Below are 40,876 nucleotides of genomic sequence, written 5' to 3' on the forward strand. Positions count from 1 at the left end.
GATCGTCGCCCAGGCCCGGGCCGCCAATCCCGGCATCGCCATCATCGCCCGGGCGCATTCCGACGCCGAGGTCGAGCACCTCATCGGCCTCGGCGCCGACGCGGTGATCATGGGCGAGCGCGAGATCGCCCGCGGCATGGCGGAAGCCCTGGCCACGGGCAAGGGCGCCCCGGCCGGATTCGCGCAGAGCGCGTCACTCTCTCAGGCCTGATTGCAAACCTGTTGCGCAGGGAAGCAGGTTCAGACATATTACATTTTGTATACCAGTTGGAATCCTGCCGATCATGACTGGTCGCGGGCAGACCCGCCGACGGTTGAGAGGAGATTGTCGGCCCGCGCCGTCGCCGATCGCGCATCCGGGCGACGCGGCATGTCGGCCCGGCTTCGATGCCAAGCGGCGCTCAGCGCCTGCCTTCCTCCATGACTCGATTGGCGCTCAGCGCCCTACGCCTTTGCAGGCTCTGCCCGACGGCTCGGGATCAGGCAGGGTCGGTCTCCGGAGACCCCGGACGGCCGGTCCGATTCCGCAGGCATCGTCGTAGACCAGGAGGCCAATGAACCGCCGGCACCCAACGACCGGCCGAACGAGTGCAACGAGACACTGGGAGAGCCATCGCCATGAGTGCGATTTCCAATGCGACCGCGGGGACGGGGAGAGCCCCGACGAATCGCTGGATCCAGCTGATCGCCGGCATCGTCTGCATGGTCGCCGCCGCGAATATCCAGTACGCCTGGACGCTGTTCGTGCCGGAGATCCAGGAGACCTACGGCTGGAGCCGCGCCTCCATCCAGACCGCCTTCACCATCTTCGTCATCGTCCAGACCTGGCTGACCCCGATCGAGGGCTACTTCATCGACAAGTACGGCCCCCGTGCGCTGGTGCTGGTCGGCGGCGTCATGACCGGCCTGTCCTGGATCGTGAACTCCTATGCCACCTCGCTGGCTGGCTTCTATATCGGCGCTGCGATCGGCGGCATCGGCGTCGGCTGCGTCTACGCCACCTGCGTTAATGCCGCGTTGAAATGGTTCCCGGACCGGCGCGGCCTGGCCGTGGGCCTGACCGCCGGCGGCTATGGCGCTGGATCGGCCCTGACCATCATCCCGATCGCCAACGTGATCGCCGGCTCGGGCTACCAGGCGGCCTTCTTCTGGTTCGGCCTGGTCCAGGGCGGCATCATCTTCGCCGCCGCCTGGTTCCTGCGCGCGCCGGGCAAGGATGAGGTGACGCTCTCCACCAAGGTCGCTCAGGTGCGGCGCGACTACACCCTGGGCGAGGCGCTGCGCACGCCGGTGTTCTACGTCATGCTCGGCATGTTCATCTGTACCGTCACCGGCGGGCTGATGGCAGTGGCCCAGCTCGGCGTCATCGCCAAGGACCTCGGCGTCAAGGACATGCCGGTGAACCTGTTCTTCTTCACCATGGCGGCACTGCCTTTCGCCCTGATGCTGGACCGCATCATGAATGGCATCTCGCGGCCGTTCTTCGGCTGGGTGTCCGACCATATCGGGCGCGAGAAGACGATGTGCATCGCCTTCACCATGGAGGGCCTGGGCATCGTCGCGCTCGGCACCTTCGGCCATGATCCCTGGGCCTTCCTGATCCTGTCGGGCGTGGTCTTCCTGGCCTGGGGCGAGGTCTACTCGCTGTTCAGCGCCACCGCGGGCGACACCTTCGGCACCAAGCATCTCGGCAAGATCTACGGCGTGCTGTACTGCGCCAAAGGCGTCGCTGCGCTGCTGGTGCCGATCGGCAACCTGCTGATGGAGGCGACCGGCACCTGGTCCTCGGTGCTGTACACCGTCGCGGCCATGGATCTGTTCGCCGCCTTCATGGCGGTGGCGGTGCTGCGGCCGATGCTGCAGCGCCACCATGCGCGCAACGCCTCGGCGCTGGCGGCCGAGCCGGAGCGTGCGACCAGCCACAGCGGCCGTTTGGCCAGCGCCAACTAGGCTCTCCGATCGGGCCGGCGTTCCGCCGGTCCCCCAGGACCTGACCCGGCCGTCGCATGTCCGTCCCAGAGACGGCCGGGGATTTTCGGAGCGGCATTGCCGCTCCCGGGATGGAAGAGCCGGGCCGGGAGGGCGCCTCCCGCCCGGCTTCCGCTTTTCGTCAGCTCTCGAACACCAGCTGAATCCGGTCGCTGGCGAAGCTGGACAGGCCGTACTCGACCGGCCGGCCCTCGGCATCGACATTGACCGCCTCGGTCGCCATCACCGGCCGGGTGCGCGTGATCTCGAGCAGGCGCTGCTCCCGCGCATCCGGCAGCCGGGCCGAGACCCGGGTGCGACGGCGGGTGTAGTCGGTCACGCCGTAGCGGGCGAAGCTGGCCGTCACCGAGCCGGTCTCGCGGAAGACATCGGCCAGCCCCGGGAACCGCGCCGCCGGGAAATAGTGGCTGGCGAGGCTGAGCGGCAGCCCGTCGGCATGCGACCGCGTGTCCAGGCGGATCACATCGGTGCCGGGCGGGATCTCCAGCTCGCGCGCGACCGCGGCCGGCGCCGGCTCGATGGCCGAATCCAGCAGTTCCACCCGCGCATCCCGGTTCTCCCGGCGCATATTCTCATGAAAGCGGGTTCGCCGGCCGACCAGATAGGCGATGGCGCCGAGATGGACGAAGGTGCCACGCCCCTGGGTGACGTCGACCAGGCCCTGTTCCTCCAGTTCCGCCATCGCCCGCCGCACGGTGTGGCGGTTGACGCCGAACCGCTCCGACAGCTCTGCCTCGGTCGGCAGCCGGGCTCCGGCCGGATGCTCGCCGTCGCGGATCTCCTGCTCCAGCGTCGCGCTGATCTGGCGCCACAGCGCGACGCCGGCGCCGCGGGTCAGAGAGGTGCGCGGGCTCATGGCTGCTCTGTCACGCAAATTTCATCCTTCCCGACTTGCGGCTGTCGCCAAATCCGGCCCATGATCTAAACATACGGATGACTAGATGATTAGGCAATAGGTCTATCAGCCTATGATCGATGAAACCGAACGGCGGCGGGGCTGGATGGCCGTGCTGGCCAAGGCAGATCCCCGGATGCTGCAACGCCTGTGGGCGGATCTCGGGGGCGAGGACGGCTTCACCACGTTGCGGCCGGCCGAGACCGGCATGGTGATGGTGCGCGGCCGCGCCGGCGGCGACGGCATGCCCTTCGCCCTCGGCGAGATGACGGTGACGCGCTGCGTCGTCAAACTCCAAGGAGGCGGCCTGGACGGCAGCGACGTTCTGGGCTTCGCCTATGTCGCCGGCCGCGACCGGCGCCATGCCGAGATCGCCGCCCGGGCTGACGCTCTGCTGCAGACCGACCGGCACGATGCCATCGAGGCCGGGCTGATCGCGCCGCTGCGCCGGGCGCAGGCGGAGCGACGCGACGCGGCCCGGCGCAAGGCGGCGGCGACACGGGTCGACTTCTTCACCATGGTGCGCGGAGAGAACCCGCGATGAGCCTGCTCCTCGATTCCACAGCGCTGCTGCCCGGCTTCGCCGACCCGGTGCTCGGCAGCCAGTCGGTGTTCCGCGCGGTGCTCGACGCCCTGGCCCGGCCGGGCCGGTCGGTCGCCTGCCCGGAGCCGGTCACGGCGCCCGAACCGCTCGGCCCCGCCATGGCCGCTGTCGCCTTGACGCTGGTCGATCTCGACACGCCGGTCTGGCTCGATCCGGCGCTGTCGACCCCGGCGGTGCAGAGCTTCCTGCGCTTCCACACCGGCGCCCCGGTCGTCTCCGATCCGGCGGCGGCCGCCTTCCTCTTCGTGGCCGATAGCGCGTTCCTGCCGCGCCTCGGCGGCCTGTCGCTGGGCGAGGACCGCTATCCCGACCGCTCGGCCACGCTGGTGGTCGAGGTGCCGGCGCTGGACGGCCCCGAATCCGGACGGTTCACCGGCCCCGGTATCAAGATGGCCGAGCCGGCCCGCATCACCGGACTGCCTGGCTGGTTCCGTGAGGACTGGGCGGCCAACGGCGCCGCCTATCCGCTCGGCGTCGACCTTCTGCTGACCTGCGGCGACCGGATGCTGGGCCTGCCGCGCACCACCCGCTGGGAGGGCTGATCCGATGTATGTCGCCGTCAAAGGAGGCGAGCGCGCGATCGAAAACGCCCAGAGGCTGCTGGCGGAGACCCGTCGCGGCGACCCGGCGGTGCCGGAGATCGCGCCGGACCAGATCCGCGAGCAGCTCGGCCTCGCCGTCGACCGGGTGATGGCCGAGGGCTCGCTCTACGACCGCGACCTCGCGGCGCTGGCGATCAAGCAGGCGCAGGGCGACCTGGTCGAGGCGATCTTCCTCCTGCGCGCCTACCGCACCACGCTGCCACGCTTTGCGGTGTCGGAGCCGATCGACACCGCCGCGATGACGGTGCGGCGGCGCATCTCCGCCACCTACAAGGACATTCCGGGCGGCCAGATCCTGGGGCCGACCTACGACTACACGCACCGCCTGATCGACTTCGCCCTGGCTGCGGCGGGCGAGCCGCCGGCGGCGCCGGAGGGTGAGGCAGGGCCGGACGGACCGGTGCCGCGGGTGGTCGACATCCTCAACCGCGAGGAGCTGATCGAGCGCGAGGCCGAGGCGCCGGAGGGACATGAGCCGGTCGACCTGACCCGCGATCCGCTGACCCTGCCGGCCGACCGCGACCAGCGGCTGCAGAATCTGGCGCGCGGAGACGAGGGCTTCCTGCTGGCACTCGGCTATTCGGTGCAGCGCGGCTATGGCGGCAACCATCCCTTCGCCGGCGAGATCCGGCTGGGCGAGGTGGCGGTCGAGATCGTGCCGGAGGAGCTGGGCTTTCCGATCGAGATCGGCGAGATCACCGTCACCGAATGCCAGATGGTGAACCAGTTCGCCGGGTCGAAGACCGCACCGCCGCAATTCACCCGCGGCTACGGCCTGGCCTTCGGCCATTGCGAGCGCAAGGCCATGGCGATGTCGCTGGTCGACCGGGCGCTCAGGGCCCGCGAGCTGGGCGAGGCGGCGCGCTACCCGGCGCAGGATGAGGAGTTCGTGCTGGCGCACAGCGACAATGTCGAGGCCTCGGGCTTCGTGCAGCATCTCAAGCTGCCGCATTACGTCGACTTCCAGGCCGAGCTGGAACTGATCCGCCGGCTGCGGGCGGAGCATGAGCGCCGTGCCCGCGAGACGGACGAGGCGGCGACCCGGAAGGAGGCGGCGGAATGAGCGCCGGTATCGTGACGAAGAGGGCAGGGCGGGGCCACCCCCTCACCCTCCCAGCCCTGGCGGGCTGGGCCCCTCCCTCTCCCCGAGGAGAGGGGAATGGAGGTGAGCGCTGTTTCACCTCTCCTTGGGGAGAGGTCGAAATCGCGCAGCGATTTCGGGTGAGGGGGAGAGCCGATGTCTGACGTGGGAATCGCCGTGACCAGGGATCCCGGCTACAACTTCGCCTATCTCGACGAGCAGACCAAGCGGATGATCCGCCGGGCGCTGCTGAAGGCAGTGGCGATTCCCGGCTACCAGGTGCCGTTCGGCGGCCGCGAGATGCCGGTGCCTTATGGCTGGGGCACGGGCGGCATCCAGGTCACCGCCAGCATCATCGGCCCGGATGACGTGCTGAAGGTGATCGATCAGGGCGCCGACGACACCACCAACGCCGTCAACATCCGCCGCTTCTTCGCCCGCGTCGCCGGGGTTGCGACCACCGAGGACACCGGCGAAGCCACGGTGATCCAGACCCGCCACCGCATCCCGGAGCAGCCGCTGTCCGAGGGCCAGATCCTGGTCTACCAGGTGCCGCAGCCAGAGCCGCTGCGGCGGCTCGAGCCGCGCGAGACCGAGGCCCGGATGATGCACGGCTATGCCGATTACGGGCTGATGCATGTCCGCCTCTACGAGGACATCGCCCGCTACGGCCACATCGCCACCACCTACGACTATCCGGTGATGGTGCACGGCCGCTACCTGATGGCGCCGTCGCCGATCCCGAAATTCGACAATCCGAAGATGCACATGAACCCGGCGCTGCAGCTGTTCGGGGCGGGGCGCGAGAAGCGGATCTACGCCATTCCGCCCTACACCCAGGTGGTCAGCTTGGATTTCGAGGACCACCCCTTCACCATCCAGCATTGGGACCAGCCCTGCGCCCTGTGCGGGGCCGAGGACAGCTATCTCGACGAGGTCGTGCTCGACGACGCCGGCGGTCACATGTTCGTCTGCTCCGACAGCCATCACTGCCGCACCCGGCGCGAGGCCGGCCATCGCGGCGCCCTGAGCGGCGAGGCTCTGGCCGCCTATGATCGCGCGGTCGAGCAGGCGCACGACCCCAAGGGAGCCGAGGCATGAGCGGCGACATCCTGCTGCGGGTCGAGGGCCTGACCAAGCTGTACGGCGACACCGTCACCGGCTGCCGCGACGTGGCCTTCGAGATGTCGCCGGGCGAGGTGCTGGGCATCGTCGGCGAGAGCGGATCGGGCAAGACCACGCTGCTCAACTGCATCTCCGGCCGGCTGCCGCCCAGTTCCGGCACGGTCGCTTTCGACACCCGTGTCCGCGGCCTGACCGACATCTACGCCCTGTCGGAGCCGGAGCGGCGGATGCTGGCCCGCACCGACTGGGGCTTCGTACACCAGAACCCGCGCGACGGGCTGCGCATGGATGTCAGCGCCGGCGCCAATGTCGGCGAGCGGCTGATGGCGGTCGGCGCCCGGCACTATGGCCGGATCCGCGGCCAGGCGCAGGACTGGATGGACAAGGTCGAGCTCGACCTCGGCCGCATCGACGACCGGCCGACAACCTATTCCGGCGGCATGCAGCAGCGGCTGCAGATCGCCCGCAACCTGGTCACCAATCCGCGCCTCGTCTTCATGGACGAGCCGACCGGCGGTCTCGACGTCTCGGTCCAGGCCCGGCTGCTCGACCTGCTGCGTGGCCTGGTGCGCCGGCTCGGCATCGCCGTGGTGCTGGTCACCCACGATCTCGCCGTCGCCCGCCTGCTGGCCGACCGCCTCATGGTGATGCGGCATGGACGGGTGGTGGAGACCGGCCTGACCGACCAGGTGCTGGACGACCCGCAGCACCCCTACACCCAGCTCCTCGTCTCCTCCGTCCTGCAGGTCTGAGCCATGCCGAACACGACTGCGATGATCGAAGTCTCCGGCCTGTCCAAGACCTTCGTGCTGCATAACAGGGGAGGGATGGGGCAGGGCGGGGTGCGGCTGCCGGTGTTCGACGGCGTCGACTTCGCCGTGGGACCGGGCGAATGCGTGGTGCTGGGCGGCCCGTCCGGCGCGGGCAAGAGCACCTTCATGCGCACCCTCTACGGCAACTACCTGGCCTCGGCCGGGCGGGTGCTGATCCGTCACGACGACCAGCTCGTCGACATCACCGCGGCGCCGCCGCGCAGGATCCTGGAGGTGCGGCGCCGGACCCTCGGCTATGTCAGCCAGTTCCTGCGGGTGATCCCGCGCGTGCCGACGCTGGAGATCGTCAAGGAGCCGATGCTGGCCTCCGGCGTGGCCGAGGCGCAGGCCGACCGCCGCGCCCGCACCCTGCTGGCCCGGCTGAACCTGCCGGAGGCCCTGTGGAACCTGCCGCCTGCCACCTTCTCCGGTGGCGAGCAGCAGCGGGTCAATCTCGCGCACGGTTTCGCGATGGAGTATCCCATCCTTCTCCTCGACGAGCCGACGGCCTCGCTCGACGCCGACAACCGGCGCGTGGTCATCGAGCTGATCGAGGAGGCCAAATCGCGCGGCGCCGCCATCGTCGGGATCTTCCACGACACGGCGGTCCGCGACCGGGTGGCGACCCGGATCTTCGACGTCACGCTCTACAAGGCGGCCGCATGAGCACGGAACTGATCTTTTCCAATGCCCGGATCGTCACCCCCGATGCCGTGGTCACCGGCACGCTGCGGGTCGAAGGCGGCCGCATCGTTGCGGTGGAGGAGGGAGCATCCGGGGCCGGCGACGATCTCGACGGCGACTATCTGATCCCGGGGCTGATCGACCTGCACACCGACCATCTCGAGCGCCATGTGGCGCCGCGGCCCGGGGTGATGTGGAACAGCGTCTCGGCGGCGCTGGCGCATGACGCCCAGGTCGCCACCGCCGGCATCACCACGGTGTTCGACAGCCTGTCGCTGATGAGCGAGCACAAGGGCTCGCCGCGCGGCAGCCTGCTGCGGCCGATGGTCGACGGGCTGGAGGCGGCGCGCCGGCAGGACATGCTGCGGGCCGACCATTTCCTGCATTTGCGCTGCGAGGTGGCCGACCCGCATGTGCTCGACTACCTGTCGGTTCTGGTCGAGGACCCGTCGGTCCGCCTGCTTTCGATCATGGACCACACGCCCGGGCAGCGGCAGTACGCCCAGGTCGAGAAATGGCGCCAGGCCAACCGCCACCGCTACAGCGAGGCGGAGCTGGACGTGCTGATGAAGGAGCGGCAGGCGGCGCAGGAGGCGCATGCCCATCGGCACCGCCTCGCCATCGCCGAGCTCGCCGCTGGCCGCGGCCTGGCCCTGGCCAGCCATGACGACGAGACCCCGGCCCATGTCGACGAGGCGGTGTCGCTCGGCGTCTCGATCTCGGAGTTCCCGACCACGGCGGGGGCAGCCCAGGCGGCGCGGACTCACGGCCTGTCGATCCTGATGGGCGCCCCGAACGTGGTCCGCGGCGGCTCGCACAGCGGCAATGTCGGCGCGGCGGAGCTGGCGACGGCCGGGCTGCTCGACATTCTCGCCTCCGACTACGTGCCGATCAGCATGCTGCACGCCGTCTGCCTGCTGGCCGAGGCGCCGGTCGGGCTGGGCCTGCCACGGGCGGTGGCGCTGGTCAGCGCCAACCCGGCCAAGGCGGCGGGCCTCGACGACCGCGGCGCGATCGCGCCGGGGCTGCGGGCCGACCTCGTCCGCTTCCGGCTGATCGATGGCGTGCCCCACATCCGCGGCGTGTGGCGCGCCGGCAAGCGGGTTGCTTGAGCTGGTCGAGCCGATGAACCACCGCGTTGCCTCTCCCGCTTGCGGGAGCTTTTCGAGACATCCGTCCCATACCCGTCATTGCGAGGAGGCGAAGCCGACGAAGCAATCCAGGGGCCAATGCGAGCGGCCCTGGATTGCTTCGCTGCGCTCGCAATGACGGTGTTGGGAATCGGAAAAGCGCCCGCCAGGCGGGAGAGGTAACGCGAACCACCTGTTTGCCCGATGTTTGAGATGACGATATGAACCGACGCTACGCGATCTATTTCGCGCCACCCCGGGGCTCGGCCCTGGCGGAGCTGGGGGCGGAGCTGCTGGGCCGCGACCCGGAGACGGGGCAGGGGCGGTTGCAGCCCCTTCTCGACGGCATCGATCCCGATCGGTTCCGGGACATCACCGCCGATCCCCGGCACTACGGCTTCCACGCCACGCTGAAGGCGCCGTTCGCCCTCGCCGAAGGCGTATCGGGCGAAGACCTGCACCGAGCCGTCGAGGCCTTCTCTGCAGGCCGGTCCCCGGCGACCGGCCCGGCGCTGGCGCTCGCCTCGATCGGCGGCTTCCTGGCCCTGGTGCCCTCGGCCCCGGCGCCGGCGGTCAATGCCCTGGCCGATGCCTGTGTCGAGGCCTTCGACCGGCTCCGGGCGCCGCTCACGGCATCCGAGCTGGAGCGGCGGCGCCGTTCGCCGCTGACCCCGGCACAGGACCGGCATCTCGAACGCTGGGGCTACCCCTATGTGTTCGAGGAGTTCCGCTTCCACATGACCCTGACCGCCCGCCTGACCGATGCGGCGGAGCATGACCGGGTCCGCGCCGTGCTGGCGGAGCGGACCGCCCGGGTCTGCCGCGACCCGCTGGTGATTGATGCGATCACGGTGTTCGAGCAGGACAGTCGGGGCGTGCCTTTCCACGTCACCGGACGCTATCCGCTGCGAGGGACTTCGGCATGAACGGGCTTGTGACCGCGGTCGGCCGCAGCGCCACCCATAGCTTCAGCAAGCCGGTGCTCGATTCGATCCGGCTCCTGGCCGGGCTGGGGGTCGAGGGCGACGCCCATATGGGAGAAACGGTGAAGCACCGGTCGCGGGTGGCGGTCGACCCGACCCAGCCCAATCTGCGCCAGGTGCATCTGATTCAGGCCGAGCTGCATGACGAGCTGGCGGCTGCCGGCTTCACGGTGGTGCCGGGGGATCTGGGCGAGAACGTCACCACCCGCGGCATCGACCTGCTCGCCCTGCCGACCGGCACGAAGCTGCGGCTCGGCGCCGAGGCCGTGGTCGAGATCACGGGCTTGCGCAACCCCTGCGCCCAGATCGACGGCTTCCGGCAGGGCCTGCTGAAGCTGGTCCTGGGCCGGGACGACGCCGGCAACCTGGTGCGCAAGGCCGGGGTGATGGGCATCGTCCTGGCCGACGGCGTCGTCCAACCGGGCGACCCGATCGGCATCGAGCTGCCGCCGGAACCGCACCGGCCGCTGGAGCGAGTCTGATATCAATCAGCGCAAATCATAACCCACACCCTTGTCGTCATCGCGAGGACCCCCGGCCTTGAGCCGGGGGGACGTGGCGATCCAGAGGCCGGTGCGAGCGGCCCTGGATGGCCACGCCCCTCCGGGGCTCGCCATGACAACGAAGGGCATTGGTTTTCTACTAGCGAGACCCGGCGCCGGGCCTACCGCCGCAGGTTGGTCTTCGCCAGCTCGATCAGCTCGCTGCCGCGGCCGTTGATCACGGCGCGCAGCATGTACATGCCGAAGCCGGCGACCTGGCTGGCCGAGACGGTGGGCGGCATCATCAGCTCCAGCTTGTTGGTGGCGACGTCGATCACGACCGGCCCGTCATGGTGCAGGCCGCGCCGCACCGCCTCCTCGACCTCGCCTGGATCCTCAACCCGGATGCCGTAGATGCCCATCGACTCCGCCATCGCGGCGAAGTTCGGGTTCTCCAGGTCGGTGTAGGTGTCGAGGAAGCCCGACGCCTTCATCTCCATCGCCACGAAGCCGAGTACGCCGTTGTTGTAGACAACCACCTTCACCGGCAGGTTCTGCTGCTTCAGCGTGATCAGGTCGCCCATCAGCATGGTCAGGCCACCGTCGCCGGACAGCGACACCACCTGGCGCTTCGGATAGGCTGCCTGGGCGCCGATCGCCTGGGGCAGGGCGTTGGCCATCGAGCCGTGGCTGAGCGAGCCGATCATCCGCCGCTTGCCGTTGACTTTGAGATAGCGCGCCGCCCACACCGCCGGCGTGCCGACATCGAAGGTGAAGACCGCGTCGTCGTCGGCCAGCTCGCTGACCAGCCGGGTCAGGTATTGCGGATGGATCGGCGGCCGGCCCGGCGTGCCGGTGGCAAGATCGTCCAGCCCCTCGCGCGATTTGACGTAGTCCTCCAGCGCCGCATCGAGATGGCTGCGGTCCTCCTTGACCTCCAGCCGCGGCAGCAGCGCCGCAATGGTCTCGCGCACGTCGCCGACCAGGCCGAGCTCCAGGCTGCAGCGCCGGCCGAGATTCTCGGCCCGGATGTCGACCTGGATGATACGGGCGTCGGCCGGATAGAACTGGCGGTAGGGGAAATCCGTGCCCAGCATCAGCAGCACGTCGCAGTTCATCATGGCGTAGTAGCCGGAGGCGAAGCCGATCAGCCCGGTCATGCCGACGTCGTAGGGATTGTCGTATTCGACGAACTCCTTGCCGCCGAAGGCGTGGACGATCGGGGCCTTCAGCGTCTCGGCCAGGCCCATCAGCGCCGCATGGGCGCCGGCGCAGCCACGGCCGCAGAACAGCGTCACCCGGCGCGCCTCGTTCAGCAGCGTTGCGGTCTTCTCGATCTCCGCCTCGGCCGGCACCACCACCGGCGGGGCCGGCAGCAGGAACAGGGAATGCCGCCGGTCGCCGATCTCCTGCAGCGCCACGTCGCCGGGGATGACGACAACGGCGACGCCGCGCTTGGCCACCGCTTCACGCATGGCGATCTCCAGCACGCCGGGCAGCTGCACCGGGTCGGAGACCAGCTCGCAGTAATGGCTGCATTCCTGGAACAGGGTCTGCGGATGGGTCTCCTGGAAATAGCCGCGGCCGATCTCGGAGCTCGGGATATGCGCGGCGATCGCCAGCACGGGCACGCGGTTGCGGTGGCAGTCGAACAGGCCGTTGATCAGGTGCAGATTGCCCGGCCCGCAGCTGCCGGCGCAGACCGCGAGTTCGCCGGTCAGATGGGCCTCGGCCCCGGCGGCGAAGGCGGCGACCTCCTCGTGCCGCACCCGGATCCAGTCGATCGTCTTCTTCCGCCGCAGGCTGTCGGTCAGCCCGTTCAGGGAATCGCCGACGATGCCGTAGATCCGCTTGACCCCTGCATCGGCCAGCATGTCGGCGATCAGATCGGCAACCGTTCTCTTGGCCAAGATCGGTCCTCCTGCCATCGGGTTGGGCTTCGGCATGATAGCCGGATGAGGCGCTGTCCGAAGCCAGAACGGTTCGATGACGGCTGCAACAGGTTTCGTGGACCCCGGCATGCGGGCGTAGCGCTGCCCGGCCGGACCGCTCTGCTCTACGGTCCCGATCTTGCACCTTTGGTAAGACAAATCGATCACCGAACGGCAGAGCCCGACATGACCCATGCCATCGCCGCCGACCTTCCGTCGAAGCGGCGCCTCAATGCCGGCGACTATCGTACCCTCGGCCTGGCCGCGCTCGGCGGCGCGCTGGAGTTCTACGATTTCGTGGTTTTCATCTACTTCGCGACCGCGGTCGGGCAGCTGTTCTTTCCGGCGGAGATTCCGGACTGGCTGCGCCAGTTCCAGACCTTCGGAATCTTCGCCGCCGGCTATCTGGTGCGGCCGCTGGGCGGGATCGTGATGGCGCATTTCGGCGACCGGCTGGGCCGCAAGCGGATGTTCACACTCAGCATCCTGCTGATGGCGGCGGCCACGCTCGGCATGGGGCTGCTGCCGACCTATGACCAGATCGGCATCTGGGCGCCGGTCGCCCTGCTGCTGCTCCGCCTCCTGCAGGGGGCGGCGATCGGCGGCGAGGTCCCCGGCGCCTGGGTGTTCGTGGCCGAGCACGTGCCGGCGAACCGCATCGGCTATGCCTGCGGCACGCTGACCGCAGGGCTGACCGCCGGCATCCTGCTGGGATCGGTGGTGGCGACGGTGATCAACGGCAGCTTCAGCCCGGCCGAGATCTCAGACTGGGCCTGGCGGCTGCCCTTCCTGCTCGGCGGCGCCTTCGGCCTGCTCTCGGTCCATCTGCGCCGGCTGCTGCATGAGACCCCGGTTTTCCGGGAGATGCAGGCCCGCAAGTCGCTGGCGGCGGAGCTGCCGCTGAAGGTCGTGGTACGCGACCATCCCGGCGCGGTGATCGTATCGATGCTGCTGACCTGGCTGCTGGCGGCCGCGATCGTGGTGGTGATCCTGATGACGCCGGCGCTGCTGGCGAAGCTGAACGGCGTGCCGCTGCCGCTGGCGCTTGAGGCGAACACACTGGCCACGCTGTGCTTGCTGATCGGCTGCATCGCCGCCGGCGCCATCATCGACCGGATCGGCGCCGGCCGCTTCTTCGCCCTCGGCAGCCTGCTGCTCGGCCTCGGCACCTGGCTGTTCTACACCTGGGGCGCCGCCGATCCCGGGCTGCTGCTGCCCAGCTACGCTCTGGTCGGCCTGCTGGTCGGCGTCGTCGGTGGCGTGCCCTTCGTCATGGTCCGCGCCTTCCCGGCGGCGGTCCGCTTCAGCGGCCTGTCCTTTTCCTACAACGTCGCCTACGCGGTGTTCGGCGGCCTGACGCCGCTGGTGATCCCGGCGCTGCTGGCGCTGAATCCGCTGGCGCACCTCTATTACATGCTCGCGCTCTGCCTCCTCGGCTGCGCCATCGGCCTGTGGCTGATGCGGCGGGACGGTTGAGGCCTCAGCGCAGCATCAGCACCGGGACCAGGCACGACCGCACCATCGCCGTGGTGGTGCTGCCGATGATCAGGTTGCGGATGCGGGAATGGCCGTAGGCGCCCATCACCAGCAGGTCGATCGACGCCTCCGTCACCTCGGTCGCGATCACAGCCTCCGGCTCCCCCGGCAGAATCCGGGCGCGAATATTCCAGCCGGCGTCGCGCAGCCTGGTCTCGGCCGCGTCCAGCTTGGCCTCGGCCTCCTCGTCGGGGCTGCCGGCCATCAGCAGCTCGCCCTCCAGCCCGCGCAGCAGCTGGCCGTTGGCGATCAGGTCGACCGCCTTGGTCACGCTCGGGCCGCCATCGAAGGCGATCAGGAAGCGCCGGACAGGCTTGAAGGCGCGGGCGGCGACCAGCACCGGCTTCTTCGCGGCGCGCGCCACACGCTCGAGATTCGAGCCGAGATGCAGCTTCGCGAAGTCGGCCGCCTCGCCGCGCTTGCCGACGACGATCAGGCTGGCGTCGGCTTCGAATTCGCCGACCGTCTCGACCAGATCGCCGTTGTAGAGATGGGTCTCGACATCGGCGACGCCGGCCTCCTTCAGCCGGTTGCGGCCTTCGTCCAGGATCAGCCGGCCGCGCTTCTGAGACAGGCTGGCCCGCTGTTCGTCCATGGCGGCCAACTCGGCCAGGATGTCCTGGGAATAGGCGACCAGGGTGCCGCTGATGTCGACCGGGATGGTCGATACCTCGCGCCGACCCAGCACATGCAGCAGCTCGACCGGCTGGTTCAGCCGCGATGCGGCCCAGGCCGACAGATCGCAGACGCTTTGGGAATAGATCGAGCCGTCGATACAGGCGAGCACCTTGGCCATGCCATCGACTCCCTATGGGCCGCTCCCGCTCCGGGCCGCTCGGCGACACTGGAAGACTGACTCAATGCCGATGCCGACTCAACAATCTGGGGTGGTGGCCGCGCCGAGCCAAGATCGAGGCGGACCGAGCGTCACGGGCACCGGAACCCTCGATCATCGTGGGCCGTAGACCAGCAAGACTATGCGAGACAGGAGGACGTCATGTCCGAGAGTGCGAGGGAAAAGCTGGTCGATTTCGTCACCAGGCGCGCCTTCGACCCGGTCCTCAAGGCCCAGGCCGAGGGCCGGTCCGAGGCGGAGAGACGCAGGCTGGAGCATGTGCAGAAGGCGACCCGTGCCGAGATCGAGCGCTTTCGCGGCTACGGCTCGGCCCGGGAGGTGGTGGTGAACTTCAAGCGGGACCTGGATTCGGAGCCGGCGCGGAAGGTGCATGCCGAGCTGAAATCGCTGGGCCTGCCGACGATCAACGACATCCAGGACGAGTTCGAGTCGCTGGCGCAGGAGCTGGGCGTCGACGCCTCCCGCTGAGCGGGACGCGTCAGGCGGCTTCCGACAGCGGCGCAGACGCGTCGGGCAGGGCGGCGGCCAGATCGACCACGGCCTTGAGCGGCAGATGGTCCGACGCGATGCGCGACAGCGGGCTGCGATGGACCTGCACCGAGCGGAGCACGCCCTGCGGCCAGCCGAGGATTCGGTCGAGCGAGACCAGGGGCAGCGGAGCCGGGAAGCTGGGCGGGCTCGCGTCGAGCGGCCCGAACAGCGCGCCGAGCGGCTGCAGGGAGGAGCGCCGTCCGGGGCGCCATTCGTTGAGGTCGCCGACCAGCAGCGTCGGCATGCTTTCGCCTTCGGCGATCTCCTCGATGATCGCGGCGGCCTGGCGCATCCGGCAGCGGCGCAGCAGGCCGAAATGGGCGGCGATCACCCGCAGGCGGCCGGCCGGCAGCGCCAGCTCCGTGACGATCGCCCCGCGCGGCTCGGCCCCCGGCAGCGACAGGCGGCGCAGGCGGGTGACCACGCCCTCCCGCACCAGGAGCGCGTTGCCGTGCCAGCCATGGCCGTCGGGCAGGTCGGAGACATGCACCAGATGCAGGCCGCTGTCGCGGCGCAGCGTCTCGGCGTCGAGCAGGCCGGAGCGCCGGCCGAACCGGCGGTCGACCTCCTGCAGCGCCACGACATCAGCGCCGAGCTCGGCGATCACCGCGGCGATGCGCAGCGGATCGAAGCGGCGGTCCAGGCCGACGCATTTGTGCACGTTGTAGGAGCCGACCGCGATCGGCCGGACGGGCACCGTCTCGGTCGGTGGCGGAGGAAGGAGGCCGGGGCGGGAAGACGCGTCGTACGGGGCCATCTCGGTTCCGGAAAGCCGGGACCGTTCTGACAACGCCCGGAAGCGCTTTCCATCTAATGGATCGGCCGGTCCGTGCCAAGACGCTGCGACGGAATGTACCGCCTGCCGGCCGACATGGCCGTCACATCGATGGACATGAAGTGGTGAGGAAAAGTGGCTCCCTGGACTGGACTCGAACCAGTGACCCGCTGATTAACAGTCAGCTGCTCTACCGACTGAGCTACCAGGGAACACGAGCGCCGGATCGCTCCGGGCTGTCGGTGGCGCGGCTTATAGCAACCTCGCCCCGCCCTGCCAAGCCTCACTTGCGCTTCCGATGACACTTTTTGGAGGCGCGGGTTCGGCCGGCACTCCGGCGGGCCGTTGGAGGCGCGAGCCGGAATCGAACCGGCGTGCACGGATTTGCAGTCCGCTGCTTGACCACTCAGCCATCGCGCCCCGACGGCGGCCCCCGTATATCGTCCGCCGAGAAGCAGGGTCAAGAGACGAACGCGCCGAATGTTGCGACCTTGCTCGTCCGGTCCGGCATCACCGGCCGGCATCAGAGCGATTGTGTTGCGAGCGCGAAGGCCGATATAACCGCTGCGTTTGAGCCCGCGGCGGCCGTCCGGCCGCTCCGGCTCCCTGTTTTCGGATACCGGATCGCCATGGTCGACTACGCAGCCGCCCGCCTCAACATGGTCGAAGGGCAGATCAAGCCCAACAAGGTCATCGACCAGGCCCTGATCGACGCCATGATGGCCATCCCGCGCGAACGCTTCGTGCCGGCCGAGCGGCGCGGCGTCGCCTATGTCGACGAGGATGTGGCGATCGGCGGCGGCCGGGTGCTGATGGAGCCGCGGGTTCTCGGCCGGTTGCTGAACGACGCCCGGATCACGCCCGACACCCGGGTGCTGATCGTCGGCGCCGGCACCGGCTACAGCGCGGCGGTCGTCGCCCGCTACGCCGGCCGGGTGGTCGCGCTGGAGGAGGACAAGGCACTGCTGGCCACCGCGCGCGGCGTGCTGGCCGAGCTCGGTGTCCAGGGCGTGACCCTGGCCGAGGGACGGCTGACGGAGGGCTGGCCGGCCGAAGGACCCTACGACGTCATTCTGATCGATGGCGCGGTGGCGGAGGTGCCGGCGGCGCTGATCGCGCAGCTGGCGCCCGGTGGCCGCCTCCTCACAGTGGTGGATGACGGGGATGGCGTCGGCCGTGCTATGCTGGTCGGCGCGATCGATGGAGTCGCGTCGCAGCGTCCGCTGTTCGACGCGACGACGGCGATCCTACCGGGTTTCGAGCGCAAGCCGGCCTTCCAGTTCTGAGCGCCGGTTTCTGGGAATAGATGGCGGGGCATCGGGTGCAGCAATTCGAGATCGACGTGGCGACCTTGGCGGCCTGGCGACGCGCCGGCGCCGGGCATTGCCTCGTCGATGTGCGCGAGCCGCAGGAGCTGGCGCTGTGCCGGATCGAGGGCTCGCTCGACATCCCGATGGGTGAGATTCCGGGACGGTTGGAGGAGATTCCGGGCGATCGCCCGGTGATCGTCATGTGTCACCACGGGGGGCGCAGCGCGCAGGTGGTGCGGTGGCTTTCGGCGAGGGGCATGGACAACGTGGTCAATCTGCGCGGCGGCATCGACGCCTGGGCGCGCGAGATCGACCCAACCATGGGACGGTATTGACGATGACACGATTTGGACGGTTCGGGCTCTCCACCGCGGTGTTGTCCGCCCTGCTGGCGCTGGGCTCTGCCCCGGCCTCGGCCCAGTCGATGATGGAGGCGCTGGCCTCGGCCTACGCCACCAACCCGGACCTCGCGGCTGACATCGCCCAGCTGAAGGCGACCAACGAGGGCATCGCCCAGGCCCTGTCCGGCTACCGGCCGCAGATCAGCGCCGACGCCAGCATCTCAAGCGAGTTCACCAACACGACCAGCGAATTCCGCCAAAGGGGGACCCCCCTTCAGGCTGGCGGGACGCAGGGCAATTGGCATGAGGTCAACCCGGCCACGCTCGGCATCACCGTCACGCAGAACATCTATAACGGCGGCCGCACCCAGGCCGCGGTCAACCAGGCCGAGAACACGATCATGGCCACCCGGGCGGTGGTCCAGACGACGGAGCAGACGGTGCTGCTGGACGCGGCGACCGCCTATGCCGACGTGGTCCAGGCCCAGGCGGCGCTCGACGTGCAGCGGAACAACGAGGCGGTGCTGCGCCGGCAGCTGCAAGCGACCCAGGACCGGTTCAATGTCGGCGAGGTGACTCGCACCGATGTCAGCCAGGCCGAGGCCAGCCTGGCCAGCGCCGTCGCCGGCCGGATCGAGGCCGAAGGCACGCTGCGCGCCAGCCGCGCGGTGTTCGAGCGCATCATCGGCCAGCCGCCGGGGACGCTGGAGACGCCGACGGTGCCGGCCGGGCTGCCGACCTCGATGCAGGACGCGATCCAGAAGGCTCAGGCGAATTTCCCGGGCATCGTCGCGGCGGTGTTCAGCGAGCGGGCGGCGGCCGACAACATCGACCTGCAGTTCGGCGCGCTGCTGCCGTCGCTGGACGTGCAGGCACGGATCCAGCGACAGTATTCTACGGTCACGCATCCCAGGCCGTATCCTCCGTTCAATAGCAGTTCGCAATCGCGCATCGACTCGGCCGCGATCGTCGCCCAGCTGACCATCCCGCTGTATTCCCAGGGCAACCAGGAATCCCTGGTGCGCCAGGCGCGCTACACCCACGGCCAGCGGCGGATCCAGATCGAGTCGCAGCGGCGCCAGGCGATCCAGAGTGCCGTCCAGTCCTGGCAGGCGCTGGTGACGGCGCGGGCGGCGATCAAGTCATTCCAGGCCGCGGTCAGGGCCGAGGAGTTGGCGGTGGAAGGCCTGCAGCAGGAGGCGCAGGTCGGGTCGCGCACCGTGCTCGACGTGCTGACCGAGCAGCAGAACCTGCTCGAGGCGCAGCTCAGCCTGGTGCAGGCGCGGCGCAACGAGGTGGTCGCCGGCTATCAGCTCCGCAACGCCGTCGGCACGCTGACTGCGCGCGACATGGCGCTGGCGGTCAAGGTCTATGATCCGGAGCCGGACTACCAGAAGACCCGCGCCCGCTGGTGGGGGACCTCGATCGACGAGTGAAAATGTGCCCCGGGATGACTGGGGCAGGCCTGTTTCTGTCATTGCCGGGCTTGACCCGGCAATCCAGAGTGTGTCGACAGTCTCTGGATGCCCGGATCAAGTCCGGGCATGACCATGTGATGGAAAATGGAAGACGACCGAGAGGATGAGCGAGACGCGGGCACAGCAGGAGCCGTCGATGGAGGAGATCCTGGCCTCCATCCGGCGGATGATCACCGAGGACGATCCGGCGCGCGGCCGGGCCGCCCCGGCCGATTCTGCGCGGGCCCAGGCAGCCGCGTCCTCGCCGGCCGATGACGACGTGCTGGAACTGACCGAGGCGCTGGACGATCCGCGGCCTGCCGCCCCTCCGCCGTCTGCCGCGGCTGAAGCGGCCGAGGACGAGCCGGTGGTCTCTCCGGCCAGCGCCAGCGCCGCGCTTGCGGCCCTGGCCCGGCTGAGCGCCGCGGCCCCGCCGGCGGCGACGGTGCACAAGGGCCAGACGGTGGACGATCTGGTGCGCGAATTGCTGCGGCCGATGCTGAAGGAATGGCTCGACGCCAACCTGCCGCGGCTGGTCGAGCAGGCGGTGGAGCGGGAGGTATCCCGCATCGCCAGCGGCGCCGTACGGCGCTGATCCTCCGCTCCGCCACCCATCGCCAGACATTCAAGAACACGGAAGACCAGCCATGCTGGACAAGACTTACGGGCCGCGCGAGGTCGAGGCCAAGCTGTACCCCGAGTGGGAGGGCAGCGGCGCCTTTGCCAACAACGTCCAGTCGAACGCGGCGCCCTTCACCATCATGATGCCGCCGCCGAACGTGACCGGCAGCCTGCATATGGGCCATGCCTTCAACATGACCCTGCAGGACGTGCTGACGCGCTTCAACCGCCGGCGCGGCCGTGACGCGCTGTGGCAGCCCGGCACCGACCATGCCGGCATCGCCACCCAGATGGTGGTGGAGCGCGAGCTGGCGAAGGAAGGCGTGCGCCGCCAGGATCTCGGCCGCGATGGCTTTCTGGAGCGGGTCTGGGAGTGGAAGGCGCAGTCCGGCGGCGCCATCACCAGCCAGCTCCGCCGCCTCGGCGCCACCCCGAACTGGTCGCGCGAGCGCTTCACCATGGACGAGGGCCTGTCCCGCGCCGTGGTCAAGGTGTTCGTGCAGCTGCATCGCGAGGGGCTGATCTATCGCGACAAGCGGCTGGTCAACTGGGACCCGAAGCTGCGCACCTCGGTCTCCGACCTCGAGGTCGAGCAGAAGGAGACCAAGGGCCATCTCTGGCACTTCCGCTATCCGATCGAAGGCCAGGAGGGCCGGTATATCGTGGTGGCGACGACGCGGCCGGAGACGATGCTGGGCGACACCGCCGTCGCCGTGCATCCGGATGACGAGCGCTACAAGGACCTGGTCGGCAAGCATGCGATCCTGCCGCTGGTCGGCCGGCGCATCCCGATCGTGGCCGACGAGTACTCCGACCCCGAGAAGGGCTCGGGCGCGGTGAAGATCACCCCGGCGCATGACTTCAACGATTTCGAGGTCGGCCGCCGCCACGACCTGCCGCTGATCAATATCCTCGACGAGGAGGCGCGGCTGAACGACCAGGTGCCGGAGGCCTATCGCGGCCTCGACCGGTACGAAGCCCGCAAGCGCGTGGTCGCCGATCTCGAGGCGCTGGGCCTGGTCGAGACCATCGAGGACCATGTCCATTCGGTGCCGCATGGCGACCGCGGCGGCGTGCCGATCGAGCCGTTCCTGACCGAGCAGTGGTACCTGAAGGCCGAGGTGCTGGCGAAGCCGGCGATCGAGGCGGTGGAGCAGGGCCGCACGGTGCTGCTGCCGAAGATGGCGGAGGGCATCTTCTTCGAGTGGATGCGCAACATCCAGCCCTGGTGCATCAGCCGGCAGCTGTGGTGGGGCCACCAGATCCCGGCCTGGTATGGGCCGGACGGCACGATCTTCGTCGAGGAGAGCGAGGCCGAGGCCAAGGCGGCGGCCGAGGCCCATTACGGCAAGCCGGTCGAGCTGCGGCGCGAGACCGACGTGCTCGACACCTGGTTCTCCTCCGCCCTGTGGCCGTTCTCGACCCTGGGCTGGCCGGATCAGACGCCGGAGCTGCAGCGCTACTACCCCGGCGACGTGCTGATCACCGGCTTCGACATCATCTTCTTCTGGGTCGCCCGGATGATGATGATGGGCATCCATTTCATGGGCGAGGTGCCGTTCCGCACCGTGTACTTCCACTCCCTGGTCCGCGACGAGAAGGGCCAGAAGATGTCGAAGTCCAAGGGCAACGTCATCGACCCGCTGGAACTGGTCGACCGCTACGGCGCCGACGCGCTGCGCATGACCCTGGTGTCGCTGGCCGCCGGCCGCGACATCAAGCTGGGGCCGCAGCAGGTCGAGGGTTACCGCAACTTCGCCACCAAGCTGTGGAACGCCGCCCGCTTCTGCGAGATGAACGAGTGCTGGCCGGTGCCGGGCTACGACCCGGCGGCGAACCGGCTGACGCTCAACCGCTGGATCGTCGGCGAGGTGGCGAAGACCGCGGAGAAGGCGGCCGCGGCGCTGGAGGGCTTCCGCTTCAGCGAGGCGGCGCAGGCGCTCTACCAGTTCACCTGGGCCGGCTTCTGCGACTGGTATCTCGAATTCGCCAAGCCGGTCTTCGCCGGTGACGACGAGGCGGCCAAGGCTGAGACCCGCGCCACCGCCGCCTGGGCGCTGGAGCAGATCCTGCACCTGCTCAACCCGATCATGCCGTTCGAGACCGAGGAGCTGTGGCGCCACCTCGCCGACCGCGGCGGCGCCACCCTGGTGACCCAGCCCTGGCCGGACTACCCGGCCGGCCTGGTCGATCCGCAGGCGGCGGCCGAGATGGACTGGGTGATCCGGCTGATCTCGGCGATCCGCACCATCCGCTCGGAGATGAACGTGCCGCCGGCGGCCGAGCTGACGGCGACGCTGCGCGACGCCGCGGCGGAGACGAAGCGGCGGCTCGACACCCACGGCGCGCTGATCCGCCGCCTGGCCCGCCTGGCCTCGATCGAGGTGTCGGACGCGGTGCCGGAGAAGGGGGCCGCCCAGGCGGTGATCGACGAGTCCACGCTGGTCCTGCCGCTGGCCGGGATCATCGATCTCGACAAGGAGCGGGCGCGGCTGACCAAGGAGATCGAGAAGAACGCCACCGAGGTCGAGAAGATCGACCGCAAGCTCGGCAACGCGCAGTTCCTCGAGAAAGCCCCGGACGAGGTGGTGGAGGAGCAGCGCGAGCGCCGGGCCGAGGCCCAGGTCGCAATCGAACGGCTGCAGCAGGCGCTGACGCGCGTCTCCGACTGAGCTGCGCGTCAGATCATTTTGCTTTTGCGCTCGTCATCCCCGCGAAAGCGGGGATCTCGTCCTGTCTCAGCCGGATGCAGATTCCCGCTTTCACGGGAATGACCTCGGGGGAGATAGGGCGTCAGCTTTCCTGCGGGTGAAGATAAGGGAACCGGCCGCGGGTGGCGGCTCGTTGACCCTGTAGAGCGGGGCGCGCGGGGGCGCGGAACGCCGCCGCCCCTCCTCGCGATCCGCCGCATTCCCCAACCGGACGGCCGTGGGCCGAGGGAGAGCGCCATGAGGATAGCCGAGGTGATGACCAGCGATGTCGCGGTGGTGCGTCCGAAGGACAGCATCCGCCACGCGGCCCAGAGGATGGATGAGCTGAACGTCGGGTCCCTGCCGGTGTGCGACGGCAAGCGGCTGGTCGGCATGATCACCGACCGCGACATCACCGTCCGCGTCACGGCCGCGGGGCGCAACCCCGAAGACACCCCGGTGTCGGATGCGATGTCCCAGGATGTTCGCTGGTGCTGGACCGACGACGACGTCGAGGAGGTGTCGGAGCTGATGGGCGAAGCCCAGGTCCGTCGAATCCCGGTGATCAACGCCGACAAGCAGCTGGTTGGCATGGTGTCGCTTGGCGACCTGTCGACCAAGCACGCGCCCGGGGCGGCCGAGACGCTGGAAGAGGTCTCGACGCCGTCGGCGCCGGACCGGAGCAGGAGAGGGGCATGAGCGCGACCGGCCTCGACGTATTCGACAAGACGCTGCAGACGACCAACATCTGGCTGAACGAAATCGGCGAGACGCTAGGGCCGGACCGGCAGCGCTGCTACCACGCGCTGCGCGCCGTCCTGCAGACCCTGCGGGACCGGCTGCCCGTGGAATCGGCGGCCCATCTCTCGGCCCAGCTGCCGATGCTGGTGCGCGGCATCTTCTATGACGGCTACCACCCGGCGAGCACGCCCGACACGATGCGGAGCGAGGATGAATTCCTGCAGCGGATCGCGGCGCGGCTCGATGGCGTCCGGCCGATCGACTCGGGCGACGCGGCCCGCGCCGTGTTCGGCGTCCTGAAGCGCCACCTGCCGGAGGGTTCGATGCGCCACCTGATCGACACGCTGCCCGCGGAGATCCGGCGCCTGTTCCCGCAGCAAGCCGTGCAATGACGCCCGTCCCGGCCGGCCTGATCCAGCCTTGACAAAAAAAGTTGTCAAGGCTGGAATGGGCGCATGCTGGATGTGGACGTCATCGATGACCCGGCGGCGGCGGCCGCCGCCTTGGAGCCGGTCCGCAGCCGGTTGCTGGCGGAGCTGGCCGAGCCGGCTTCGGCCGCCGGGCTGGCCGCGCGGCTGGGTATGCCGCGGCAGAAGGTGAACTATCACCTGCGCGCGCTCGAGGCGCACCGGCTGGTCCGTGAGTCGGAGACGCGGCGTTGGGGCGGGCTGACCGAGCGCCTGTACGTGGCCACCGCCACCTCCTACATCGTCTCGCCGCAAGCGCTGGGGCCGGTCGCCGCCGATCCCGGGCGGACCTCCGACCGCCTGTCCGCCAGCTATCTGATCGCGCTGGCCGCCCGCATCATGCGCGAGGTCACCGGGCTGTGGCGCAGCGCCATCCGCGCCGAGAAGCGGCTGGCGACCCTCTCCATCGACACCGAGATCCGCTTCTCATCGCCGGCGGACCGCGCCGCCTTCACCCAGGAGCTCACGACGTCGATCGCCGCCCTGGCGGCGCGGTACCACAACGCGTCGGCACCGGGGGGGCGCGACCATCGCCTGGTGCTGATGGCGTACCCCAAACCCGCCGACCAGCCGGGAAAGGAACAGACATGCCAGTGAAGAGCGACGCGAAGCGGCGCTGGGTCGAGCTCGAGGTGCTGCTGCCCGGAACGCCGGAGCAGGTGTGGCAGGCGATCGCGACCGGCCCCGGCCTCAGCGCCTGGTTCACCGCCACCACGGTCGAGGAGCGGGTCGGCGGGGCCATCCGCTTCGAATTCGGCGAAGGCATGGCCTCCGCCGGCACCGTTACCGTCTGGGAGCCTCCGTTCCGCTTCGCCTATGAGGAGCGCGGCTGGAGCAGCGAGGCGCCGCCGCTGGCGACGGAATGCGTCATCACCAGCCGGTCGGGCGACACCTGCGTCCTCCGGCTCGTCCACAGCCTGTTCACGTCCGAAGGCAGCTGGGACGACGAGATGGAGGGGTTCGAGTCCGGCTGGCCCGGCTTCTTCGAGGTGCTGCGGGCCTATCTCGCGCGCTTCGCCGGAATGCGGGGCGCCGCGGCAAGGGCCATGGGCATGCATCCGGGGTCCGATCTCGACGCCTGGACCGATCTGGTCGGGCGGCTCGGGCTGGCCGGGGCGAATGTCGGCGAGCGGCGGAACACGCCGGACGGCGCCCCGGCGCTCGCCGGGACGGTGGAGCGCGTCCAGCAGGACGCCAAGTCCCGCGAGATCATGCTGCTGCTGGAGCAACCGGCGCCCGGCATCGCCCTGATCGGCATCCACAACTGGCAGGGCCGGACCCGAGTGCCGATCAGCGCCTTCTTCTACGGCGACCGGGCCGGCGACGTCGCGGCCCGGGTCGAGGCGGAGCTGAGAGCCTGGATGACCAAGCATTTTCCGGAGAAGGAAGGGGAATAGCCATGCCCGTCAGGAAAGACGAATCCGGCCGCCGTTTCGTCCAGGCCGAGGTCGAGGTGCCGGGCACGCCGGAAGAGGTGTGGCAGGCGATCGCCACCGGGCCCGGCATCACATCCTGGTTCGTGCCGACCCGGGTGGAGGAGCGGGTGGGCGGCACGGTCACCGCGAATTTCGGCCCCGGGATGGATTCGCTCGCGACCATCACCGCTTGGGAGCCGCCCCGCCGCTTCGCCGCCGACAGCCGCGATGACATGGGGCCGGGCGGCCCGACCATCGCCACCGAATGGAGTGTCGAGGCACGCGCCGGCGGCACCTGCATCGTCCGGGTGGTGCACGCCTGGTTCGCCGAAAGCGACGACTGGGACGGTCAGTTCGAGGGCCACGAGCATGGCTGGCGGGCCTTCTTCCGCATCCTGCGGCTGTATCTCGCCCAGTTCCGCGGCCAGCACGGCGTGAACCTCCAACTGATGGGCGTGGGGCCCGACCCGAAGGAGGCGGCCTGGGCGGCGCTGATCGGCCGCCTCGGCATCGCCGGGGCGGGGCCGGGCCAGCGGGTGCAGTCGGCGGCCGACGCGCCGACCCTGGCGGGACAGGTCGAGCATGTCGGGGAGGGCGCCCATCCGGAGGAGGTGCTGCTGCGGCTCGAGGCGCCGGCGCCCGGCATCGCCCATCTCTTCACCCTGCCGATGGCCGGCCAGGTCTATCTGCCGATCCGGCTCTACCTGTTCGGCGACCAGGCGGCGGCCGTCGCCGCGCGCAAGGGGCCGGAGTGGCAGTCCTGGATGGCCCGCCACTTCCCGATGCCGGCCCAGCCGGGCTGACGCGGGCCATCCGACCCTGCCATCGTCCCGGGCGTATTTGGGCGGGATCGGGTCCCGTTGCCACAGTAGCCGTCAGCGGGGATCCGTCGACGGCGGGGGAGTGCCCGTCTTCTTTACCTTCTCCGCCTTTACGCGTCCCGATCGCGGCGGCCGGCCGAAATGCTTCTTGTAGAGTCTGTAGAAGGTCGAGGCGTTGCTGAATCCATAATCGAGAAGGACGGTCGACACCTTCTTCGAACCGAGTTCGAGCTCGCCGTGCGCGGCTTCCAGCCTCATCCTGGTGATCGTCTCCCGCAGCGAGACGCCCATCCGTTCAAACAGGGCATAGAGCTTCCGGGGCGAGATCTCGAAGTACCGGGCGATCGAGTCGGGTGAGAGCTCGCGGTTTCCCAGATTCTCCCGGATATAGACGCTGATCCGCGCGTAGAGCTGCTCGTCCCTGTCCTGGTGTCGCGAAGGGGAGGTGCCGAGCAGGTGGGACCGAATGATCTCGATCAGGTGGCTGAAGGACGGCGTCTCCGAGATCGACGTCAGGTCCGAGATCTGTTCGCTGGTCATCAGCTCGTTGTGGACCCTGATATAGGTCGTGACCACCTCGCTGTTGATCACGGCGACCGTGTCGAGGGGCGGAAAGGCGGTCGCCGCGCCTTGGGCGATGTGGAGCCAGTCCACCAGGCAGGGCCGGTCGGAGTCTTTCTCCAGGACGAGATCGAATTCGCAGCTGCCGTCGAGGATGACGGCCGCGCCCGCCTCCAGCCGGATGCTCTGGTCCTTGATCAGGAGCGCGGAGCTGTTTCCGGTGGCGATCACGAGACAATGGGGGAAGGCACCGCCAGACGGTCCGCCGCGGCGCCGGAATATGCCGGGGGTGCAGTGCAGTCGCATAGATCGGTGATCGTCGACGATGCCGAGCCTGGCCGCCGCCTTGAACGGGATGTCGGTGGTCGGCAGGAAGTCCGCATGCAGCAACGGCTGGCAGAACTGTGATCGGAAACAGTCGACGCCTCCCTCGAAGAACATTGAGCCGGAGGTCGTGACGCTTTGGCCGGCCGAAGCGGCCTGGTGGGGCATGACCATCTTTCTGCGTCACCTTGACGGTGGAAACCGAAGGAGGTCGGCACGGGCTTCCGGCCTCTTCTCGGTCGCTCTGACGATCGGGGCCGGACCAGCAAGCATTCGTCCGATATACCGAGGTTGCCCGCCTCTTTCCCGCGGCTCGGAATGGCGTCCGGCGCAGATGTGATGTCAAATCATGCAGGCGATGCGTCGCCCGTGCGGCGGAATGAGAGTTCACGCTGCACGGGATGCAATCCTCGTCGCATCGGCTGATTGGTCCGTCAGCGGCGGCGGCTCGTGCTTTGGGCGAAGATTCGTGCCGCCCAACCAACACTCAATGATTTTTAGGCATTCGAAACGCAATCCGGACCGGCGGGAAGAATGGCCGGCAATTCGGTCCGGCTTCAAGAAGAAGCGCGGGTTGTTTGCATACAAACAGGGGTTGCCGCAATGTAAGGATTGAGGAAAGCGGGCTCCCGTCCAGGTTGCGACGATCTCGAATGAACGTCTTTTTCAGGAACAAAATTATAAATATATATCCTGGACTGGCGATGTAGGAAAATCTTGTGATTTAAATGCATGGCATTTAGTTATTCGGCTGGTGGGGAAGCCAAGTCGGAGATGCAACGGCTATCGGGGTGCATGAACCTTCCTTTGCTTCCGGAACACAGATGTCGGCTATCCGGAACGATCGTGACCGTGTCTCTGGCCCAAGGGCCGGCCGCGTTCCCCATCGGCTCATCCTGGTACCGGTATCAAAGGCTTTCGGGGTCTTAGGACGACACATGCATTTTGTGAGACCATAGTCCTATTAGGAGGGCTGGGAGGCTGCGCTGTCCATGAGCAACGCCTGCAGATGTTAAGAGATGCGAGAAAGTTCTGCCTATGGATCGATTCTCTGTGCCGGTCCTGACGAACACTGCAAGCGGCTGTGCCACCCGCTCCTCGATTCCCGGATCGAGCCGCTGGGGCAGGAGTTCGCTCCCGCAAGCCTGCGGTTCGGCATCGTTGGACGCAGCAGGGCCATTCAGATCTGGTCCGGCGCCGGCGTGATCCGGCGTCCCGCCGGCGCCCTTGCCCGGCTCGGCGATCACTATCTCGTCCTCGTGCCCTGGAGCGAGTGCGAGCTGGTGATCGAGGAGCAGACATGCGCCCTGACGCCGGGAATGGTCGTCGCCATCGACGGCGACCGGGGCTTCGAACTGCGGCTGGGCGAGACGACCGGCGTAGGCTATCTGGTCGATTGGCTGCACGTCGCGGCCCCCAGCCTGCCCGAGCTGCGCCGGACGGCCGGCTGCATCCCATTGGCCAGCAGCATGCTGGCGCAATACGTGTCCAACCAAGCCAGGCTGATTATCGAAGGGGCGGAGGCGGGCGAGCCGCTCGCGGCGCGGATGCCGGTCTTCGACTACGTCGGAAGAGCGCTCAGGGACTATGTCTCCCAAGCCGCTGCGGGGGAAGCGGACGGCGCAAGGCTGCGCCGCCGGATAGAGGCCTTCATCGAGGAGAACGTCGGGCACCCGCTCCTGGGAGCGGATCTGATCGCGCGGGAGTTCGGCCTTTCGAAGCGAAAGCTGTACAGCATCGCCAGCGACGGGGGCGCTTCGCTGCGCGACATGATCATGACGGCACGGCTGGAGGCGGCGCATCGGGCCATCGAGGCCGGCGGTCGAAAGCTGGCGAGCGTGATCCGGGACCACGGCTTCACCAGCGCCTCGACCTTCTATCGAAACTACAAGCGCCGATTCGGGCGGACGCCACGCGCCGGATAGCGTTCCTTCGGGGCCGCCGTGCTGCCGCGCAGCAAGAGGCGGCTCGGCAGGGTGGTCTTGAGCGCCGGAGCGGCGCCGCCATCCAGGAGCTGGAGCATCGCCTCCGCGGCGCGGATCCCGAGATCCTCCGTCGGCTGCTCCAGCGTGGTCAGGGGTGGATCGCAGAAGGCGCCGACGGGCGCCCCGTCGAAACCGATGAGGGAGACGTCGCCCGGCACGGCCACGCCGTTCGATCGGACGGTGCCGGTGAAGGAGATCGCGGCATCGTCGCCGCAGCAGACCACCGCGGTCGGGCGGCGCTTCAGCGCCAGATACGCATGCGCCGCCTCGACGCCGCTTTGAAAACCGCGCCCGAACGGGAGGTGGCCGCCATGGCGAATGACCGCCCGCCTGGAGAGGCCCGCCAGCGCCAGCGCGTCGAGCACGCCCGAGAATCGCTCGGTTTCGTGATAGCTGGCGGCCGGTCCCGCGACATAGAAGAACGAGCGATGGCCCAGATCGATGAGGTGGAGCACCCCTTCGCGCATCGCCTCGCGATCGTTGGTGACGACGCTCGGTATGCCGGCCGCGCTGCGGTCGATCAGCAATGAGACCGTCGGGAGGCTCGCATCGGCGAGGGACCGGTTTCCATGTGACGGCAAGTCCGCGATGCCGAGGACGAAGACGCCGCGGACGGTGCCGCCGAATGCCAGGTCGAGAACATGTCTCGCGGTGGCCGGGGAGTTGCGGTTGGCGAAGAGGAGATCGAACCCGCTTTCCGCTATGGTGGCTGCGAGGCTCTCCAGGGCCCGGGGAGTGATCTGGGCCGCGCCATAACTGATGCCCGGGCCCGGCAGGGTGGCCAGGATGGTCCTGGACCTGCCGGCGCGTAGAATCCGCGCCGCGCTGTTCGGGATGTAGCCGAGCTGCTCGGCCGCGGCCGCGATGCGGCGCCGGGTTACCTCATTGACCCGGCCGGGGATGGCAAGGGCGCGGCTGACGGTCGATGTCGCCACGCCCGCCAGCCGCGCGACATCGCTCATGAGCGGGCCGGAACTCCGGCCGTCCTTGCGCCGTCTCGCCATCGTTCAGCACTGCTCCCCTTCCTGCCGTTTCGTCCCCCAATTCAGTGTTGGAAATAAGGCGCCCGGCCCCGCCGATCGACGAAACCTTTGTATGCTGGAAGAAACATCTTGCAGAGGATCGCGGGCCGGCTATGTTTGGCAAACGTTTGCCGTCGCATCGGGTTCCCGGGGGTGAAATCCCGCTCCGCGTTGCCGGCCAATACAGACCCCCCGGTCGGCGCAGACCATGTGGTCCGCCAGGGGCCTCCTCCCACTCCCCATCAACCGCGACCGATGCCCCGGCAAGCGCCCAACACCATTCAAGGCAGCTCCATCTCCGGATCGATCCTCTACGCGGATGCGGACGCTTTCGCCCGGCAGGCCTGCGCCTCCGTGCTGGGGGCGGATTTCGAACCGCACGGGCAGGGCTTCCGTGCCGCGATCCGGTTCAGCTTCGTCGGCAGCAGCGGCGTGGCTCATCTGCGCATCACCCCCGGCGTCCTCACGCGGTCCGGCGGCCGGTGCGCAAGCCTGGAGGACCATTTCCTCGCCCTGGTTCTTCGCGGCGGCGGCGAGCTGACGGTGGGAGAGGCGGGGCAGCCCCTGGCACCGGACTCGGTCCTCGTCATCGACGGCAACCTGGACTTCAGCCTGACCCTGTCGGACGGGAACGTCGGCGGATGCGAGGTGGATTGGCTCCAGCTCAGCGGGGCCAAGCCGCCGATCCTGGCGGAGGCGCCGGGTTTCCTGGTGATCACGAGCGCCTCGATGGCGGACTACATCGTCCGCCAGGCCGAGCTGGTCGAGCCGGAAGGGAATGACATCGGCCCGTGCCGGCAGGACATTCCGATCTTCGACTATATCGGCGTGGCGATCCGGGACTATCTGGCGCAGGCCGATGAGAGCGCGCCCCGCGACCACGGCCTCTTCCAGAGGATCAGGGATTTCATCGCCCAGAACGTCAAGAATCCGGCCCTCGGCGCCGATCTGCTGGCCAGGGAGTTCGCCGTATCGAAGCGGAAGCTGTACAGCATCTTCTACGAGCACCGGGCGTCGCTGCACGAGACAATCATGACGACGCGGCTGGAGGCCGCGCGGCGGGAGATCGAGGCCGGCGGGCAGAAGGTGGCGAGCGTGATCCTGGATCACGGCTTCTCCAACACCTCGACCTTCTATCGCAACTACAAGCGCTATTTCGGCCGCGTGCCGCGCGCACGATAATCCCTGTCGGCCTAGTCACGGCTATACTCATCGTTCTGGTGAGATTCGGTCGACCACTTGTTCAATAGCATTTTATGTTCATTATTCCGGCTCATGCATAAAAATTTAGACGAATTCTATTTCTGTCTATTGATAATAGTTTTGCACGGATTGGGAGATCGCGCCGTGTTGCCGTCGGCCGATAACAGGATATGTATGCAGGAATTCATACGATGATATGACCGTGAGGTGATCCGGTGAGGGGCCAGGGGACACAGGGGCAGAGCGAAGCACCCGCGGTATCCCGGCGGTCCATCGCGTCGGGTCGCCCGTCCCGGCGGCTTCGTGAGCCGCGGCCGCCCGGCGGCACCGATGAAGACCCGGTGTGGAGAATCGTCCGCGGCGGCCCCTGCGATGGGACCCGATCCCGCGCCCCGCCATGACCGGGGGCCTGCCTGCACGGCGCAGGTCGAGTTTCTGAAATCAATTCGCACTTTTTTGAAAAAACGGAGTTTCCTGGAATACCGGCCGTAGGAACTCCGGCATAGCCAAATCATCAGACATCTTACATGTCTGGCTAAAATCCCATCGCCGGAATCGGAGCGTCTTGGTCATACGGCCAAGGATCGGGGCAAATCAATGACATAGACGGGTTGTCGAGGCGGCGCCGAGCGGGCCCGGCGCGCCGATGCCATTCGGTCGGGCCCGGCCGCCGCCCAGCGGCGCGCTGCTCCCCAGACATGCACCACGAGGCGTCTCGCTCGGCTCCGGACCATGTCCATTTTCGCAGATACCCCTCGGCCCGCCGGCGGCACGCCCGGAACAGGGCGGCGGTTCGATCCTCCGCCACGCCACGGAGCCGAGGCGCGGCCGGGCGGTCATGATCGCCTCGATTTCGTTCCCAGCGGCGCGGGGCCGCGCATTACGACCCCGCGGGGCGGCGCTTTCTATGCGCTTCGTCCGCCGGGGTCGCAGCGCTTCCCGGCGCGGGACCACTGCGCCGAGATCGTGCTCTCCCCCACGCCGCGCGGCTGGGTGGTGCTCGGAGAGGGCGAACCACAGCTGCATGACGCGCCGGCCGGGGGGCTCGTCCTGATTCCGGCGGCCAGGAGCGGGAGCCTGACCTGGCCGGCCGCCCGGGAAAGCGTGATCATCGTCCTGACGCCGGAAAGCCTGCAGGAGCTTGCGGAGCACGAATTCGGCATGGCCCGCGTGGAGCTGCAGCCGCCGCCCTTCGGCACGGCCGATCCCTGGGCGCTGCGCATCGCCCAGATGCTGAAGGCGGAACTGTCGCAGCGGGGGGCGCCGAACCCGCTCTATGTCGACTCGCTGGTCACGCTGTTCGGGATCCACCTGCTGCGCCAGTATGCGGGCGTGCGGGTGCCGCCGCCGGTCGTCCGGGGCGGGCTGCCCGCCCGCAGCGCCCGGCAGGTGCAGGAGTATCTGGCCGAGAGCTTCTCGCGCAAAGTATCGGTGGCGGAGCTGGCGGCGGTCGCCGGCCTGTCGCCGCACCATTTCATCCAGGCCTTCACCCGCACCTTCGGCGAGCCGCCGCACCGCTACGTCATCGGCCTGCGCCTGACCTTCGCCGAGAAGCTGCTGGTCGAGGGCGAGCTGACGATCGCCGAGGTCGCCTATCTCAGCGGCTTCTCCAGCCAGAGCCACCTGACGACCGCCATGCGGAAATACCGCCAGACGACGCCGCGGAAGATCCGGCGCGAAGGATCGTCCTCGGGAGCCTCCTCGGCCCGCTCCGATCCCATGCCGGGCCGGTGACGGGGACCGGAGGTCCCGGCCTCTCGAGAGGGCACTCAACTTTTTTGAGAGGATCCGCACTTTCCTGAAAGAACCGGACTTTCCTGAAATACCGGCCGTGGAAACTGTGTCTATCTGCGCCTGCCGGATATATCAGACGATTGTCTGCCCCGACGGCGGCTCATCCGCGCCGGGCGGCCTCGGGGACTGGCCAAGAGCCGGGACGAATCAATGACATAGGAAGAACTGCCGATACGACGCCGATCGGGCCCGGCGCCGGTGCGGCATTGCCGGGCCCGAATCCCGCCCTGGCGGTGCGGTCCCCGAGACGCATCCCGGAGGCGACGCCGTGTGCTCGGCTTCGGAAGCTTCCCATGTCCATGTCTGCGGACTCGTCTCGGCCTCTCGACGGCACGTCCGGACCGCGACGGTTCGATCCCTCGGCGCGGCGCAAACCCGAGGGGCCGCGGCAAGGCGGCTATGATCTTCTCGATGTCGTTCCCCGGCCTGCGGGCCCGCGAATCGCGACCCCCCGGGGCGGCGCGTTCCATTCGATCCGCCCGCCGGGATCGCAGACCTTCCTGGCGCAGGATCACTGTGCGGGTATCGTGCTCGCCCCGGCGCCCCGGATCAGGGCGACGCTCGGCAGCGACAAGCCCCAGATCTACGACGCGCCGACCGGGATGATCGTCCTCAACCCGGCGAATGTGGACAGCAGCATGGCCTGGCCGACCACCCGGGAGAACGCGATCGTCGCGGTGACGCCGGAGAGCCTGCTCGAACTGGCGGCGCAGGAGTTCGATGCGGGCGGGGTGGAGCTCCAGCCGCCGCCCTTCGGCACCGTCGATCCCTGGGCGCTGCGGATCGCCCGGATGCTGAAGGCGGAGCTGACGCAGCGGGAGGCGCCGAACGAGCTCTACGTCGATTCGCTGGTCACGCTGTTCGGCATCCACATCCTGCGCCACTATTCGGGCGTGCGGACGCCCCCGCCGGCCGTCAGGGGTGGGCTGTCCGCCCGCGCCGCCCGACAGGTGCGGGAGTATCTCGCCGGCAACTTCTCTCGCAAAGTGTCGGTGGCGGAGCTGGCGGCGGTCGCCGGCCTATCGCCGCGCCACTTCATCCAGGCCTTCACCCGGACCTTCGGCGAGCCGCCGCACCGATACGTCATCGGCCTGCGCCTGGCCTTCGCCGAAAAGCTGCTGGTCGAGGGCGAGCTGACGATCGCCGCGGTCGCCTATCTCAGCGGCTTTTCCAGCCAGAGCCATCTGACCACGACCATGCGGCAGCATCGCCGGACGACACCGATGCAGATCCGGCGCGGAGGTTGACGGGCCCCGCCGTCGAGGCCTGCCCAAAGAGTGGTGTTCTGAAACGGTCCCGCAAGCGGGAGAGGCGATCGGCGTGCGCCCGACAGATCTGCCGATGCGGCAAGGGATGAAGGCGAAATCCCCCGGCGCCACCCCGTGTCGATTGCGACAATGCAGCGAAAAATTTCGCCATTTGCGATACTCATCCCATTTTTTTGCAACCGGCAGCGCTTTTCTGAAGAAACCGGAGCTTCCTGGAATACCGCCCCACGGAAAATGTGGGCTCCTGCCTGCAATTGCACCAATCCGACATTTCTTGCCGGCCGGTTCTCGGGGAGCCGCCGGCGGCAGGAGGGGTAAGGCACGTGAGCGGCACCTGGATTTCCATCGCGTCCGTCCTTCGTCGCTCGTCCGCGCGGTTTTGGTCCAACTGCGCGGTCGTGCGGATCGATGCCAAGCCTCGCGCATCTCGGCTCCTGTAAGGGGGATGACGGAATGAACCGATCGACGGGTCGGTCTTTCGAAAGCGATGTGGCGGCCGGCGTCCTGATCGGGCTCGCTCCGGCGGTCCCGGACGGGCCCGCTTCAGGACCTTCGCTCCCGCCGCCAGCCCGGCTGGGTGGAGACCATCGGTTCCAGCCGCCCGTGTGCGCAGGGTGGGAAGACCGCGTTCAGCTCGATCACTATCGCAGCGTGCTGGAGTGGGAGCCGTTCCCGCCAGCGCCGCGCGAGTTTGGCGACCGGCGGCCGTCGGTCCCGCGCGGCATCTCCACCCTGGCTTATGCGCCGGAGGACCAGTTCGAGGTCTGGCGCGCGCATCACGGCCCGCTGATGGATATCGGCCTGCCGCCCGGGGTGACGCCGGCGGACGGCTTCGTCGCCGAGTTCATGCTCTGCGGCCTGGGGGGAGTGTCGGTGGCCTATGGCCATGCCGACGCCTATTCCTTCAGCCATGCCCTGGGCAGGCCGGGAGGCCGCCGCACCCCGGTCGGCTGCTGGCGCCTGATGCTGCTGACGGTCGGGGAGATCTGGATCGAAGGCCCCGACGGCCAAGTCCATGTCCGGCCGGGCGAGCTGTTTCTCCTGTCCCTGGACGAGCCGTTCCGGGGCCATGCCACCCACCATGGCGGGCTGTCCCTGACGCTGCCGCGGGACCTGTTCGTCGCTGCCGCCGCGAACTTCGACAGCGCCGCGGGCGCCGTCCTGACCGGCCCGCTCTCGGCCCTCCTAGTCGACTATCTGCGCAGCCTCGAGGCGCGGCTGCTCGGCATGGCGCCGGAGGATCTGGTGGTGGTGGGGCGGGCCACGGCCGAGATGCTGGCGGCCTGCGTCGGGCCGTCCCGCGACCGGCAGGAACAGGCGCGCAGCGCCATCGCCTCGGTCCTGTTCGACCGCGCCCGCTCGCACATCCAGGCCCATTTCGGCGACCCCGAGCTGACGCCGGAGCGCGTGGCCCAGGACCTGCGCGTCTCGCGCTCGAATCTCTACCGGGTGTTCGAGCAGGCCGGCGGGGTGTCGCGCTACATCCAGCAATGCCGCCTGTTCGCCGCTCATGCCGCTTTGACCAGCGAGAGCGGGCGGCGGATCCAGGACATCGCCTACAGCTGCGGCTTCAAGCTGGCCTCGGACTTCACCCGGGCGTTCCGGCGCGAGTTCGGCTTCAGCCCGCGCGAAGCCCGCGACGCCTGGCGCAAGACTGCGGAGCCGCCGCCCATCCCGGCCTCCGCGATGGCGGAGTGAGCCGGCGACCGCTGAATCCATTGTCGTCGCGGCATGGATAGGCCTCCGAGGTTTTGGAACAGCGACCCAAAACCTTTGTCGTCATTCCCGCGAAAGCGGGAATCTCTTGCCGGGCCAGCGTTGCGAGATCCCCGCTTTCGCGGGGATGACAGATTTGGGGGCACGCGTCTGCTCCCAGAACCGGCCTGCCCGCCGGCATTTTCCTCAAATTGCAAAGGCTTGTTGCCGCTGCGCCACAAGGGCGACGTCGAAGCGACGAATTGGGACGCCATGCCAATTATTGGGACGCCCAGCGGAGTGACGGCGACAGAACCCTAAGGAATTCTTAGCTCGTCCAACTGCCGGAAAAGGTCGGAGAAACAAGGCTGTCCCAAAGGACGCCAATCGGCGAAGAGAGAGACGGCTTTTATTTCGATTGTCTTCGGCTTGGCGACGGAGAAGGACGCTGGTCCTGGCCAATCCTGTGCGGATGGTGGGGGCCGGCGCCGCGGCCGGCATGTGCCGGCAGGTCATGCGGGGGAGGGGTGGGATGAATCGATCGGATGACCGGTCCCTGGATGTCGAGGCGGCGGGGCCGGACGGGTCTGCTGCGGGCGGGCCGGAGGGCCAGCCCCCGGATCCACAGCGCGGACCAGCATCGTCCGATTCCTTCATCCGCCGGCTGCCGGAGCGACCGGCGGCGCACGCGTTTCAGACAGGCATTTCGGGAGGGAGTGACATCATGAGCGGCAACCAGATCGAGTCCCGTCAGAGCACCCGGCGTCACTCCCATTTCGCCAGCAACTGGGTCGCCGGTGCCGACCAGCCCAGCAAGTCCCTGCGGCGGCGCCTGATGGCGGCGCTGCGCCGGGCGCATCGCGCGCTCGGGATGAAGCGGGACCGGCTCGGGCTGGGGGCCCTCGGCACCGGCGGCGCGGTCGGCGGCGCCACCCTCGCCGCCGACGGCGCCGAACCGGTCACCCTGTTCGGGGTGCTGCGCCGGGCTCGGGGGCTCTACGCCGCCATTTCACTGGCGACGCTGGTGGCTCAGCTTCCGACGCAAGCGTTCGCGCAGGTTCTCGTCGGCCCAGGCAGCACCAATCCCGGCTCCGCCTCAACCGCGGTGGGCACCGGCGCCCACTCGGTTGGCAACAACTCCATTGCGTTGGGCACCGGCACCACCGCGACCGGCGATGGTTCGATCTCGATCGGCTATACCAACAGCACCAACGGCCTCAACGCGATCGCGATCGGTGTCTTTTCGAACGCGACCGGCGTCAACGCCCTCGCCCTCGGCGGAGCCGCCCGCGCCATCGCGGACGGAGCGACATCCCTCGGCGTCAACTCCATAGCAAGCGCCGGCCAGGCAACCGCCCTCGGCAACGGCTCCGCCGCCACCGGGGGGAATGCGACGGCGTTGGGCGTCAGTGCGGCCGCCAGCGGCGGCAATTCGATCGCCGCGGGCGCCAGCGCCACGGCGAGCGGCGCGAGCTCGTCGGCCTTCGGCCCGGGCGCGCTCGCCAACGCCATTCAGGCGACCGCGCTGGGATATGGGGCGCAATCGACCGCCGAGAATTCCGTCGCGGTCGGGTCTAAGGCCTCCGCCAGCGGCCTCGGGTCGGTGGCCATGGGGCTGTTGGCCAATTCGGGCAGCAACAGCTCAATCGCGATCGGCTGGCAGTCGATCGCCTCCCAGGTGAACTCGGTCTATCTCGGCGCGCGCACCGTCGCGGGAACGGGGGCCACCGCGGAGAGCGCCATCGGCATCGGCACCGATGTGACGGCCTCCGCAATGGACGCGATCGCCATGGGCCGTTCCTCGGCCGCGACCGGTATCGGCGCGATCTCAGCGGGCGTGAGCTCCAAGGCCGCGGGCCAGGCCGCCGTCGCGGTCGGCTCCACCGCCAATGCATCCGGCGACTTCTCGCTGGGCCTGGGCAACGCGGCCGTGTCGAGCGGATTGGGCTCGGTCGCGGCGGGCTCGGGGGCCCAGGGCACGGGCGATTCCTCCACGGCCGTCGGCAACAACGCCAACGCGGCCGCCAGCCGTGCGACCGCCTTGGGCGCGGGGGCGGCGGCGACGCAGGCCAACGCCACCGCCGTGGGCGCCGTCGCCAACGCCACCGGGGCGAATGCGTCGGCGCTCGGCGACCATGCTAATGCCAGCGGCACCAATGCCCTGGCGGCCGGCTACTCGACCCAGGCGTCGGGCAACAACGCGGCCGCCCTCGGCGTCAGCTCCACGGCCTCGGCCGACGGGGCGATGGTGCTCGGCAACGGCTCCACCGGCTCGGGCGTCAATTCCATCGTGGTGGGCACCAGCGGCATTGCCAGCGGCCTCAACGGCATCGCGATCGGCACCGAGGCCAAAGCGTCGGTAGGCGCCGCCACCGCGATCGGTGCGCTGTCCAATGCCAGCGGCGCCAATTCGCTGGCCGTCGGCGACGTCGCCACGGCATCGGGCGTGCGCTCGACGGCGGTCGGCGCGTCCTCTCAGGCCCTCGCCGACTCGACCGTGGCGCTGGGCGACACCACCACGGTGGCGGCGGCGGCCGGCCCCGGCTCGGTCGCGATCGGCCACAACTCGACGGTGAATGGCGGCACCGGCGCCGTCGCGATCGGCGAGGGCCAGGTCGTCAACGGCAACGGCGCGGTCGCGATCGGCGACCCGAACACCGTCAGCGGCACCGGCGCAGTCGGCATGGGCGCCAACAACACGGTCAACGGCACCGGCGCGGTGGCGCTGGGCAACACCAACACGGCGACGGGCCAGGGCTCGGTCGCGCTCGGCAACGCCAGCAGCGCGACGGGTGCCGGCTCGCTTGCCTTCGGCGACGGGGCTTCGGCCACCAACGCCAAGGATGTGGCGCTGGGCTCCGGCAGCACGACGGCGGCGGCGGTTGGCACCGCCAGCACGGTGATCGGCGGCACCACCTACAATTTCGCTGGCGCCACGCCGACCAGCACGGTCAGCGTCGGCAGCGCCGGCAATGAGCGCACCATCACCAATGTCGCGGCGGGCCGGATCGCTCTCGACTCGACCGACGCGATCAACGGCAGCCAGCTCTTCGCCACCAACCAGGCGATCTCGGCCATCGCCGCCAGCACGCCCGTCCACTACTACAGCGTGAACGACGGCGGGGTTCAGAAGCCGAACTACACCAACAACGGCGCGACCGGGCTCGATTCCATCGCGGCCGGCCCCGGGGCTTCGGCAACCGGAGCCTATTCGACCGCGATCGGCACGACCGCGAAGGCGACCGGCGACTGGGCGACGGCCCTCGGCCAGAATGCCAATGCGGCTGTGCAACAGGCCACGGCCCTCGGTGCAGGCAGTCTCGCCACCGCCAACTTCGCAACCGCGACCGGCTTCCAGGCCATCGCAACAGGGGTGGCGTCCACGGCGGTCGGCCTGCACGCCAACGCCTCGGCGGACAACTCGATCGCGGTCGGCAACGCGGCCGCCGCGTCGGGCGGGACCACGATCGCCCTCGGCGCCAGCGCGACGGCCACCAGCGGCGGCGCCGGCGGAGCCATCGCCCTGGGGCGCTTTGCCACAGCCGCAGTGTCGAGCGGCGACGGCTCTCCGATCGCCATCGGCATCGCGTCCAACGCGAGCGGAGCGGCCGGCACGGCGCTTCCGGGCGGCTTCACCTCCTTCGAAGCAGTCGCCCTCGGCAACTCCGCGACCGCCACGGGGCAGGGCGGCACGGCGGTCGGTGTCGGCAGCGCAGCGACCGGAACCTGGTCCACCGCCCTCGGCCTGTCCGCCAACGCCACGGCGGCGAACGCCACGGCGGTCGGCGTCCTCGCCAATGCCGCGACGGCGAACGCCACGGCGGTCGGCGCCTCCGCCACGGTTGCGGCCCAGAACGGCACCGCGGTCGGCAGCGGCGCCGTCGCAGCCGGCGCCAATGGCGGCGCGACCGCGATCGGCACCAACGCCAATGCCAACGGCGAGTTCTCCGTGGCGGCGGGCATCAATGCCAACGCGGGCGACCACGCCTCGATCGCGATCGGCACCGGCACGAATGCGTCCGGGTCCCGCGCCATCGCCATCGGCGACACCGTGCAGTCCACCGGCGCCGGGTCGATCGCGATCGGCGCCAACGGCACCGCGCAATCCAAGGCGACGGCGGACAACGCCATCGCCCTGGGCGGGGCCAGCACCGCGTCGGCGGCGCAGGCGCTGGCTCTGGGCAGCGGCGCCACGGCCGGCCAGGCCGGTGCCGTGGCGCTGGGCTCCGGCAGCGTGACCGCGGCGGCGGTCGGCACCGCCAGCACGGTAATCGGCGGCACCACCTACAACTTCGCCGGCACCACGCCGACCAGTACGGTCAGCGTCGGCAGCGTCGGCGCCGAGCGCACCATCACCAATGTCGCGGCGGGGCGGATCGCGCTCGACTCGACCGACGCGATCAACGGCAGCCAGCTCTTCGCCACCAACCAGGCGATCTCGGCCATCGCCGCCAGCACGCCGCTGCACTACTACAGTGTGAACGACGGCGGCGTGCAGCAGCCGAATTACACCAACAACGGCGCGACCGGCCTCTATGCCATCGCGGCTGGCGCGGCTGCCAGCGCCGCCGGTACGAGCGACGTGGCGATCGGCTATCAGGCGACGTCGAACGGTCCCAATGCTGTGGCCTTGGGCTTCAACTCCAATGCCACCGGGACATCTGCCGTGGCGGTCGGCCCAGCATCGGCGGCAAACGGGCTTGGGGCGACCGCGCTGGGTGTGAATTCCAGCGCGGCCACCCAGTATTCGACCGCGCTCGGCGTCCTCGCCAATGCGACCGGCCTGAATGCCACCGCGGTGGGACCGGCGTCCGTCGCGAACGGGGAATCGACGCTCGCGCTGGGCCACAACGCGGGCGCGACCGGGACCTACGCCACGGCCATCGGACGGGAGTCCAGGGCGACCGCGGCCAACGCCGTCGCTCTGGGCTACCTCGCCAACGCCACCGCCGACAGCGCCATTGCCATGGGCAATGCCGCCAGTGCGACCGCGGGCGCCGCGATCGCCCTGGGCATCAACGCCAACGCCTCGAACACCTGGGCGACCGCGATCGGCACCAATGCGATCGCGAGTGCAGAGACCTCCATCTCGATCGGTACCAACACCAAGGCTCTCGCCCGCTCGACCACGGCCTTGGGTGAGGC

Annotated in this window: 35 protein-coding genes and 2 tRNA genes (1 of these 37 cut by a window edge); 29 read left to right on the forward strand and 8 right to left on the reverse strand. The window is 69.0% G+C overall.

The genetic code is table 11. The features are described from left to right. Together ybaL and oxlT are read left to right on the forward strand one after the other, a co-directional pair. On the forward strand, window positions 1-211 hold the 3' portion of the coding sequence (gene ybaL / locus KXR53_RS14860; RefSeq protein WP_437375967.1) for a YbaL family putative K(+) efflux transporter. It extends 1,583 nt beyond the left edge of the window; only the last 211 of its 1,794 coding nucleotides appear in the window; the start codon falls outside the window, past its left edge; its stop codon occupies window positions 209-211. A gap of 407 nt (window positions 212-618) precedes the next feature. After that, window positions 619-1,950 (forward strand): oxalate/formate MFS antiporter, encoded by a 1,332-nt coding sequence (gene oxlT / locus KXR53_RS14865; protein WP_437375968.1) that lies wholly within the window; start codon window positions 619-621, stop codon window positions 1,948-1,950. Window positions 1,951-2,110: 160 nt separating this feature from the next. On the opposite strand, the gene phnF is transcribed toward oxlT, so the two are convergent. Next, entirely contained in the window at window positions 2,111-2,845 is a 735-nt protein-coding gene (gene phnF / locus KXR53_RS14870; protein ID WP_437375969.1) for a phosphonate metabolism transcriptional regulator PhnF, read from the reverse strand. A 112-nt stretch (window positions 2,846-2,957) separates the two neighbouring features. Here phnF and phnG point away from each other — a divergent pair, with 112 nt between their 5' ends. The 9 genes from phnG to KXR53_RS14915 all read left to right on the forward strand — a co-directional run bounded on the left by phnG (window position 2,958) and on the right by KXR53_RS14915 (window position 10,387). Continuing rightward, a complete protein-coding gene (phnG, locus tag KXR53_RS14875) occupies window positions 2,958-3,428 on the forward strand; it encodes a phosphonate C-P lyase system protein PhnG (protein ID WP_437375970.1) in 471 nt (156 codons plus the stop codon). After that, the gene (phnH, locus tag KXR53_RS14880) at window positions 3,425-4,030 is read left to right on the forward strand and encodes a phosphonate C-P lyase system protein PhnH (RefSeq protein ID WP_437375971.1); all 606 of its coding nucleotides are present in this window, start codon (window positions 3,425-3,427) and stop codon (window positions 4,028-4,030) included. Before phnG ends, phnH begins: the two co-directional genes overlap by 4 nt. Window positions 4,031-4,034: 4 nt before the next feature. Next, window positions 4,035-5,153, forward strand: a complete 1,119-nt coding sequence (locus KXR53_RS14885; RefSeq protein WP_437375972.1) for a carbon-phosphorus lyase complex subunit PhnI — start codon at window positions 4,035-4,037, stop codon at window positions 5,151-5,153. A gap of 174 nt (window positions 5,154-5,327) precedes the next feature. Continuing rightward, window positions 5,328-6,272, forward strand: a complete 945-nt coding sequence (locus KXR53_RS14890) for an alpha-D-ribose 1-methylphosphonate 5-phosphate C-P-lyase PhnJ (RefSeq protein WP_437375973.1) — start codon at window positions 5,328-5,330, stop codon at window positions 6,270-6,272. Further along, a complete protein-coding gene (gene phnK / locus KXR53_RS14895; protein ID WP_437375975.1) occupies window positions 6,269-7,048 on the forward strand; it encodes a phosphonate C-P lyase system protein PhnK in 780 nt (259 codons plus the stop codon). Before KXR53_RS14890 ends, phnK begins: the two co-directional genes overlap by 4 nt. Window positions 7,049-7,051: 3 nt before the next feature. Beyond that, window positions 7,052-7,774: a phosphonate C-P lyase system protein PhnL gene (gene phnL, locus KXR53_RS14900; protein WP_437375977.1), complete on the forward strand. Its 723-nt coding sequence runs from the start codon at window positions 7,052-7,054 to the stop codon at window positions 7,772-7,774. Continuing rightward, complete coding sequence (locus KXR53_RS14905) at window positions 7,771-8,904, forward strand: alpha-D-ribose 1-methylphosphonate 5-triphosphate diphosphatase (protein ID WP_437375979.1); 1,134 nt, start codon at window positions 7,771-7,773, stop codon at window positions 8,902-8,904. The genes phnL and KXR53_RS14905 overlap by 4 nt, the downstream gene beginning before the upstream one ends. A 239-nt stretch (window positions 8,905-9,143) precedes the next feature. After that, the gene (locus KXR53_RS14910; protein ID WP_437375980.1) at window positions 9,144-9,848 is read left to right on the forward strand and encodes a DUF1045 domain-containing protein; all 705 of its coding nucleotides are present in this window, start codon (window positions 9,144-9,146) and stop codon (window positions 9,846-9,848) included. After that, window positions 9,845-10,387: an MOSC domain-containing protein gene (locus KXR53_RS14915; RefSeq protein WP_437375981.1), complete on the forward strand. Its 543-nt coding sequence runs from the start codon at window positions 9,845-9,847 to the stop codon at window positions 10,385-10,387. The genes KXR53_RS14910 and KXR53_RS14915 overlap by 4 nt, the downstream gene beginning before the upstream one ends. 182 nt (window positions 10,388-10,569) lie before the next feature. On the opposite strand, the gene poxB is transcribed toward KXR53_RS14915, so the two are convergent. Beyond that, window positions 10,570-12,297, reverse strand: coding sequence for a ubiquinone-dependent pyruvate dehydrogenase (poxB, locus tag KXR53_RS14920; RefSeq protein WP_437375983.1), 1,728 nt, complete (start codon window positions 12,295-12,297; stop codon window positions 10,570-10,572). Between the two features lie 207 nt (window positions 12,298-12,504). On the opposite strand from poxB, the gene KXR53_RS14925 reads away from it, so the two are divergent. Continuing rightward, a complete protein-coding gene (locus KXR53_RS14925) occupies window positions 12,505-13,794 on the forward strand; it encodes an MFS transporter (protein WP_437375984.1) in 1,290 nt (429 codons plus the stop codon). Window positions 13,795-13,798: 4 nt separating this feature from the next. Here the strand turns inward: KXR53_RS14925 and KXR53_RS14930 are convergent, their stop codons facing one another. Further along, complete coding sequence (locus tag KXR53_RS14930) at window positions 13,799-14,650, reverse strand: universal stress protein (RefSeq protein ID WP_437375985.1); 852 nt, start codon at window positions 14,648-14,650, stop codon at window positions 13,799-13,801. A gap of 201 nt (window positions 14,651-14,851) precedes the next feature. On the opposite strand from KXR53_RS14930, the gene KXR53_RS14935 reads away from it, so the two are divergent. Beyond that, window positions 14,852-15,178: a hypothetical protein gene (locus KXR53_RS14935; protein ID WP_437375986.1), complete on the forward strand. Its 327-nt coding sequence runs from the start codon at window positions 14,852-14,854 to the stop codon at window positions 15,176-15,178. A gap of 10 nt (window positions 15,179-15,188) precedes the next feature. Here the strand turns inward: KXR53_RS14935 and KXR53_RS14940 are convergent, their stop codons facing one another. The 3 genes from KXR53_RS14940 to KXR53_RS14950 form a co-directional block, all read right to left on the reverse strand. Next, complete coding sequence (locus tag KXR53_RS14940; RefSeq protein ID WP_437375987.1) at window positions 15,189-15,938, reverse strand: endonuclease/exonuclease/phosphatase family protein; 750 nt, start codon at window positions 15,936-15,938, stop codon at window positions 15,189-15,191. Between the two features lie 214 nt (window positions 15,939-16,152). Next, window positions 16,153-16,228: transfer RNA gene (locus tag KXR53_RS14945), tRNA-Asn, on the reverse strand. A gap of 134 nt (window positions 16,229-16,362) precedes the next feature. Further along, window positions 16,363-16,436: transfer RNA gene (locus KXR53_RS14950), tRNA-Cys, on the reverse strand. Window positions 16,437-16,645: 209 nt separating this feature from the next. Between KXR53_RS14950 and KXR53_RS14955 the strand changes: the two genes are divergently transcribed. The 10 genes from KXR53_RS14955 (at window position 16,646) to KXR53_RS15000 (ending at window position 25,861) form a co-directional block, all read left to right on the forward strand. Then, window positions 16,646-17,302 carry a protein-L-isoaspartate O-methyltransferase family protein gene (locus KXR53_RS14955; RefSeq protein ID WP_437375988.1) on the forward strand — a complete coding sequence of 219 codons (657 nt, stop codon included), beginning with the start codon at window positions 16,646-16,648 and terminating at the stop codon, window positions 17,300-17,302. A 35-nt stretch (window positions 17,303-17,337) separates the two neighbouring features. Beyond that, window positions 17,338-17,661 (forward strand): rhodanese-like domain-containing protein, encoded by a 324-nt coding sequence (locus KXR53_RS14960; protein ID WP_437375990.1) that lies wholly within the window; start codon window positions 17,338-17,340, stop codon window positions 17,659-17,661. A 2-nt stretch (window positions 17,662-17,663) separates the two neighbouring features. Beyond that, window positions 17,664-19,103: a TolC family outer membrane protein gene (locus tag KXR53_RS14965; RefSeq protein WP_437375992.1), complete on the forward strand. Its 1,440-nt coding sequence runs from the start codon at window positions 17,664-17,666 to the stop codon at window positions 19,101-19,103. A 145-nt stretch (window positions 19,104-19,248) separates the two neighbouring features. Then, window positions 19,249-19,719 carry a DUF2497 domain-containing protein gene (locus KXR53_RS14970; protein ID WP_437375993.1) on the forward strand — a complete coding sequence of 157 codons (471 nt, stop codon included), beginning with the start codon at window positions 19,249-19,251 and terminating at the stop codon, window positions 19,717-19,719. A gap of 52 nt (window positions 19,720-19,771) precedes the next feature. Beyond that, window positions 19,772-22,417: a valine--tRNA ligase gene (locus KXR53_RS14975; RefSeq protein WP_437375995.1), complete on the forward strand. Its 2,646-nt coding sequence runs from the start codon at window positions 19,772-19,774 to the stop codon at window positions 22,415-22,417. A gap of 276 nt (window positions 22,418-22,693) precedes the next feature. Next, the gene (locus tag KXR53_RS14980) at window positions 22,694-23,134 is read left to right on the forward strand and encodes a CBS domain-containing protein (RefSeq protein WP_437375997.1); all 441 of its coding nucleotides are present in this window, start codon (window positions 22,694-22,696) and stop codon (window positions 23,132-23,134) included. Further along, window positions 23,131-23,568: a DUF2267 domain-containing protein gene (locus KXR53_RS14985; protein WP_437375999.1), complete on the forward strand. Its 438-nt coding sequence runs from the start codon at window positions 23,131-23,133 to the stop codon at window positions 23,566-23,568. Before KXR53_RS14980 ends, KXR53_RS14985 begins: the two co-directional genes overlap by 4 nt. Before the next feature lie 63 nt (window positions 23,569-23,631). Next, complete coding sequence (locus tag KXR53_RS14990) at window positions 23,632-24,240, forward strand: ArsR/SmtB family transcription factor (protein ID WP_437376000.1); 609 nt, start codon at window positions 23,632-23,634, stop codon at window positions 24,238-24,240. Continuing rightward, a complete protein-coding gene (locus KXR53_RS14995) occupies window positions 24,231-25,040 on the forward strand; it encodes an SRPBCC family protein (protein WP_437376001.1) in 810 nt (269 codons plus the stop codon). The genes KXR53_RS14990 and KXR53_RS14995 overlap by 10 nt, the downstream gene beginning before the upstream one ends. 2 nt (window positions 25,041-25,042) lie before the next feature. Next, window positions 25,043-25,861, forward strand: a complete 819-nt coding sequence (locus KXR53_RS15000; protein WP_437376002.1) for an SRPBCC family protein — start codon at window positions 25,043-25,045, stop codon at window positions 25,859-25,861. A gap of 72 nt (window positions 25,862-25,933) precedes the next feature. Here KXR53_RS15000 and KXR53_RS15005 read toward each other — a convergent pair whose 3' ends face one another. Then, window positions 25,934-26,932, reverse strand: coding sequence for a helix-turn-helix transcriptional regulator (locus tag KXR53_RS15005; RefSeq protein ID WP_437376004.1), 999 nt, complete (start codon window positions 26,930-26,932; stop codon window positions 25,934-25,936). A gap of 1,115 nt (window positions 26,933-28,047) precedes the next feature. Between KXR53_RS15005 and KXR53_RS15010 the strand changes: the two genes are divergently transcribed. Then, window positions 28,048-28,689 (forward strand): helix-turn-helix domain-containing protein, encoded by a 642-nt coding sequence (locus KXR53_RS15010; protein ID WP_437376006.1) that lies wholly within the window; start codon window positions 28,048-28,050, stop codon window positions 28,687-28,689. Here the strand turns inward: KXR53_RS15010 and KXR53_RS15015 are convergent. Next, window positions 28,650-29,711, reverse strand: coding sequence for a LacI family DNA-binding transcriptional regulator (locus KXR53_RS15015; RefSeq protein WP_437376007.1), 1,062 nt, complete (start codon window positions 29,709-29,711; stop codon window positions 28,650-28,652). The genes KXR53_RS15010 and KXR53_RS15015 overlap by 40 nt on opposite strands. Before the next feature lie 315 nt (window positions 29,712-30,026). Between KXR53_RS15015 and KXR53_RS15020 the strand changes: the two genes are divergently transcribed. The 5 genes from KXR53_RS15020 to KXR53_RS15040 form a co-directional block, all read left to right on the forward strand. Then, a complete protein-coding gene (locus tag KXR53_RS15020) occupies window positions 30,027-30,953 on the forward strand; it encodes a helix-turn-helix domain-containing protein (protein ID WP_437376008.1) in 927 nt (308 codons plus the stop codon). Between the two features lie 987 nt (window positions 30,954-31,940). Then, window positions 31,941-32,708: a helix-turn-helix domain-containing protein gene (locus KXR53_RS15025; protein WP_437376009.1), complete on the forward strand. Its 768-nt coding sequence runs from the start codon at window positions 31,941-31,943 to the stop codon at window positions 32,706-32,708. A gap of 587 nt (window positions 32,709-33,295) precedes the next feature. Further along, entirely contained in the window at window positions 33,296-34,015 is a 720-nt protein-coding gene (locus tag KXR53_RS15030) for a helix-turn-helix domain-containing protein (protein ID WP_437376011.1), read from the forward strand. Between the two features lie 624 nt (window positions 34,016-34,639). Next, window positions 34,640-35,734: a helix-turn-helix transcriptional regulator gene (locus tag KXR53_RS15035; protein ID WP_437376013.1), complete on the forward strand. Its 1,095-nt coding sequence runs from the start codon at window positions 34,640-34,642 to the stop codon at window positions 35,732-35,734. A 721-nt stretch (window positions 35,735-36,455) separates the two neighbouring features. Continuing rightward, window positions 36,456-40,876, forward strand: a 4,421-nt coding sequence (locus KXR53_RS15040) for a beta strand repeat-containing protein (RefSeq protein ID WP_437376014.1), incomplete at its 3' end; no start/stop codon positions are given.

Source organism: Inquilinus limosus, from assembly GCF_051487185.1.
Classification (GTDB): Bacteria; Pseudomonadota; Alphaproteobacteria; order DSM-16000; family Inquilinaceae; genus Inquilinus; species Inquilinus limosus_F.

Excerpts from the sequence above, each read along its gene's own strand:
- KXR53_RS14995 (WP_437376001.1), top strand. The coding sequence starts at position 24,231 with ATGCCAGTGAAGAGCGACGCGAAGCGGCGCTGGGTCGAGCTCGAGGTG.
- KXR53_RS14970 (WP_437375993.1), top strand. The coding sequence starts at position 19,249 with ATGAGCGAGACGCGGGCACAGCAGGAGCCGTCGATGGAGGAGATCCTG.
- KXR53_RS14890 (WP_437375973.1), top strand. The coding sequence starts at position 5,328 with ATGTCTGACGTGGGAATCGCCGTGACCAGGGATCCCGGCTACAACTTC.
- KXR53_RS15005 (WP_437376004.1), bottom strand. The coding sequence starts at position 26,932 with ATGCCCCACCAGGCCGCTTCGGCCGGCCAAAGCGTCACGACCTCCGGC.
- KXR53_RS14965 (WP_437375992.1), top strand. The coding sequence starts at position 17,664 with ATGACACGATTTGGACGGTTCGGGCTCTCCACCGCGGTGTTGTCCGCC.
- KXR53_RS14985 (WP_437375999.1), top strand. The coding sequence starts at position 23,131 with ATGAGCGCGACCGGCCTCGACGTATTCGACAAGACGCTGCAGACGACC.
- KXR53_RS14930 (WP_437375985.1), bottom strand. The coding sequence starts at position 14,650 with ATGGCCAAGGTGCTCGCCTGTATCGACGGCTCGATCTATTCCCAAAGC.
- phnK (WP_437375975.1), top strand. The coding sequence starts at position 6,269 with ATGAGCGGCGACATCCTGCTGCGGGTCGAGGGCCTGACCAAGCTGTAC.
- KXR53_RS15020 (WP_437376008.1), top strand. The coding sequence starts at position 30,027 with ATGCCCCGGCAAGCGCCCAACACCATTCAAGGCAGCTCCATCTCCGGA.
- KXR53_RS14885 (WP_437375972.1), top strand. The coding sequence starts at position 4,035 with ATGTATGTCGCCGTCAAAGGAGGCGAGCGCGCGATCGAAAACGCCCAG.
- phnG (WP_437375970.1), top strand. The coding sequence starts at position 2,958 with ATGATCGATGAAACCGAACGGCGGCGGGGCTGGATGGCCGTGCTGGCC.
- KXR53_RS15000 (WP_437376002.1), top strand. The coding sequence starts at position 25,043 with ATGCCCGTCAGGAAAGACGAATCCGGCCGCCGTTTCGTCCAGGCCGAG.
- KXR53_RS14980 (WP_437375997.1), top strand. The coding sequence starts at position 22,694 with ATGAGGATAGCCGAGGTGATGACCAGCGATGTCGCGGTGGTGCGTCCG.
- KXR53_RS15015 (WP_437376007.1), bottom strand. The coding sequence starts at position 29,711 with ATGAGCGATGTCGCGCGGCTGGCGGGCGTGGCGACATCGACCGTCAGC.
- KXR53_RS14935 (WP_437375986.1), top strand. The coding sequence starts at position 14,852 with ATGTCCGAGAGTGCGAGGGAAAAGCTGGTCGATTTCGTCACCAGGCGC.
- KXR53_RS14925 (WP_437375984.1), top strand. The coding sequence starts at position 12,505 with ATGACCCATGCCATCGCCGCCGACCTTCCGTCGAAGCGGCGCCTCAAT.
- KXR53_RS14990 (WP_437376000.1), top strand. The coding sequence starts at position 23,632 with ATGCTGGATGTGGACGTCATCGATGACCCGGCGGCGGCGGCCGCCGCC.
- oxlT (WP_437375968.1), top strand. The coding sequence starts at position 619 with ATGAGTGCGATTTCCAATGCGACCGCGGGGACGGGGAGAGCCCCGACG.
- KXR53_RS14910 (WP_437375980.1), top strand. The coding sequence starts at position 9,144 with ATGAACCGACGCTACGCGATCTATTTCGCGCCACCCCGGGGCTCGGCC.
- phnH (WP_437375971.1), top strand. The coding sequence starts at position 3,425 with ATGAGCCTGCTCCTCGATTCCACAGCGCTGCTGCCCGGCTTCGCCGAC.
- phnF (WP_437375969.1), bottom strand. The coding sequence starts at position 2,845 with ATGAGCCCGCGCACCTCTCTGACCCGCGGCGCCGGCGTCGCGCTGTGG.
- KXR53_RS14975 (WP_437375995.1), top strand. The coding sequence starts at position 19,772 with ATGCTGGACAAGACTTACGGGCCGCGCGAGGTCGAGGCCAAGCTGTAC.
- KXR53_RS14955 (WP_437375988.1), top strand. The coding sequence starts at position 16,646 with ATGGTCGACTACGCAGCCGCCCGCCTCAACATGGTCGAAGGGCAGATC.
- phnL (WP_437375977.1), top strand. The coding sequence starts at position 7,052 with ATGCCGAACACGACTGCGATGATCGAAGTCTCCGGCCTGTCCAAGACC.
- KXR53_RS14905 (WP_437375979.1), top strand. The coding sequence starts at position 7,771 with ATGAGCACGGAACTGATCTTTTCCAATGCCCGGATCGTCACCCCCGAT.
- KXR53_RS14915 (WP_437375981.1), top strand. The coding sequence starts at position 9,845 with ATGAACGGGCTTGTGACCGCGGTCGGCCGCAGCGCCACCCATAGCTTC.